This is a genomic window from Rhodococcus sp. 06-462-5 (assembly GCF_002258315.1).
Taxonomy (GTDB): Bacteria; Actinomycetota; Actinomycetes; order Mycobacteriales; family Mycobacteriaceae; genus Rhodococcoides.
In genome coordinates this window covers 57672-111938 of sequence record NZ_NOYD01000001.1, presented here as the reverse complement: position 1 = coordinate 111938, position 54267 = coordinate 57672, and the positions used below count along the sequence as shown (strand labels likewise).

66 protein-coding genes and 1 riboswitch (2 of these 67 running past the window's edge) are annotated in these 54267 nt (G+C 63.4%); of the genes, 36 read left to right on the top strand and 30 right to left on the bottom strand.

Going from position 1 to position 54267, the window contains the following annotated elements; all coding sequences use genetic code 11:
• From CH251_RS00585 to CH251_RS00570, 4 genes are all read left to right on the top strand, one after another.
• Window positions 1–557 carry the final stretch of an MFS transporter gene (locus CH251_RS00585; RefSeq protein ID WP_094611361.1) on the top strand. It extends 643 nt beyond the left edge of the window, so 557 of the gene's 1200 nt are visible here — the last part of the coding sequence; its start codon lies beyond the left edge, outside the window; its stop codon occupies window positions 555–557.
• A gap of 45 nt (window positions 558–602) precedes the next feature.
• Window positions 603–667: riboswitch (cobalamin riboswitch) on the top strand.
• Between the two features lie 68 nt (window positions 668–735).
• Entirely contained in the window at window positions 736–1764 is a 1029-nt protein-coding gene (locus CH251_RS00580) for an ABC transporter substrate-binding protein (RefSeq protein ID WP_094611360.1), read from the top strand.
• Window positions 1761–2786 carry an iron ABC transporter permease gene (locus CH251_RS00575; RefSeq protein ID WP_094611359.1) on the top strand — a complete coding sequence of 342 codons (1026 nt, stop codon included), beginning with the start codon at window positions 1761–1763 and terminating at the stop codon, window positions 2784–2786. The genes CH251_RS00580 and CH251_RS00575 overlap by 4 nt, the downstream gene beginning before the upstream one ends.
• Window positions 2783–3571, top strand: coding sequence for an ABC transporter ATP-binding protein (locus CH251_RS00570; protein ID WP_094611358.1), 789 nt, complete (start codon window positions 2783–2785; stop codon window positions 3569–3571). Before CH251_RS00575 ends, CH251_RS00570 begins: the two co-directional genes overlap by 4 nt.
• Before the next feature lie 78 nt (window positions 3572–3649).
• Here CH251_RS00570 and CH251_RS00565 read toward each other — a convergent pair whose 3' ends face one another.
• Complete coding sequence (locus CH251_RS00565) at window positions 3650–4120, bottom strand: nuclear transport factor 2 family protein (protein ID WP_179273663.1); 471 nt, start codon at window positions 4118–4120, stop codon at window positions 3650–3652.
• 60 nt (window positions 4121–4180) lie between these two features.
• Here CH251_RS00565 and CH251_RS00560 point away from each other — a divergent pair, with 60 nt between their 5' ends.
• The 3 genes from CH251_RS00560 to CH251_RS00550 all read left to right on the top strand — a co-directional run bounded on the left by CH251_RS00560 (window position 4181) and on the right by CH251_RS00550 (window position 5687).
• A complete protein-coding gene (locus CH251_RS00560) occupies window positions 4181–4549 on the top strand; it encodes a glyoxalase (protein ID WP_094611356.1) in 369 nt (122 codons plus the stop codon).
• A 137-nt stretch (window positions 4550–4686) separates the two neighbouring features.
• Entirely contained in the window at window positions 4687–5172 is a 486-nt protein-coding gene (locus CH251_RS00555) for a tetratricopeptide repeat protein (protein ID WP_094611355.1), read from the top strand.
• Window positions 5173–5255: 83 nt separating this feature from the next.
• Complete coding sequence (locus CH251_RS00550; RefSeq protein ID WP_094611354.1) at window positions 5256–5687, top strand: PPOX class F420-dependent oxidoreductase; 432 nt, start codon at window positions 5256–5258, stop codon at window positions 5685–5687.
• A gap of 83 nt (window positions 5688–5770) precedes the next feature.
• Here the strand turns inward: CH251_RS00550 and CH251_RS00545 are convergent, their stop codons facing one another.
• Both CH251_RS00545 and CH251_RS00540 read right to left on the bottom strand, forming a co-directional pair.
• Entirely contained in the window at window positions 5771–6226 is a 456-nt protein-coding gene (locus tag CH251_RS00545) for a DUF3237 domain-containing protein (RefSeq protein ID WP_094611353.1), read from the bottom strand.
• Between the two features lies 1 nt (window position 6227).
• Entirely contained in the window at window positions 6228–6755 is a 528-nt protein-coding gene (locus CH251_RS00540) for a phenolic acid decarboxylase (protein ID WP_094611352.1), read from the bottom strand.
• A 59-nt stretch (window positions 6756–6814) separates the two neighbouring features.
• On the opposite strand from CH251_RS00540, the gene CH251_RS00535 reads away from it, so the two are divergent.
• Window positions 6815–7258, top strand: coding sequence for a MarR family winged helix-turn-helix transcriptional regulator (locus CH251_RS00535; protein ID WP_094611351.1), 444 nt, complete (start codon window positions 6815–6817; stop codon window positions 7256–7258).
• A gap of 102 nt (window positions 7259–7360) precedes the next feature.
• On the opposite strand, the gene CH251_RS00530 is transcribed toward CH251_RS00535, so the two are convergent.
• From CH251_RS00530 to CH251_RS00520, 3 genes are all read right to left on the bottom strand, one after another.
• Window positions 7361–7855, bottom strand: a complete 495-nt coding sequence (locus CH251_RS00530; protein ID WP_094611350.1) for a hypothetical protein — start codon at window positions 7853–7855, stop codon at window positions 7361–7363.
• A gap of 169 nt (window positions 7856–8024) precedes the next feature.
• Window positions 8025–8894, bottom strand: coding sequence for a helix-turn-helix domain-containing protein (locus tag CH251_RS00525; protein WP_094611349.1), 870 nt, complete (start codon window positions 8892–8894; stop codon window positions 8025–8027).
• 88 nt (window positions 8895–8982) lie between these two features.
• Window positions 8983–9852 carry a helix-turn-helix transcriptional regulator gene (locus CH251_RS00520; protein WP_256978729.1) on the bottom strand — a complete coding sequence of 290 codons (870 nt, stop codon included), beginning with the start codon at window positions 9850–9852 and terminating at the stop codon, window positions 8983–8985.
• A 129-nt stretch (window positions 9853–9981) separates the two neighbouring features.
• Between CH251_RS00520 and CH251_RS00515 the strand changes: the two genes are divergently transcribed.
• A complete protein-coding gene (locus CH251_RS00515; RefSeq protein WP_094611347.1) occupies window positions 9982–11055 on the top strand; it encodes an aldo/keto reductase in 1074 nt (357 codons plus the stop codon).
• Between the two features lie 12 nt (window positions 11056–11067).
• Here the strand turns inward: CH251_RS00515 and CH251_RS00510 are convergent, their stop codons facing one another.
• Complete coding sequence (locus CH251_RS00510) at window positions 11068–11529, bottom strand: GNAT family N-acetyltransferase (RefSeq protein WP_179273662.1); 462 nt, start codon at window positions 11527–11529, stop codon at window positions 11068–11070.
• Window positions 11526–11903 (bottom strand): cupin domain-containing protein, encoded by a 378-nt coding sequence (locus CH251_RS00505; protein ID WP_094611345.1) that lies wholly within the window; start codon window positions 11901–11903, stop codon window positions 11526–11528. Before CH251_RS00505 ends, CH251_RS00510 begins: the two co-directional genes overlap by 4 nt.
• 302 nt (window positions 11904–12205) lie before the next feature.
• Between CH251_RS00505 and CH251_RS00500 the strand changes: the two genes are divergently transcribed.
• The gene (locus CH251_RS00500; protein WP_094611344.1) at window positions 12206–12931 is read left to right on the top strand and encodes an HAD-IA family hydrolase; all 726 of its coding nucleotides are present in this window, start codon (window positions 12206–12208) and stop codon (window positions 12929–12931) included.
• Window positions 12924–13172, top strand: coding sequence for a hypothetical protein (locus tag CH251_RS00495; RefSeq protein WP_094611343.1), 249 nt, complete (start codon window positions 12924–12926; stop codon window positions 13170–13172). The genes CH251_RS00500 and CH251_RS00495 overlap by 8 nt, the downstream gene beginning before the upstream one ends.
• On the opposite strand, the gene CH251_RS00490 is transcribed toward CH251_RS00495, so the two are convergent.
• Together CH251_RS00490 and CH251_RS00485 are read right to left on the bottom strand one after the other, a co-directional pair.
• Window positions 13169–13594, bottom strand: a complete 426-nt coding sequence (locus CH251_RS00490; protein WP_094611342.1) for a hypothetical protein — start codon at window positions 13592–13594, stop codon at window positions 13169–13171. The two genes, CH251_RS00495 and CH251_RS00490, sit on opposite strands and share 4 nt — an antisense overlap.
• A 50-nt stretch (window positions 13595–13644) precedes the next feature.
• Complete coding sequence (locus CH251_RS00485) at window positions 13645–14100, bottom strand: MarR family winged helix-turn-helix transcriptional regulator (protein WP_094611341.1); 456 nt, start codon at window positions 14098–14100, stop codon at window positions 13645–13647.
• A gap of 54 nt (window positions 14101–14154) precedes the next feature.
• On the opposite strand from CH251_RS00485, the gene CH251_RS00480 reads away from it, so the two are divergent.
• Window positions 14155–14814 carry a hypothetical protein gene (locus CH251_RS00480; protein WP_094611340.1) on the top strand — a complete coding sequence of 220 codons (660 nt, stop codon included), beginning with the start codon at window positions 14155–14157 and terminating at the stop codon, window positions 14812–14814.
• Window positions 14815–14825: 11 nt separating this feature from the next.
• Here the strand turns inward: CH251_RS00480 and CH251_RS00475 are convergent, their stop codons facing one another.
• From CH251_RS00475 to CH251_RS00465, 3 genes are all read right to left on the bottom strand, one after another.
• A complete protein-coding gene (locus CH251_RS00475) occupies window positions 14826–15038 on the bottom strand; it encodes a hypothetical protein (protein WP_032397043.1) in 213 nt (70 codons plus the stop codon).
• A gap of 16 nt (window positions 15039–15054) precedes the next feature.
• Window positions 15055–16125, bottom strand: coding sequence for a phospho-N-acetylmuramoyl-pentapeptide-transferase (gene mraY, locus CH251_RS00470; protein ID WP_094611339.1), 1071 nt, complete (start codon window positions 16123–16125; stop codon window positions 15055–15057).
• Between the two features lie 117 nt (window positions 16126–16242).
• The gene (locus CH251_RS00465) at window positions 16243–17067 is read right to left on the bottom strand and encodes a helix-turn-helix transcriptional regulator (RefSeq protein WP_256978728.1); all 825 of its coding nucleotides are present in this window, start codon (window positions 17065–17067) and stop codon (window positions 16243–16245) included.
• Window positions 17068–17111: 44 nt separating this feature from the next.
• Between CH251_RS00465 and CH251_RS00460 the strand changes: the two genes are divergently transcribed.
• Complete coding sequence (locus CH251_RS00460; protein WP_094611338.1) at window positions 17112–17489, top strand: VOC family protein; 378 nt, start codon at window positions 17112–17114, stop codon at window positions 17487–17489.
• On the top strand, window positions 17470–17895 hold the full coding sequence (locus CH251_RS00455) for a VOC family protein (RefSeq protein WP_218828255.1): 426 nt from the start codon (window positions 17470–17472) through the stop codon (window positions 17893–17895). The genes CH251_RS00460 and CH251_RS00455 overlap by 20 nt, the downstream gene beginning before the upstream one ends.
• Window positions 17896–17899: 4 nt before the next feature.
• Here CH251_RS00455 and CH251_RS00450 read toward each other — a convergent pair whose 3' ends face one another.
• The 3 genes from CH251_RS00450 to CH251_RS00440 all read right to left on the bottom strand — a co-directional run bounded on the left by CH251_RS00450 (window position 17900) and on the right by CH251_RS00440 (window position 19504).
• Window positions 17900–18424, bottom strand: coding sequence for a DUF664 domain-containing protein (locus CH251_RS00450; RefSeq protein ID WP_094611336.1), 525 nt, complete (start codon window positions 18422–18424; stop codon window positions 17900–17902).
• 4 nt (window positions 18425–18428) lie between these two features.
• Window positions 18429–18782, bottom strand: a complete 354-nt coding sequence (locus tag CH251_RS00445) for a PLD nuclease N-terminal domain-containing protein (RefSeq protein ID WP_094611627.1) — start codon at window positions 18780–18782, stop codon at window positions 18429–18431.
• Between the two features lie 104 nt (window positions 18783–18886).
• A complete protein-coding gene (locus tag CH251_RS00440) occupies window positions 18887–19504 on the bottom strand; it encodes a LysE/ArgO family amino acid transporter (RefSeq protein WP_094611335.1) in 618 nt (205 codons plus the stop codon).
• A gap of 75 nt (window positions 19505–19579) precedes the next feature.
• Between CH251_RS00440 and CH251_RS00435 the strand changes: the two genes are divergently transcribed.
• Window positions 19580–20434 (top strand): LysR family transcriptional regulator ArgP, encoded by an 855-nt coding sequence (locus tag CH251_RS00435; protein WP_094611334.1) that lies wholly within the window; start codon window positions 19580–19582, stop codon window positions 20432–20434.
• 1 nt (window position 20435) lies between these two features.
• Here the strand turns inward: CH251_RS00435 and CH251_RS00430 are convergent, their stop codons facing one another.
• Window positions 20436–20840: a hypothetical protein gene (locus tag CH251_RS00430; RefSeq protein WP_094611333.1), complete on the bottom strand. Its 405-nt coding sequence runs from the start codon at window positions 20838–20840 to the stop codon at window positions 20436–20438.
• A gap of 321 nt (window positions 20841–21161) precedes the next feature.
• Here CH251_RS00430 and CH251_RS00425 point away from each other — a divergent pair, with 321 nt between their 5' ends.
• The 4 genes from CH251_RS00425 (at window position 21162) to CH251_RS00410 (ending at window position 26348) form a co-directional block, all read left to right on the top strand.
• Complete coding sequence (locus CH251_RS00425; protein ID WP_179273661.1) at window positions 21162–22166, top strand: endonuclease domain-containing protein; 1005 nt, start codon at window positions 21162–21164, stop codon at window positions 22164–22166.
• Window positions 22163–22771, top strand: a complete 609-nt coding sequence (locus CH251_RS00420; RefSeq protein ID WP_094611331.1) for a hypothetical protein — start codon at window positions 22163–22165, stop codon at window positions 22769–22771. Before CH251_RS00425 ends, CH251_RS00420 begins: the two co-directional genes overlap by 4 nt.
• Window positions 22768–25896 carry an ATP-binding protein gene (locus CH251_RS00415; protein WP_094611330.1) on the top strand — a complete coding sequence of 1043 codons (3129 nt, stop codon included), beginning with the start codon at window positions 22768–22770 and terminating at the stop codon, window positions 25894–25896. Before CH251_RS00420 ends, CH251_RS00415 begins: the two co-directional genes overlap by 4 nt.
• Before the next feature lie 125 nt (window positions 25897–26021).
• Window positions 26022–26348, top strand: a complete 327-nt coding sequence (locus CH251_RS00410) for a hypothetical protein (protein ID WP_094611329.1) — start codon at window positions 26022–26024, stop codon at window positions 26346–26348.
• On the opposite strand, the gene lat is transcribed toward CH251_RS00410, so the two are convergent.
• The gene (lat, locus tag CH251_RS00405; RefSeq protein ID WP_373454900.1) at window positions 26345–27640 is read right to left on the bottom strand and encodes an L-lysine 6-transaminase; all 1296 of its coding nucleotides are present in this window, start codon (window positions 27638–27640) and stop codon (window positions 26345–26347) included. The genes CH251_RS00410 and lat overlap by 4 nt on opposite strands.
• A gap of 157 nt (window positions 27641–27797) precedes the next feature.
• Here lat and CH251_RS00400 point away from each other — a divergent pair, with 157 nt between their 5' ends.
• Entirely contained in the window at window positions 27798–29333 is a 1536-nt protein-coding gene (locus tag CH251_RS00400) for an aldehyde dehydrogenase family protein (protein WP_094611327.1), read from the top strand.
• A gap of 16 nt (window positions 29334–29349) precedes the next feature.
• Window positions 29350–30585 carry a hypothetical protein gene (locus CH251_RS00395; RefSeq protein ID WP_143537934.1) on the top strand — a complete coding sequence of 412 codons (1236 nt, stop codon included), beginning with the start codon at window positions 29350–29352 and terminating at the stop codon, window positions 30583–30585.
• A 22-nt stretch (window positions 30586–30607) separates the two neighbouring features.
• Here the strand turns inward: CH251_RS00395 and CH251_RS00390 are convergent, their stop codons facing one another.
• Window positions 30608–32305, bottom strand: a complete 1698-nt coding sequence (locus CH251_RS00390; RefSeq protein WP_094611626.1) for a cutinase family protein — start codon at window positions 32303–32305, stop codon at window positions 30608–30610.
• Window positions 32306–32455: 150 nt separating this feature from the next.
• Here CH251_RS00390 and CH251_RS00385 point away from each other — a divergent pair, with 150 nt between their 5' ends.
• Genes CH251_RS00385 through CH251_RS00355 form a run of 7 tightly spaced genes read left to right on the top strand, consistent with a single transcriptional unit; the run spans window position 32456 to window position 38856 of the window.
• Window positions 32456–32758: a GNAT family N-acetyltransferase gene (locus CH251_RS00385; RefSeq protein ID WP_094611325.1), complete on the top strand. Its 303-nt coding sequence runs from the start codon at window positions 32456–32458 to the stop codon at window positions 32756–32758.
• Window positions 32759–32784: 26 nt separating this feature from the next.
• The gene (locus tag CH251_RS00380; RefSeq protein WP_094611324.1) at window positions 32785–33672 is read left to right on the top strand and encodes a hypothetical protein; all 888 of its coding nucleotides are present in this window, start codon (window positions 32785–32787) and stop codon (window positions 33670–33672) included.
• Complete coding sequence (locus CH251_RS00375) at window positions 33669–35855, top strand: cation-translocating P-type ATPase (RefSeq protein ID WP_094611323.1); 2187 nt, start codon at window positions 33669–33671, stop codon at window positions 35853–35855. Before CH251_RS00380 ends, CH251_RS00375 begins: the two co-directional genes overlap by 4 nt.
• A gap of 43 nt (window positions 35856–35898) precedes the next feature.
• Window positions 35899–36132 carry an RNA-binding S4 domain-containing protein gene (locus CH251_RS00370; RefSeq protein WP_032397061.1) on the top strand — a complete coding sequence of 78 codons (234 nt, stop codon included), beginning with the start codon at window positions 35899–35901 and terminating at the stop codon, window positions 36130–36132.
• Complete coding sequence (locus CH251_RS00365; RefSeq protein WP_094611322.1) at window positions 36129–36866, top strand: class I SAM-dependent methyltransferase; 738 nt, start codon at window positions 36129–36131, stop codon at window positions 36864–36866. The genes CH251_RS00370 and CH251_RS00365 overlap by 4 nt, the downstream gene beginning before the upstream one ends.
• Window positions 36863–38380, top strand: coding sequence for an NAD(P)/FAD-dependent oxidoreductase (locus CH251_RS00360; RefSeq protein ID WP_094611321.1), 1518 nt, complete (start codon window positions 36863–36865; stop codon window positions 38378–38380). The genes CH251_RS00365 and CH251_RS00360 overlap by 4 nt, the downstream gene beginning before the upstream one ends.
• Before the next feature lie 8 nt (window positions 38381–38388).
• A complete protein-coding gene (locus CH251_RS00355) occupies window positions 38389–38856 on the top strand; it encodes a GNAT family N-acetyltransferase (RefSeq protein WP_094611625.1) in 468 nt (155 codons plus the stop codon).
• A 40-nt stretch (window positions 38857–38896) separates the two neighbouring features.
• On the opposite strand, the gene CH251_RS27315 is transcribed toward CH251_RS00355, so the two are convergent.
• The gene (locus CH251_RS27315; protein WP_179273660.1) at window positions 38897–39070 is read right to left on the bottom strand and encodes a hypothetical protein; all 174 of its coding nucleotides are present in this window, start codon (window positions 39068–39070) and stop codon (window positions 38897–38899) included.
• A gap of 50 nt (window positions 39071–39120) precedes the next feature.
• Window positions 39121–39558 (bottom strand): Hsp20/alpha crystallin family protein, encoded by a 438-nt coding sequence (locus CH251_RS00350; protein ID WP_045200692.1) that lies wholly within the window; start codon window positions 39556–39558, stop codon window positions 39121–39123.
• Between the two features lie 232 nt (window positions 39559–39790).
• On the opposite strand from CH251_RS00350, the gene CH251_RS00345 reads away from it, so the two are divergent.
• The 3 genes from CH251_RS00345 (at window position 39791) to CH251_RS00335 (ending at window position 41165) form a co-directional block, all read left to right on the top strand.
• Window positions 39791–40285 carry an N-acetyltransferase gene (locus CH251_RS00345; protein WP_094611320.1) on the top strand — a complete coding sequence of 165 codons (495 nt, stop codon included), beginning with the start codon at window positions 39791–39793 and terminating at the stop codon, window positions 40283–40285.
• Between the two features lie 71 nt (window positions 40286–40356).
• On the top strand, window positions 40357–40701 hold the full coding sequence (locus tag CH251_RS00340; protein ID WP_094611319.1) for a helix-turn-helix transcriptional regulator: 345 nt from the start codon (window positions 40357–40359) through the stop codon (window positions 40699–40701).
• Window positions 40698–41165, top strand: a complete 468-nt coding sequence (locus CH251_RS00335) for an SRPBCC family protein (RefSeq protein WP_094611318.1) — start codon at window positions 40698–40700, stop codon at window positions 41163–41165. Before CH251_RS00340 ends, CH251_RS00335 begins: the two co-directional genes overlap by 4 nt.
• 4 nt (window positions 41166–41169) lie before the next feature.
• Here CH251_RS00335 and CH251_RS28200 read toward each other — a convergent pair whose 3' ends face one another.
• The 4 genes from CH251_RS28200 to CH251_RS00315 form a co-directional block, all read right to left on the bottom strand.
• Window positions 41170–41559 (bottom strand): VOC family protein, encoded by a 390-nt coding sequence (locus tag CH251_RS28200; RefSeq protein WP_373454892.1) that lies wholly within the window; start codon window positions 41557–41559, stop codon window positions 41170–41172.
• A gap of 15 nt (window positions 41560–41574) precedes the next feature.
• Window positions 41575–42594, bottom strand: a complete 1020-nt coding sequence (locus CH251_RS00325) for a DUF5914 domain-containing protein (protein WP_179273659.1) — start codon at window positions 42592–42594, stop codon at window positions 41575–41577.
• A 153-nt stretch (window positions 42595–42747) separates the two neighbouring features.
• On the bottom strand, window positions 42748–43893 hold the full coding sequence (locus CH251_RS00320) for an NAD(P)/FAD-dependent oxidoreductase (RefSeq protein ID WP_179273658.1): 1146 nt from the start codon (window positions 43891–43893) through the stop codon (window positions 42748–42750).
• Window positions 43890–44225, bottom strand: a complete 336-nt coding sequence (locus CH251_RS00315; protein WP_179273657.1) for a bifunctional 3-phenylpropionate/cinnamic acid dioxygenase ferredoxin subunit — start codon at window positions 44223–44225, stop codon at window positions 43890–43892. The genes CH251_RS00320 and CH251_RS00315 overlap by 4 nt, the downstream gene beginning before the upstream one ends.
• A 177-nt stretch (window positions 44226–44402) precedes the next feature.
• Here CH251_RS00315 and CH251_RS00310 point away from each other — a divergent pair, with 177 nt between their 5' ends.
• Genes CH251_RS00310 through CH251_RS00300 form a run of 3 tightly spaced genes read left to right on the top strand, consistent with a single transcriptional unit; the run spans window position 44403 to window position 49118 of the window.
• On the top strand, window positions 44403–46835 hold the full coding sequence (locus CH251_RS00310) for an FAD-dependent oxidoreductase (RefSeq protein WP_094611316.1): 2433 nt from the start codon (window positions 44403–44405) through the stop codon (window positions 46833–46835).
• 1 nt (window position 46836) lies between these two features.
• Complete coding sequence (gene solA, locus CH251_RS00305) at window positions 46837–47976, top strand: N-methyl-L-tryptophan oxidase (RefSeq protein WP_094611315.1); 1140 nt, start codon at window positions 46837–46839, stop codon at window positions 47974–47976.
• The gene (locus CH251_RS00300; RefSeq protein ID WP_094611621.1) at window positions 47973–49118 is read left to right on the top strand and encodes an aromatic ring-hydroxylating dioxygenase subunit alpha; all 1146 of its coding nucleotides are present in this window, start codon (window positions 47973–47975) and stop codon (window positions 49116–49118) included. The genes solA and CH251_RS00300 overlap by 4 nt, the downstream gene beginning before the upstream one ends.
• On the opposite strand, the gene CH251_RS00295 is transcribed toward CH251_RS00300, so the two are convergent.
• Genes CH251_RS00295 through CH251_RS00285 form a run of 3 tightly spaced genes read right to left on the bottom strand, consistent with a single transcriptional unit; the run spans window position 49092 to window position 50878 of the window.
• The gene (locus CH251_RS00295; protein WP_094611622.1) at window positions 49092–49853 is read right to left on the bottom strand and encodes an IclR family transcriptional regulator; all 762 of its coding nucleotides are present in this window, start codon (window positions 49851–49853) and stop codon (window positions 49092–49094) included. The two genes, CH251_RS00300 and CH251_RS00295, sit on opposite strands and share 27 nt — an antisense overlap.
• A gap of 18 nt (window positions 49854–49871) precedes the next feature.
• A complete protein-coding gene (locus CH251_RS00290; RefSeq protein WP_094611314.1) occupies window positions 49872–50183 on the bottom strand; it encodes an AzlD domain-containing protein in 312 nt (103 codons plus the stop codon).
• Window positions 50180–50878: an AzlC family ABC transporter permease gene (locus tag CH251_RS00285; protein ID WP_094611313.1), complete on the bottom strand. Its 699-nt coding sequence runs from the start codon at window positions 50876–50878 to the stop codon at window positions 50180–50182. The genes CH251_RS00290 and CH251_RS00285 overlap by 4 nt, the downstream gene beginning before the upstream one ends.
• Window positions 50879–50944: 66 nt before the next feature.
• Here CH251_RS00285 and CH251_RS00280 point away from each other — a divergent pair, with 66 nt between their 5' ends.
• Window positions 50945–51502: a helix-turn-helix domain-containing protein gene (locus CH251_RS00280; RefSeq protein WP_037195446.1), complete on the top strand. Its 558-nt coding sequence runs from the start codon at window positions 50945–50947 to the stop codon at window positions 51500–51502.
• Between the two features lie 169 nt (window positions 51503–51671).
• Window positions 51672–52499 (top strand): SDR family oxidoreductase, encoded by an 828-nt coding sequence (locus tag CH251_RS00275; protein WP_094611312.1) that lies wholly within the window; start codon window positions 51672–51674, stop codon window positions 52497–52499.
• A gap of 85 nt (window positions 52500–52584) precedes the next feature.
• Here the strand turns inward: CH251_RS00275 and CH251_RS00270 are convergent, their stop codons facing one another.
• Window positions 52585–53193, bottom strand: coding sequence for a response regulator transcription factor (locus tag CH251_RS00270; RefSeq protein ID WP_094611311.1), 609 nt, complete (start codon window positions 53191–53193; stop codon window positions 52585–52587).
• Window positions 53194–54267 carry the 3' portion of a sensor histidine kinase gene (locus CH251_RS00265; RefSeq protein ID WP_179273656.1) on the bottom strand. Its footprint extends 9 nt past the window's final position, so the window shows 1074 of its 1083 coding nt (coding positions 10–1083); its start codon lies beyond the right edge, outside the window; its stop codon occupies window positions 53194–53196. It lies immediately after the preceding gene.

Here is a 54267-nt window from a genome sequence, read left to right as displayed (position 1 = left end):
TCCTCGGTCATTTCGCCGCGTACACGTACTTCTCGGTGATCGTCGACCGTGCCATCGGATCGGCGGGCACCACTCTGACCTTGATGCTGATGCTGTACGGACTGTTCGGAGTGATCGGCATCTGGGTGATCGGCAGAACCTACGACCGGTGGCCCCGGCACTCGACCATCGCCGCCCTGGGTGCGGTCGCAGCGGCAGTGGCAATTCTCTGGTGCACGCTGAGCGGAGCGCCGGGCAGCTGGGCCGTGTTCGCCGTCGGTGCCATCGCGTTGTGGGGGCTGGCCTTCACCACCCTCCCGGTGTGTATTCAATCGGCGGTGGTCAGAGCAGCCCCGGCCGATGCGGACAAGGCGTCGGCGATCTACGTCGTTGCCTTCCAGTTGGCGATCGCGACCGGCGCTCTGGTGGGCGGTGTGGTGATCGACCTCAGCGGCATCGTGGCCGTCACCGCTGCTGCAACGGCCCTGGTCGCCGCAGCGCTGGCCGTGGTCGTGGTGGCGCGCAGAACCTTTCCGAGTCGCTACGCACAGGAGCCGGTGACAGCAACGGCACACTGACCGTTGAGGTACCCCGCACGATAGGGTCAGCACGCGACGAACGAGGGAATCCGGTGCAATTCCGGAGCTGGCGCGCAACGGTGACGAGTGAGAGCTCGAAGTCCGAATGCTCGGACGTCGCGATCCACCTCCAACCGCGGCTCCGCGACACGAGCCCTCAGCAGGAAGCTCTCTTCAGATGCGCATCACTCTCGCCGTACTAGGCGCTGTCTCGTTCCTTGTTCTCGCCGGCTGTTCGTCCACGGCGACGACCGACGCGGCCACCCCGACCACAGGAAACTATCCGCTGACCATCGACAATTGCGGTCGCGACGTCGTCGTCGACACCCCGCCGCAACGTGCGGTCTCGTTGAATCAGGGTTCGACGGAAATCCTTCTCTCACTCGGGTTGGCAGACCGTATGGTCGGCACCGCCACCTGGACCGACCCCGTCCGCGCGAACCTCGAATCCGAGAACGCGAAGGTCCCCAGGTTGGCGGACAACAAACCTTCCCTCGAGGTGGTGTTGGACGCCGAGCCCGACTTCGTCACCGCGTCGTTCGGCGGCACCCTCGGGCCGGGAGGCGTCGCCGACAGAGACCAGTTCGAGCAGCTCGGTGTGCCGAGCTACCTCTCTCCCACCGACTGCAACGGCAAGACCGACGACAGCGTCAACTCCGACGGCGCACGTACGTCACCACTCGAGATCGAGACCGTCTACCAGGAGATTCGCGACCTCGCGGCTGTCTTCGACGTGCGTGATCGCGGTGAACGCTTCGTCGGCGAACTGCAGGATCGCTTCGCGAAGGCCTCGGGAGCTGTCGACGCCTCGGGTGTGACGCTGGCGTACTGGTTCGCCGACACCGACACCCCGTACATGGCCGGATGCTGTGGATCGTCGGGCATCATCACCGGATCCGTCGGTGCCGAGAACATCTATGCCGACACCACCGACGAATGGCCACAGGTCAATTGGGAGAGTGTTCTCGATCGCGATCCCACCGCGCTCGTACTCGCCGACCTGAGCCGACGGAGCATCGCCGGTGATGCTCTCGACAGCAAGATCGCCTTTCTGGAATCGAATCCCGTCACGAGTCGACTCACCGCCGTCGAGGACAAGCGCTACATCGTCGTCAACGGCGCCGACCTCAACCCCTCGATCCGCACGATCGACGGGGTCGAGAAAGTTGCTGCTGCTCTGCAGAATTGGGGACTGACCACCCCATGAGCCGGACCGATCGCGGGTTGCTGATCCCGCTTCTGCTCGGTGGCTTCGTGGTGTTGGTGCTCTCGATCGGCGTGGCCGTGACGATCGGTCCGGCCAGCGTGTCGGTATCCGATGTGTATCGAGTGATACTGGGGCACATCGGGATCGGCACGGCCGGAGTGAGCCGCATCGAGGACGGCATCGTCTGGCAGTTGCGGTTGCCGCGAACGCTGCTCGCCGCCATCTGCGGTGCAGGCCTCGCACTGTGCGGAGCCATCATGCAATCGCTGCTGCGCAATCCCCTGGCCGACCCGTTCGTGCTGGGTATCTCGTCGGGCGCATCCACCGGTGCCGTCGTCGTCGCGGTGCTCGGCGTCGGTGGCGGTGCACTGTCGCTGTCCACCGGAGCGTTCGCCGGAGCACTGCTGTCGTTCGTGCTGGTGATGCTGCTTGCCGCAGGTGCGGGCGGCGGCAACGATCGCGTCGTACTCGCGGGAGTGGCAGGTACACAACTCTTCTCGGCTCTGACGTCGTTCATCGTCATATCTTCGGCCGACGCCGAACAAACCCGAGGAGTGCTGTTCTGGCTGCTCGGCTCCCTGAGTGGTGCCGACTGGACGGACGTGGCACTGTGCGGGGCCGTGGCACTGCTGGGAATGGTGGTGTGCCTGTTCAACACCTCTGCCCTCGATGCCTTCACCTTCGGGCACGACGCGGCCGCATCCCTCGGCGTTCCGGTGAAGTATGTGCGAATCCTGTTGCTGGTCATCACCGCACTGATCACCGCCGCCCTCGTCAGTGCCGCCGGAGCCATCGGATTCGTGGGCTTGGTTCTTCCGCATGCCGCTCGCTTCCTCGTGGGCGCGCGCCACCGAAGACTGCTCCCGACGACGGTGGTGATGGGCGCAATCTTCATGGTCTGGGTCGACACCATCGCCCGAACGGTGTTCGCACCACAGGAAATTCCGGTCGGAGTGGTCACGGCACTCATCGGTGTGCCTGCCTTCGCGCTCATTCTCTTTCGGCTACGGAGGTCCCGATGACACTGCACGCCAAAGACCTTCGATGGACCCGCGGCGGACACCCGATCCTCGACGGCATCAGCTTCGAGCCGGAACCCGGCGAGACCATCGGCCTGATCGGCCCCAACGGTTCGGGCAAATCCTCCCTGTTGCGCATCCTCGCGGGCATCGTCGCCCCCGACAGCGGGGACGTACTGCTCGACGGAGACAATCTGCGAACACTGCGTCGACGCCGCATCGCCAGACGGGTGGCAATGGTCGACCAACACTCCGACACCGACGTCGACATCAGCGTCCGCGACGTCGTCCGCCTCGGCCGCATACCCCATCACGGCATCCTCGGCGGCGACGCATCCGACGACGACGCCGCCATCGCACGAGCACTCACCGACACCGCCATGGCATCGAAAGCCACCCGACGATGGCACACCCTGTCCGGCGGCGAACGACAACGAGTCCAGATCGCCCGAGCGCTCGCCCAACAACCCACCGAACTACTGCTCGACGAGCCGACCAATCACCTCGACATCCAACACCAACTCGACATCCTCACCCTCGTCGCAGGCCTACCCCTGAGCAGCTACATCGCCCTCCACGACCTCAACCTCGCCGCCATGTTCTGCAACCGCATCATCGTCCTGAACAACGGCGCCATCGTGGCATCGGGAACCCCGAGCGAAGTAATCACCGAAGACCTGGTGCGCACGGTATACAACGTGCACGCCACCGTGACCAATGCCGACAACTACCCACAGGTGACCTATCGCCGCCCCGCCCCGTCCGCCCCTGAAGTCCACTCGATGTGACATTGACCCCCGAAAAGGCCACTGAACGTCACACTGAGTACCGGCGGATCGCACAGTCTCATGCCCGAGCGGGCGGATCTAGAGTTGCCGCAGTTTCTTCTCGAATGCGTCGATGCGTGTGGTGTCCTCGAAGAAGTCTTCCTGCGAGATGATTTTCCCCCAGCTCGTGCGGACCAGGAGCACGGTGCGGTTGTTGTAGATCTGGGTGCCGTCGGCTGCGTGGGCTCGGTCGTCGAACCGTGCGAGCAGGGTCATTCGCCAGGGTGCGCCGCCGCTGTAGATTTCGGTGATCTGTCCTTGGATACCGGCTGCGACGAAGTCCTGGAAGAATCTTTCGATGGCTGCGCGGCCGCGGTGGGTGCCCGACCAGCGGCTGTCTCCCTCGGCGAACTTGAGCACTGCGTCTCGGTGGAAGGAGGACAGCAGCGGTCGGTAGTTGCCGTTGTTCAGTGCTTCGATGTCTCGCTGCAGCTTGAGTGTCAGCGCTCGCATCAGCAGGAGCTTGAATGCGAAGGCCGTCGAGATGCCGGCCAGAAATCTCAGTTGCATGCCCATACGTTTGCCTACCGTTCACCGACGTGTCAATCGAGTCGGCGGTACGTTCTGTCGATGATTCATCATGTGCAGGTCGCGTGTCCGGCGGGCGGAGAGGATCTCGAGCGGGCGTTCTACTCAGGAGCCCTGGGCTGGGAGGAGATCCCGAAGCCGCCGCTGTTGGCCGTACGAGGGGGCTGTTGGTTTCGGGTGCCGGGTGTGGGTGGTCCCGACGGCGAGTTGCATGTCGGTGTCGATGACGACTTTCGTCCGGCAGTGAAGGCGCACCCGGCTTTCGTCACCGACGTCGATGCAGCCGCTGCGGCGTTGACTTCTGCCGGCTACCCAGTGAATTGGGCCGACCCTGAAGAGATCCCGGGTCGACGACGGTTCCATACCCGCGATGGCGTGGGCAATCGAATCGAATTCGTGGCAGTTCGATAGTTGTGGAGTGTCATCGCTACGCCGGAGAGTCGGCCCTCTGACTTCTCTGGATCACGTTGCTCGTGTATCGAAGACATTGCTGGTGCCGAAAGACGCAGCGGTGGCGGCGGGCCCGAGCATCGTGGACGATCGATTCCATGCAGAGTTGGGACGATCGAATCGCGGAATTCTGGCGCGACGCAGACGACACAGATCCCGCGCGTATGCGTGCCCAGATCGATCAATTGCTCTCGCCTGCAGAGTGTTCCGATGCCCGTGGATTGTTCGAGCGAGCTTCCCTGGAGGACTTTCTGGGCGACGAATCCGCAGCCGTCCCGCTGTACGAGGCATCGTTGTCCCAGGGGCTCGATCTCGACAGAGAGAACCGGGCTCGGATTCAACTGGCGAGCTCGCTGCGCAACCTGGGAAGACAGGACGACGCGTTGCAAATGCTCGCGGAGTTCGAGTTCTCCACCGAATACTTGCCTGCGCGAGATGCATTCGTGGCACTCGCACTGTGGGACAAGGGTGACGGTGCACAGGCTCTGCGGAACGCACTGCAAGCCGCAGATCCGGCGCTGGGGAGATACCGTCGAGCAATCGAGGCATACGCGGCGGAGTTGTTCGACGACAGACAACCGTGACGTCGGCATGGAACAACCGCGTTGTCGACGGCGTTCCCTATTGAAGCTCGTGCACGCTTGTTTCGACGACCGAGGGGAAGTCCATGACCGGTAGCTCCTACGATCCACATGCGCTTCTCGAGCAGAGCCGAATCGGCGTGCTCGCCACCATCAAAGCCAGCGGAATTCCGCAGCTCTCGCCGGTGACGCCGTTCTACGACCGGACAGCCGGCACCATCACGATCTCGATCACCGAAGGGCGAGCGAAAACGGCGAATCTGCGCCGAGACCCTCGCGCCGCGCTCGAAGTGACCAGCGCCGACGGCACAGCATGGGCAACGGCGGAAGGAACCGTCACCCTCACCGGACCGGGATCGTCGCCCGACAGCCCGGAAGTCGATGCCCTGGTGGACTACTTCCGCGCAGCGGCCGGTGAACATCCCGATTGGAACGAATACCGAGCAGTCATGGTCGCTGATCGACGAGTACTGATGACCATCTCGGTGACACACGTCTACGGCCAATCGATCGCCTGATCCCCTCTCCCAGTCCACTCGATGTGACATTGACTGCCCGAAAGGCCACCGAACGTCACATTGATTGCGCGGAATAACGTCGGTCAGGCGATCTGATAGATGTCCAGTTCGATCGAGTTCGGCAGTCGTTCGCCGGATCCGATGAACATTCGCTCGTTCATCCATCGGAGTCTGCTCGCGGCGGAGGACAGTCTGGGTTGACTACGGAAGTAGATGCGATGAGCGGGCACATGTTCTCCGCGGATCAGTGCGTCGATGTCTGCGCGCGAACCGCTTCGGATACCGGTGTTGTGAACGAATATGCGTTCGCCCGCATCGGTCTCGAGTGCGTATCGGGCATCGAGTTCGGTGAGAGTGGCGGTCCGAAGTATCTGGTGATCCGCGCCGCCGGGGAGAATTCGGCCCTGCATCGAGGGGCCCTCAACGGTCCCGCCGAGAATCGGGACGAGACGGCGATGCCCGTCGGATACCTGACCGAGGTCGATCGGCTCGCCGACTGTCACGGACAGATGTGCGAAGAAGGTCAGGTCCGGCTGCATGTCAGTTGGTCCGGTCGGCGAATCCGGCGGGTAGATCCGCGGGTGCCACGGACACGATGGTCTCGTCGTCCACGCCGACGTTCTCGAACAGGGTGATGGTGGCGAATTCGGGCACCACGTAGATGGGGTAGGTCGGGCCCGCGTCGCGGTAGGCGCGCATCCGGTCGAGGTGATCATTCTGATACAGAACGGTTTTGGTTCCGTCGAGTTCGATCCATTGCGGGAAGAAGATCGTGCCGTGCAGACGCCGCTTGCCGGGAATGACGTTGACGACGACGGATGTCCCGGTGGGCTCGTTCCATGAGATCTTGTAGACGTCGTCATCGAGTTGGACCAGATCGACTTCTTGGTCCTTGACCCACCGACCACCGACCATGCCGGTGTGGATGCGGTAGTCGATCGTCGTGGCGTTCTTGACGTACATCTCGTACTGCCATTTGTTCGCGTACGTGTAGATGAAGCGGTGCCCGACGATGCCGCTGAGGTCCTGATTCGGGACCGGATTCTGAACCGAGGTCTCTGTATTCATAGGTCCATTTTGTCACAAAACTATGTTTGCGGCAAAACTACATGTGAGATCATCGAACGATGCACTCCTCCGCAATCGAACTCGGGCGACAACTGGGGCCGCTGCGACGCTCGCTGCTCCGCGCGACCCGCGAGGCCGCGGATTTGCCTGATCTCCCCGACTCGCACGTCGAAGTGATGAGGGCCCTCGCCGACAAGCCGTCGATGAGCCCCGGCGTCCTCGCCGCACATCTGAACCTTGCTCGCTCCACCGTCAGCAACCTGATCAAGGCAATGGTCGACGCGGGTCTCGTCGAACGATCGATCTCGTCGAACGACCTCCGGGGAGCGACCCTGACGGCGTCGACCAAGGCCCTCCGCCTCCTCGCCGAATACGACGCAGTCAGCTCGCAGGTCCTTTCCGACGCCCTCGACGAGCTGACCGTGGACAGCCGTCGAGCACTCTCTGCGGCAATCCCTGCTTTGGCCGACATCACGGAAATCCTGTCTCGTCGATCGTCCTGAGCTCTCGGCTCGGTCAACCGAAGTCCACTCGATGTGACATTGACTGCCGAAAAGTCCACTGAATGTCACATCGAGTGCCTACCGGGTACGCCGTCGGTGGAGTCAGGCAACAGTGTTCATGTCGCGAACCAATCGAGGTGTGCGCAGCTGACGAACAGTCGACAGCCAATGGCGTGCGGGATAGGACAGTCTGACGACGAAGTAGTTGACGAACTCTATAAGTCCGAAGAGCCACACGGCGACGACCGCGAGAGCAGCAGCGATCCCGACGGGAAGCCACACGATGATGCCCACCAACCCGGCAGCCAGCAACGCGACGTCGAGGATTCGAGATACCCGGTACACCCCGCGGAGGAAGGCGGGCATCGGGTGTTGTTCGACCCAGGAACGCGCTAGCAGCCAGTAGATACCCGCTTGTACGAGCACGACGAGCAACGGAACAAGGGCGGACCACAACGCGAGACGGTCTTGTCGGTCGTCGAGCCGCGGTATCGCCATGGTGAGGGCAAGCGTCAGGAAGACAACGGCTGCGGCCAGCTCGCCGAGCCCCAGCGACAGATATCGCCGACGTAACCCCTCGCGTCGGCCGGCCAACATGCCGTCAGACTACCGAGCACGGCGGCCGAGACCGATCGGCCGTGCGCTGGGTACCCTCCGACAGTCCACTCGATGTGACATTGACCCCCGAAAAGGCCACCAAATGTCACATTGAGTGGCCATGGACGGCCGCGGCCGCGGCGGAGGCGGGGGGAGGAGTAGGGGACGGCTATCGAGTTCGTTGGATTGGAATCCAGAGTTCTCCCGATCCCGAGGACCAGTCGGGCGAGGCTTCGGTGACGGTCAGGATTTCCGGTCCCGGGATTACTTCGTAGGGGTTGGAGGGGAACCATTCGCTGAAGGCGTCGGCCCAGAGTTGTTGGAGTGCGGGGGCGAGTGCGGTGTCGCTGCTCGTCTCGAACACCGCCCAGGTCGATGCGGGCACGGCAAGGGTGTCCCAGTCGGATGTTCCAGCCAATGTGCTTGCAGCTGCGAAGTAGTAGTCGAAGAGACTGCCGTCCTCGCGTTCGGGTTCGAAGCCGTCGCTGACGAAGAGGATGTCGGGGAGTTCGGGCAGGTCGGCGAGTTCGCGTAATTTTTCGCCGGTTCCGGGGGCGAGGCTTCGGTGGAATTCGGTCATGGCGGTGTTCTCGCCGTGAAACCGGAGTGGGATTCGGGTGGTTTTGCCGACGATGTGGAATGCGGGCAGGTCGGTGATGCGGTATCGCATGGTGCTTCGTCCTTCGATGGTCAGGTGAAATGTCACGGCTTGTCTGGAACGAAGGATGGCTCCGGGTCGGCGTGCTCGAGATGGTGTGATGCCATGCAGGTCTCGGAAGGCGCGGGTGAATGCGTCTGCGCTGTACCCGTATTTGGTCGCGACGTCGAGTACACCCTGTCCGTCGAGAATGTCCGCTGCTGCCAGTGTCATTCGGCGTTGTCGGATGTAATGCGACAGTGGTAGTCCAGCCAGTGCCGAGAACACGCGCCGAAAGTGATATTCCGATGTAAGGGTGATCCGAGTGAGTTCGTCCGGGTCGATCTCACGGTCGAGATTGTTCTCGATGTAGTCGAGTGCTGCGTTCCATCGTTCGAGCATGTGCCGGTGACCTTCCTTTGTTCTGCTCGAAACGATAGGAGCACTGCACCGATGGAGTCTCGACTTTCCGTGCCGCGAAAGGTCGGATTCAGATCGTGCGCAGATGCCGCTGCCTGCGATGAGAACGTAGCCGGCCGAGTTCGTCGAGCGCAGAACGAGATTGCGCATCGGCAGGCCGGTAGACGATCAACCGTAGGTCCGGGTCGCCGAGTGGCGTGAGGACGTCGAACGTCACGGTCACCGGTCCGACGCGCGGATGGTTCATGGGTTTGTCTCCCCGGCTGCGTACCGACACTTCCCGGGACTGCCAGTAGCGGGAGAATTCTGCGCTGCCTCGTTCGAGTTCGTCGATCAAGGCTGCGAGTTCGGCGTCGTGTGAATGGTTCACCCAGGCGGCACGTAGGTCGGCGACGGCACCACGGACGACATCGTCGCGCGCTTCGTAGAATCCGTCGAACCGGTTGTCCAGAAAACACATTCGTAGCACATTGCGCTCCGGCACCGGACGTTCGTCGATGTCGAGAAGTAACGCGGCCATCATCTCGTTCGCGGCGAGGATGTCGAGTCGATGGTTGAGCACCATCGCCGGCAACGGACCGATATCGTCGATCAACGCTCCGATGCCGTCGGGCACCTGCTGGGTGGCGGGTCGCTCGGGTGCGCGATGACCGGCGAGCGTGAACAGGTAGCCGGTCTGATCGGCCGACAGCTTCAGTGCATTCGACAGTGACTGCACCACCTGGGCGGATGGCCGAACATCACGTGCCTGCTCGAGCCGTACCAGATAGTCGACGCTCACACCGGCCAGCGTTGCGACCTCCTCACGTCTCAAACCGGGCGTTCGTGACGCTCCTATCCGAGGTGGTAGGCCGACGTCCGTCGGCCCGAGCGCCTCGCGTCGGGCACGCAGAAATGCGGCCAGCTCGTGCCGACCTCGGTGCGGTGGCGTCGTATGCACTCGTCCAGGGTAGGGCAGTTCAGCGCGATCGGCCTGGTATCGCGCGTCCCAGGAAGAACACATCCTTCCCGCTGCTCGACGCATCTGTGACTGTGATCGAGGCAGACGAATCGAGGAGAGGGACAGGACATGACGCGCATGGACGACTATCGATTGCTCGGGCGCTCGGGACTGCGGATATCACCATTGTCGCTGGGCACCATGACATTCGGCGACGCGTGGGGGTGGGGTGCCGACAAGAAGGACTCGAAGCGCATCTTCGACGCGTATCTCGATGCCGGGGGCAACATGGTCGATACCGCCAACATCTACACCGACGGCCAATCGGAACGATATCTCGGCGAGTTTCTCCGTGGGCGACGTGACTCGGTCGTGGTAGCTACCAAGTATGCGGCGACGCGTGATCCGTTGGATCCGAATGCCGGTGGGGGTGGCAGGAAGAGTCTTCGGGGGTCCGTCGAAGCCAGCCTGAAGAACCTCGGGACGGACTACATCGATCTGCTGTACCTGCACGCGTGGGACGGTATGACGCCGAGCGAGGAGGTAATCGCATCACTCGGCGAGCTGGTCCACTCGGGAAAGGTTCTCTATCTGGGTATTTCGGATACACCGGCATGGGAGGTCGCGCGCATGCAGACCATCGCCGACGTCCGGGGCCGGCCGTCGTTCTCGGCGCTTCAGGTGGAATACAGCCTGATCGAACGAACCACCGAACGCGAATTACTGCCCATGGCAGCAGATCTCGGGATCGGCGTGATTCCCTGGGCACCGCTCGGCGGAGGAGTGCTGACCGGAAAGTACACCGCCGCGGACCTGGTGACTCCGGGCTCCGACGCACCGGCCGGAACTCGACGCGATCATGCGAAGGCGAACGGAACGCTGACCACGCGGGGGCTCGCAATCGCGGACGCCGTCGTCGAAGTCGCGCGCCAACTCGGCGTGACTCCTGCTCAGGTGGCTCTGGCGTGGACGCTTCGGCATCCGTCCGTCGTCAGCTCGTTGATCGGCGCGCGGACTCAGGAACAGTTGCAGCAGAACATCTCTGCCCTCGATGTCACCTTCGACGAATCCCACCTCGACACACTGCACGCAGCCAGCGATATCGACCTCGGGTTCCCGCACGAGTTCCTGAAGCGACCCATGGTGCGCGGCGTCACCACCGGCCGCACCACGGTTCGACCCCGTCCCATCAGGACCTGGTGAACCGAGAAATGGCTACTCCGGAGGGGAGCGAAAGATCATGAGATCACCGTCGTCGACGAGGGTGTACCCGGCACGCTCGAGCACCCGACGCGAGGCACTGTTTGCCCGATACACCTGCGCGGCCATCGGGAGACCATCCGTGTGATCCTGCGCAAGGTCGATCAGTTCGCCGGCGAAGCCACGACCCCATTGGGCGGGATGCACCCAGTATCCGACCTCGATGTGATCCGATCGCCGAATCAGACTGAGCAAGCCGACGGGCTGTCGATCCTCCGTGGCACCGATGAACCACCTCGGCACATCCGGCGTTCGGGTGTCCTCCGCGTTCAGGGCGCGCGAGAAACGCCCATCGAAATAGTCTCTACTCCAGGGCGTTCCGCCTCCGACCCACCGAACGACGTCGGGGTCCGAAGCCATCGAGAACAGGAAGTCGGCGTCGGACGGTACGGCAGGGCGCAGCTGTAGTCGCGTCACAACTCGTGGACCTGAGAAGTCATCTCCCCGCCCGCATCCCCGGTGTTGACGGTGCCCGATCGCTCGAACAGTAGAGCGGAGACTTCCTCGTCGGCTTTGGGGCAGTGTTCGACGCCCGCTGGGACTACGAACACGTCTCCGGGGCCGAGAACGACGTCACGGTCGCGAAGCTGGATGGTGAGTTCTCCGCTGTGGACGAAGAACATCTCGTCGGTGTCGGGGTGTGTGTGCCAGACGAATTCGCCGAGCAGCTTGACGACTTTGACGTCGTAGTCGTTGACGCTGACGAGTCGGTGAGGCTGCCAGGGCTCGTCGATCTTGTTCAGGGCGTCGTCGACATTGCGCTCGAGGCCGCCGGTACTGTCGATACTCATGGGGCTGCCCTTCGTCGTCGATCGAGTTGGATCGGTGAAATTCTACCCGGGTCGTTTCCCAGCGGCGGTCCGGTGCGATCGCTGCGGGAGAGTTCACTCGCCCGACACTTCTCGGACTGGACCACGGTGACCAGCTCGATAGACTCTGTCGCGCAGTAGATTTGCATCCCGGTCGGTCAGCGTCCACATCGACAGCCGGACAAGCGAGGGCAGGTCACGGACAGTACGATGCTCATGACCTGCAGACGGTATCGGCACGAACAGTCTGTCGCCATCGAATTTTCGCAAGGAGGACCGGCCGCATGAATCTCGCCGACTACGACGTCCTGAGCTTCGACTGCTACGGAACGCTGATCGATTGGGAAGCCGGCATCCTCGAGGTGCTCAGACCTTGGGCGCAGCAGGCCGGTTCGCCGTTGTCCGACGACGAGCTTCTCGAGGTGTACGGCCTCAACGAGGCTCAGGCGCAGCGCGATTCGCCCTCTTCTCTGTACCCTCGGATACTCGCCGACGCCTTCACGCATACCGGCCGCGCGTTGGACTTACCTGTCTCGGCCGAGTGGGCGGACAAGCTCGGGGTCTCCGTTTCGGACTGGCCCGCATTCGAGGACTCCGCAGACGCGTTGTCGTCCCTCCGCGAGAGCTACAAGCTCGTCATCCTGTCCAATGTGCATCGCGAGGGCTTCGCAGGTAGCAACCGCTGGCTCGGCGTGCAGTTCGATGCCATCGTCACCGCCGAGGACGTCAAGGCCTACAAACCGGCCGACAATCACTTCGACGCGCTCGACGGAGTCCTCGAGACGCTGGGTGTCCCACGATCACGACTACTCCATGTTGCGCAGAGCTTGTTCCACGATCACGTACCGGCGAAACGGCATGGCATCGCCTCGGTGTGGATCGATCGGCGGCACGATCGCCGCGGATGGGGAGCAACTCCGGAGCCGTCCGAGGAATACAGTGTCGGCATGAGATTTCCGAGCATGGCCGCATTCGCAGCAGCGGCCCGCGAGGCCCGCTCGAATGCGTAAGGTCTCCACACTGATCGGATTCTCACTCGGGCTCATCGCGTCGATCGGTATCGTCCTGTGGACCGGCGCACCTCGTCGAGTGAACTACGCATTCGTCGGCGACGATTCGCAGTACTCGGAGTTCCTGGGTATGCCTGGGCAGTCGGCCGCGCTCGTCATCGGTTTGCCTGTTCTGGGCGCAGTCCTCGGCTTCTTTGCAGGCGTGCTGATTTCGAGGGCCCGAGGGAAACCTCGATTCTAGGGTTGTTGTCCGCGAACTGAATTCGAGCGCTGCCGGAGGCGAATCAGCACGCCGAGACCCGCCAGTACGACAAGTTGTCCCAGTACAACCGGTGCTGGAAGAAACAGCAGATCCCAACCCGACGCCGATGGCCGGGTCGCCCATAGGACGACGGCGACGACGCCGACGCTCGCTGCAAGGTGGCCGACGGCCATGAGTACACAGGGGAGCCTTCGGGTCGAAGAACGAACCAGGACGCCGAGACCGACCAGTGCACCGAGAAGCGACGTGACGATGGCGGCCACCGCCGGTAGGACAACCATGATCTCGAAAAGCGGCCCTGTCTCGATGATTCCGATCGTCGCCAGTTGCGCGGCGGCGTACAACGTGATCGACGCGGAGCAGACGACCGAGATGGTCGAGATTCCAACGAGTGCTCGCACAGCCGACAGTCTCACACATGAGGTCGGAGCTGGCCCGACGCACCTGATCGTCACCAATGCCAGGCGTTGCCTCCGACGTTCTTGATTGTTCGTTGCAGGACTTCGATGGTGGTCACGAAGTCTGCCTCACTGATGCCCGTCATGCGCTCGTCCTGCAGGAGGTTCTGGAGATCGGCTGCGCGCCTGAACGTGTCGCGACCGTCCGGGGTGAACTTCATACGCGAATTCGTTTCCACGATCCAACCTTTGGACTGCGCGGAGTCGATGGCCTCGACGATCACTTCCGGGGTGTCGTTGTGGCCGATCTTCTCGATCGTCTCGGCGCGATCGGCTCCCGCGGGATGCAGCGAGATCTGATGTAGGAGCCACCATTCGGGTTGTGTGACGCCTATGTCGTGGAGTGCGCCGCGGATTCGTGCTCGAATGGCTTCCCCGGCTCGCGCGGTCCAGAACCCGATCGGCTGACGCTCGGGCGGTTGCATCGGTCTGCTGGTTGTAGTTGTCATGAAGCAGACCCTAAAACCTGAACCGAACTTCAGGTCAAGGGTAGAGTCCGGCCCGTGGACAGGCCATCAGGGAAGAAGCTGGTTGCGGTGCTCGCCGCTGTCGGTGCCTCGACAGGCGCTGCCGCAGCGGTGGTCTGGCATGTGGCCGTAGCCGATCCGCAGGAGCTGGGCGTGACCTACGCCCGCCCGAGTTGGTTCCCGGTGACGCTCTACCTCGTCGCAGCAGGGGTAGCAATCGGTCTCGTGGCTGCCTCGTTCCTCGCCGATTCGGGTCTGCGCATAGTCCAGGATCGTCAGCGCAGCCGCGTCCACCTGTTCGTGTTGTTGATCCTCGTCGGTGTCGCGCTGGGAGCGGGCAGTGCACTCGCCTGGACGCATTGGCCACCGCAACCAACCGAAGCCGAGTCGAATTGGTCGTGGGAGCATCCGTTGAGTATCGAGATCAACTCGCCTCCTGCAGCTGACTTCGGCTGGACGTCAATCGGTAGTTCAGTTTCGGACACCTATGTGGCCGAAACGTATGAAACAGACGCAGTGTTTGTACCGTATCTCGGTGATGACGAGGTCCCGTCGACCTTCGCTCCCACCATCGGCGATCCGTGGTTGGTGTTTCCAATCGGTGGAGTAGCGATTGCAGCGTTGGCCGCATTGTCGTTGTCGCTGCGGGACTTCCGGCTGACCGTGGTGTCGCGCTCGGACCCGGATGCTGTCTAGCGGGGCTAGGACTATTCGTCGGTGCGCAGTTGGTCGACCAGTGCGAAGAGTCGTCCCAGATAGTCGCTGTGGAAGACCTCCGTCGCACGGATTTTGGCGTCTCCGTCGAGACCGAATTGAAGGTTGACGAGTTCGACCCCGATGGCGACGCGTCGAGCATCGAGTTGTTCGAGTTCGGCGGCGAGAGCGTCGACCTTGGCAACCGGAGACAGTTCGTCAGTCATCCCAGAATCGTAGAGGTCAGCCGACGGCGGCGAGGAACTCGCTGTAGAACAACCCGAGCCCCAGTGCCGACGCGATGGCAGCGAACAGCCACAGTCGGATGATGACGGTCGTTTCCGCCCAGCCGGCCAGCTCGAAATGGTGGTGAATGGGTGCCATGCGGAACGGCCGCTTTCCGGTGCTCTTGAACGACGCGACCTGGATGACGACGGAGGCACTCTCGGCGACGAACAGGGCTCCGAAGACGAGGGCGATCAGTTCGGTCTTGCTCACGATCGACAGGCCTGCGAGCAGTCCGCCGAGGGCGAGTGAGCCGGTGTCGCCCATGAAGATCTTGGCCGGGGCCGCGTTCCACCACAGGAATCCGATGCAGGCACCCGCGGCCGCAGCGCAGACGACGGCGAGGTCGAGCGGATCGCGCACCTGGTAGCACCCGGCGACGGAGTTGGTGGCGCAGGATTGCCGGTACTGCCAGAACGTCATCACCGTGTAGGCGCCGAGGACGAGCGTCATCGACCCCGCCGCCAAACCGTCGAGACCGTCGGTGAGGTTGACCGCATTGGACCACGCGACGACCAGGAAGACACAGAACAGTACGAAGACGATCGGGGCCATGGTGAAGAACGTGGATTGACGTACCAGCGACAGTTCGACATTGCCCGGAGTCAGCCCGTTCCCATTGCGGAACTGCAGCGCCAGCACGGCGAAGATCACCGCTGCACTGATCTGCCCGACGTACTTGCCGGTCGCCTTGAGTCCGAGGCTCCGCTTCATGCGGAGCTTGATGTAGTCGTCGAGGAATCCGACGACGCCGAGTGCCGTCGCAAGAGCGAGTATCAACAGCGCCGAAGCCGACGGTCCATCGCCGCCCATCGTGACCAGGTGGGAGCCGAGGTAACCGGCCCACAGGCCGACGATGATCGCGACGCCGCCCATCGTCGGCGTTCCTCGCTTGGCGTGGTGACTTGCCGGACCTTCGACGCGGATCTCCTGGCCGAAGCCCTGCCGGGTGAACAGCGCGATGAGAAATGGAGTCAACAGAATCGAGACCGCCAACGCGATTCCACCGGCGACGAGAATGTTGATCATGCGTTGAAGCCCACTCTTCCTCTGTGCTGCTGTTCCTCACCGAGATGCTCCTCGAGCACCGCGGGATACTGTGCCAAACGAATCGGCAAAAGTCGCATTGCGTGACGAAGGCGTTACTCAGGGTTGGTACGCGCTCGGCGGCATTCCGACCAATTCGGTGAACTCCCGAGTGAAGTGAGCCTGGTCGAACCAGCCGTATCGGGCGGCCAGGTCTGCCAGCGGACCCGAGTAGCCGTTGTCGAGCTCACTGAGCGCATCGTGAATGCGATACCGCCCGAGTACCCACTTGGGCGTCGCGCCGACATAGCGCTCGAACAGCCGTTGCAGTCGACGAGTGCCGATGCCGCACCGCTGTTCCACCTGTGCGACGCGAACCAGCGTCCGGTCGCGCAGCATCGTCGCGATGATGTCCAGGACGGTCCGGTACTCCGGTTCGACGTCACGGGCGTAGGGCGCGAGAACCGAGTCGACGACGGTTCGGCAGTGGTCGGCATCGAGGTGTCCTCCCAGCTCGGCCAGTGCAGCGACGGTCTCGGACCGGAACGGGGTCGGTGGCGCGACCGAGACGTCGCGCAGAGTTCGTGCCACGGTTCCGGTGAAACTCGCGTAGCCGCCGGGCCGGAACTTGACGCCGAAAACCCATCCGGACTCGGCGAGGACGACGTCGAAACGGCGCGTGAGCACCCCGGTCACGACCACCGGTTCGACGACGCCCTGGCGTGTCCAACCGTGCTCGACGCTCAACGTGCAGGCCGGGTGCGGGAGCGTCGAACTCCGGTACGAGTTGCCGGACGGCAGAGTCCACTGAAGCTGCCAGTAGTTCTCGACCCACGGTTCCAGGGATGTGGCACACGGCAGCCGTCGAAGGTCGACGAATTTCGCGAGCTGATCCGGCCGCAGGACACCGGACTGGGTGGTTGTCGCGTTTTTCCTATCCGGCACGCGCGTCAGTGTAGGAGTCTGGTCCGACACAAGGAGGAGAACACATGACCGAGACACCCGTTGCCACCCTGAAGATGGTCACTCTGGACTGCGCAGACCCCGAGGTCAGCGCCTCGTTCTGGTCGTCGCTGTTGGGCTGGAGCGTCGTCCATGCGGAGAAGGACTACGCGATGCTGCAGGGGCCGAGCAGTGCGCTCGGATTCGGTCGCGTCGACGACTACCGGCCTCCGGCCTGGCCCAATGCCAACGGCAGCAAGCAGTTTCACTTCGATTTGGCGGTCGAGGACCTGGACGCCGCGGCGTCGGCGGCGGTGGAGCTGGGTGCGACGCTGCCCGAGGACCAGCCGGGCGGGACCTGGCGGGTGTTGCTCGACCCGTCAGGGCATCCGTTCTGTCTGACGAATGCCGCGAACTGGGGCTGACTGGTCTAGCCTACTTTCCGTGAACCCCCGCCTCTCAGGAATCGAAATCGTCGTCGCCGACATGGCTGCCGCTCTGACGTTCTATCGTGTTCTGGGACTTGACATTCCGGCCGCTGCCGATGCCGAGCAACACGTAGAGGTCGACCTCGGCGGCGTCAGGTTGCTGTTCGATCTCCCGTCGACCATCACCTCGTTCGACCCGACGTGGACGCCGCCCAGCGGGGGCCACCGCGTTGCGCTCGCCTTCGACTGCGGTACACCCGACGGGGTCGACGCCGTATGGGCTGCGGTCACCGCGGCGGGGTACACCGGTCACCTGCAGCCCTGGGACGCGTTCTGGGGACAGCGTTATGCCGTCGTGCACGACCCCGACGGCACCACCGTCGATCTGTACGCGAACGTCTGAGGCGTCAGCTCTCGGGTCCCTCACCTCTCGGCCCGCCGGCCAGTTCGACAGCGACGTCGAGGTGGCCGAGGTGTCGGGCGTATTCCTGGAGTACATGGAAGCAGATCCAGATCAGGGTCGGCTGCTCATCGGTGAATCGCCCACCGAGGGTGGCCAATTCGTCCATCCGGTGTGAGCTCAGCACCTCGTCGGTGAGCTGAGCACCGTCCTCGAGTCTGCGCAGCAGGGTCTCGGCGTCCACATCGTCCGGCACATGCCACGACCCATTCTTCTCGTCACCCCACGGTGCGTCCACCGCACGGCCGAGGAATCCCCAGACGAACCAGCGCTGCTCCATGTGCACCAGATGGGTCAGCATCTGCAGCGGGGTCCACCCCGAGGGAACGGCTGTGCTGGTCAGGAAATCGCCGCTCAGTGCAGTGATGCGCCGAACCAACTCGCCGCGATAGAAGCGCAGGTACTCGCGGAACAGGTCGGCGGGATCGGAGAGGGCGGAGTTCGGTTCGGGGAACGTCGTCAGCTTGGCCATGATCTCAATCGCTCTTGCGCTGCTCGCGGGCGATGCGGCGCTGTTCTTCGGCGCGGGCGCGGCAACGGCGTAGGAACTCCTCGTCACTCTCCTGCGATTGGGCGACGGCGCGTCCGGGTCTCGCGTCGTATTCGGGGTAGGCCGACGCGGTACGTGGTGCGCCGCTGCCACCCCAGATGCCGCCGTTCTCAGGTCGGCCGACGATGAGCCACGCAAGAGACCCGGCGAGCGGCAGAACGATGACGAGCAGCAGCCAGACGATCTTCGGGAGGTGGCGGATTCCCGAATCGTCGGCGGTGATGACGTCGATCAAGCAGAAGATCGACAGCAGCATGATCAGTAGGCCGAGGTACGGCACGAAGAATCCTCCAGTCTTTTCGAGACCGTGCGGTCGGTCTTTCGCGACTATCAGATCACTCGTTGTACCACCGATCAAGTGCTGCGAACGTCCAGTGTCGTGGCTCAGCCGAAAACCAGCAGAGCAGCCAGGGTCAACATCATCGCTCCGATGCCGAGGTCGAGTACTCGCCACGCCGCGGGCTTGGCGAACAGCGGACTGAGCACCCGCGATCCGTAGCCGAGGGCGGTGAACCACAGGACGCTGCCCAGCATCGCGCCGACGGCGAACCACCACCGCAGTTCACCCGGCTGACGGTTTCCGATCGACCCGAGAAACACCACGGTGTCGAGGTAGACGTGCGGGTTGAGCCAGGTCAGAGCCAGGCAGGTGGCGACGGCTGCGATCAGTGAACCCGTTCCCTCCACCTGGGAGGTCATGGCAGCCGGCGTTCGGGCGCGATTGAGTGCCAGCAGGCCGTAGACGAGGAGAAACAGAGCACCGAGGACGGTCACGACCCGCAGAGCAACGGGAAATCGATCCACGAGAACGCCGATTCCCGCCACCCCGGCCAGGATGAGCACCGCGTCGGACAGCGCGCACACTGCCACCACCGGCAATACGTGGGCGCGTTGCAGTCCCTTGCGCAGCACGAATGCGTTCTGCGCTCCGATGGCGACGATGAGGGAGAGTCCGACGCCCAGTCCGGTGAGGGTCGATTGTGCGGCGGCAAGGGAGGTCATGACGGCAACGCTAGGAACAAGTCTGGATTAGGTCCAGCGAATGTATTTCAGGAATGATTAGCGTAGCTTCATCTAATGGAGATCGAGCAGCTCAGAGCCCTGCGGGCCGTGGTCGACGGCGGGACCTTCGAGGCCGCGGCTCGCGTGCTGTACGTGACGCCCTCGGCGGTGAGTCAGCGCATCAAGTCCCTGGAGCAATCGCTCGGCCGGACCCTGGTCCAGCGGAGCAAGCCGGTGGTGGCAACCCAATCGGGCGTCTCAGTGCTGCGTTTGGCGCGCCAGATCGACACTCTCACCGAGCAGACTCGGGCAGAACTGAGCGACGACGGCGTCGCTGCACCCATTTCGATTGCCGTCAATGCCGATTCGATGGCGACCTGGGTGTTGCCCGCGCTCGCTCCACTGGCGGGCAACACCACCTTCGATCTGCATCGACAGGATCAGGACCGGACCGCTCAACTGCTGCACGACGGGATCGTCTCCGCTGCAATAACATCGGTGGCTTCTCCGGTGCGTGGCTGCACCGTCCGACGCCTCGGTGCGATGCGCTACCGGCCGTCCGCCACACCCGAGTTCATCGAACGGTGGTTCGCTACGGGGGTGACCGCAGGGGCCTTGCGTTCCGCGCCGGTGGTGGTCTTCGATGCCGACGACCGGTTGCAGGACAACTACTTACAGCGATTCGACGTCGAACCACATGAGCCCCCGAGGCATCTGGTGCCGGCGTCCGCGGACTACGCGCGCGCCGTCGACCTCGGCTTCGGCTGGGGCATGATTCCCGATCTGCAGGCCCGCGACTCGCTGACGTGTTTCGACGACAACGGAATCGACGACGTGCTGCTGTACTGGCAGCAATGGTCGCTGTCGTCTGCCGCACTTCAGCGAGCGGCCGACGCCGTGGCGGAGGGTGCAGAGCGAATGCTGCTGTAGGTCATGCTGGGCTGTCGTTCGGGACGATCTCGGGCAGTCCGTCGCCGACCGGATCGAGAACGGCCGCCGATCGGGCACCCCACCGCTCGTGAGCCGACTGTCGCGACATTCCGACGGCTGTCCCGATCGTCGCCCACGTTGCACCCTGAACCCGGAGCACCACAACGGTTTCGATGCCGTCCAGGCCCGCTGCCAGTTGCACGCGCAGGCTCAGTAGATGCCACGCGATACTCCGTCGTGCGGGCAGATCGGTCGATTGTTCGGCTTCCCATTCCGGTGTGCCCGGCAGCGGACCGGTGCCGATGATCTCGTCGGCGATACGGCCTGCTTCGGTGGCTGCCGCTGTTACGACCGCCCGCGTTGCAGCGGTGATATCTGCCTCGGTTGCGAGGGCGATGGGATCCATGAACGACCTCCTGTGTCAGGAAAAGCTTGACGACAATACGCGGGGATGTCAAGGAAAGCCTGACACGGATCCGCCCCTAGTCCTCAAACCCCTAGGAGGAAGCTTTGACTGCACGTCGCCCCACTGGGCGTCTCCCGATTGCTCAGACGCAAGGTGCGCCAATACAACCAACTGAATGACTTGACATGGGTCGGCATCTACTGCGGGCGCTCACCTGGTCTGATCCACACGTACAGTCAGCCACCATGCCGGATCGCTGCCCCCACATAGCCGATCCATTGCCATCGAATGTGTGCGGGAGGCCTACGTAATTTGCTAGCCGTGAGTTGGTCGCAGCTACCCCTTGATAAGCCCATTCAGCTATCTGGCAACAGTTTTGATGCTCTGGAGCGGGCGCTTGACCCCCTGCCTGAAGATTGTCCGCTGGTGTTCGGCTACAAATCAGACGTCGATGTCGGGTTTCGCAATCTGGTGGGCAACGTCATCGGCCTGCTGGAACAATCCGCTATCGATATGTTTCCAGCCTGGTTGCCTGGGGCCGCCGAACTAGGCGATCTCACTGCTCAGTCGCTCTTGGCTGCCGATGATCTGGCGCGTCGTGAATCGACTCGCACGGGTGCCTTTGCGCCTTATCTGTGTGCACTCACTCGGACTGCATTGGGCTCGCCTTCGTCCACCGCTGGCTTCTCACGTGAGATCCAGACCGAGCAGCTTTCCCGCATCCTGAAGCGAGGATCAGACCGGCCCGGTCTGGCCTTGCTAGTGCACGTCGAGGGTGAAGGACCTGCGGGTCGCGACCTCGAACTTGCAGCCGATTGGCTTTCACGCCACGGCCGTATGGGTGTGTGGATGACCGACAGTGTGGTCGAGCGATTTACTCAGTGGGAGTTGAGGATTCCTGAATCAACGACGACAGCGAGGCCGCCGCAGCCCCCGGGACGTTCTGTCCCGAAGTCTGGTTCACCGCGCGCCGACAGTGATGTCGAGTGCATCTTGGAAGAAGCACTGTCCAAGGAGCTGTGGGCCTACGACCGGGAGTGGAACAAAACCCTGAGAGTGGGGACACAGCTCACTTCACCCATTCGGGTCGACCTGGTGTGGCAGGACAGTGCCTTGGTCATCGAGATCGACGGGGACGAGCATCGTGCAGTGGGCAAGTACGCTTCAGACCGCAAACGTGACAACATGCTCCAACTCCGCGGATACGTGACACTGCGTTACACCAACGGCCAAGTTTTGCATGACCTGACTGCGGTTCTCGACCAGATCCGTACTGCAGTCGCTTTACTCCGCAACCCGCGAACAGTGAGGAATTACACCGGATGAGTACCGCCGACCTGACTCAAAACGAAATCCTGGTCTTGCTTGTTCTGATGTCGGAAGATCGGGTAGTCAAGAATGCCGATCTGAAGAACTTCGGCCCAGTACTCGACGCTGGCAGCAGGACAAAACTGGTAAGGCTTGGACTGATCGAATCTGCGAAACCGAATCGGTTCATCGAGTTGACGCTGACGGCCAAAGGCTGGGAGTACTGCACCAACCTCTTCGTCGCGGATGCTCCCGATGGTTCGAACCCGGCAACCCGTGTCTTGTTTACCGTGCTCCGAGGTGTCGAGCGCTTTTTGGAGCCGAGAGGGCTCGTTGCGGCACAGCTGTTCGGTCGAACTTCGATCGAGAAAAGAATTCGAGCAGCATACGAGGCGCTCGCATCCCGGCCCGGCGCTTGGGTTGGTTTGCGAGCACTCCGCGAAGCTCTGTCTGATGTTGACCGAGAGAGCCTCGATACGGCACTTGTCGAGTTACAGCAGCATGAAGGGGTCAGCCTGATCCCCGAAGAGAACCAAAAAACGTTGACTGACGAAGACCGCCTTGCCGCCGTTCTTGTTGGCACTCAGCTCACCCATCTTCTCGCGATCGAGCCAACGCGATGAACCGTGACCAGCGGCGTGCTCTTGAGTCCATCCGGCTCGACTGGGCAACGACGCCCGATGATATTTGGGAGTCGCAATCCGACGTGCACGTCGGCGGTCTGCACGAGCATGCCTATCGCGAGGTCATGGCGGCTTTCGGCGATACTGAACTCACCCGGACAAAGAGCCCTCTGGGGGTAGTGATTCCAGGTCCCGCAGGTGCGGGCAAGACACACCTGCTCGGCGAGATCCGTGCCAGTGTGCAAGAACAGCGTGGGTATTTCTTCCTCGTGGACATGCTCAGCGGAGAGCGGTTTTGGTCGACGATCTTGAACACGGTCCTTGAGGACTTCAGTCGCCCCGTTGTGCAGACCCAGCGATCGCAGCTCCAGGAAATGCTGTGGCGTCTTTCGGAACAGGCAGCAATACCGGAGGGTGAGCGGGCACCTATTGTCGGTCAAGCGCCGTTGGACAAAGAACAACTCGACACATTCGTTGCAGCAGTCTTCAAGGTGCATGCTAAGTATCGTCGGCGAGCGCAGAACACCCTTCGTGCGCTTGTGCTGGCAGCGGCGGAGGACCAGGACGTCAACGATCTCGGCTACATCTTTCTACAGCCTCACGAGACCGACAGTTCAGTTCTCGAATCATTGAAGCCGTGGGGCATACAGCGGGTAACCATGACGGATCAAGATGTGGTGGAAAGCATCTCGCAATTGCTAGCGCTCACAGGTCCTTCGGTCATGGCGGTAGACCAGATCGATACGGTTATTGGCAGCTCGACCAAGTCGACCGGACAGGATGCGGCAAGTTCGGAGGATCAGGCGCTGGAAGGGTTTGCACATGGGTTGATGTCGATGCGGCAGAACCTTCACAGGACTGTCACCGTGGTTGCCTGCTTACCCGCCGCCTGGACGCAGATCGAGACTCGGGCTACGGCAACTGTTCGCGACAGATTCCGGGAGGCAACGCCTCTGCAAAGGATTCCAAACCCTGAATTCGCTCGAACGATGGTCGAACATCGTTTTCAGACGTGCTTCCGAAAGGTCGGATACGACGCTCCGTCAGCGACTTGGCCCGTGGCGGGTGCTGCGTTTGGTGAGGCGAAAAACTACACGCCTCGTTCACTACTGCAGAATATCGACAAACATATTCGCCATTGTCTGAATACTGACACTGTGACGGAAATGCTGACTCTTGCGTTCGAGAACAAGGCAACCAACGATGGGGAGGTGTCGAATCCTGATCCTGGTCCGGACTTGACGGACCGGGCTCTCGTTGAATTGGATGAAGAATTCAAGGCTTTAAAGGACGCAGCCGACATCGCGGACGTTCTGGATGACAAGAAGCAGGATTCGGCGTTTCCCCCGCTTTTGTTGTCCGGGTTCCGTGTCCTGGTGCAGCAGTCGACCCGATCGGATCAGACGTGGAGCCCGGACGCCGTCCCTAGCAACAAACCGTCAGTGCACGGCCGGATCAGCCGCACTGATGACGCGGATCAAGAGACGCACCAGTGTTACTTCCGCGTTGTGACGACGGCAAGCCCGACCAGCGCGACCAGTAAGATTCAGAAGGCCAGTGACTACGCAAACCTAGACCAGCGCTTACCTAGCCGAACTGTCGTGTTGCTGAGAAACGATCGTTGGCCCTCGGGTCCGAAGACGGCTCAGACAGTATCGGGGTTCCACGACGCCGGAGGACAGACTCGTCCATTTACTGATAGCGACATCAAAATCCTTGTTGCACTCCGTGAACTGTTGGCCGGAGAGAACGTCGACCTTGGTAGATGGATCTCGTCGCGTAAGCCCGCTTCCGCAGTAAGCTTCTTCAGCGATCTGATTACTACGGTGGAGTCGAAGGATGACTCGATAGGATCCAACGGGTCCAAGCCAACGGTGCCAGTCGAGGAACCGCAGTTGGAGGGTCGGATTGTAGTAGGTCAGACGTCGTCGGGTGCTTCCATCGAATTGCCTCTCAGTGCACTCCGAAAGCACACGGCAATCTTCGCGGGGTCAGGGTCCGGGAAGACCGTTCTGATCCGTCGCATCGTGGAAGAGTGCGCGCTTCAGGGCGTGTCGTCAATCATTATTGATTCGAATAACGACCTTGCGCGGCTGAGCCAACCGTGGCCATCAGGCTCGACAGTTCATGACAGCGAAGATATCGATAAAAGGAGGATGTTCTTCGAGTCGGCAGACGTCAAAGTCTGGACTCCGAACCGGTCGTCAGGGCGTCCGTTGATGTTCCATCCGTTACCAGATTTCGCCGCAATCAGGGACGATAACGAGCTCTTCAAGAGTGCCGTCGAGTCTGCTTACGCCGCGCTCTCCCCACGCTCTGCGACTGGGACCTCAAACAGGGCCGTTCACGGTCGTGCTGTCCTAAAAGACGCCCTCCGCTGGTTCGGTCGCGGTAGCTCGGGCAGCCTCAATGACTTTATTGAGCTTCTGTCCGACCTGCCGGACGATGTAAGCGCTCTCGATGACGCAGGAACCCTGGCAAGAGGGCTCGCCCAGAATCTGAAGGCACAAATCGCCATTGATCCTATGTTCGGCGAGTCCGGAACACCCGCCGACCCCGGCGAACTTCTCACGCCTGCTCCAGGATTCAAGGCGAGGGTCTCGATAATCAATCTTGCCGGCCTTCAGTCGGATGTGCAGCGAGAAGGATTCGTCAATCAGTTAGAAATGGCCTTGTTCTCGTGGTTGCGGAAGAACCCCTCGGAAAAGCCGCTGGGAGGCTTGCTTGTGATCGACGAGGCCCAGAACTTCGTCCCGGCTGGCAAACAGAAAATTAGCTCGGAAAGCACGATCGCACTTATATCGCAGGCGCGGAAGTATGGTCTGGGTATGGTCTTTGCGACCCAGGCCCCCAAGGGGCTGGACAACAAGATTCCAGGTAATGCCTCAACGCAATTCTTCGGTAAGTTGACCGCTCCCGCTCAAACACAGGCAGCGGAGGAAGTTGCCAAGTCCAGACAGAGTTCGATGGACGGGATCGGTAGGCTCCCGGCGGGCACGTTCTTCGCATCCGTCGAAGGAGTGGATGGCGGGCGGTTCAAGAAGATAAAGACACCGATGTGTCTGACCCATCACGCTGCAAGCGCGCCAACCGAAGACGATGTAATCGAGATGGCCCGCCAGTAGAGTGAGTGTTGAACCTCTCTACTGCGCGGCGCGTGGGAATCGGTGTTCAATTATCGGAAGCTTCTACCTGCCGGGCACGCCGATAATCGCTGTACCCGGCCAGTTTCCGCTGCTATTTTTTGCCGATGACCATTCGCTATCACGTGACCTCGGTGCTCAACCGTGAGTCTATTCGGCAGCACGGACTCGACTGGCGTCGAATGGGTGCCGCTCGCGGTATTGCCGGTAGCCACCAGCCCGAGCAGGAAGGTTGCTTTCTGGCGGCCGACGAGTGGGAACGTGATTGGTTCGTGGGCATGAACAACACCGGTGGACCGGTCGATGTCTGGGAGGTCAGTGGCGTCGAAGACGCTGAGCTGCGACAGTCGCCGGAGAACTTCTACTTCCGTCCAGGTGTCATCCCGACATCACAGATCCGATTGGTGCACAAGGACATCGAGCCCGAGCGCTAGAGCATCCCCAGCACCCGGTCGATGGACTGGACTGCCTGGGTCAGCTCGGCTTCGGTGATCGTCAGTGCAGGGCGGAATCGCACTGCCGCGTCGCCGCAGCCGAGCGCCAGTACATGTTCCTCGGTGCGCAACAGCTCGATCACTCGGTCGCGGGTGGAGGCGTCGGGCAGGGAGAAGGCGCACATCAGCCCGCGTCCACGGACCTCGGATACCACCGTGTGTCGAGTTACCAACTCCTGCAGCATGTTCAGCAGCACTGCTCCGAGTTCGCCGGCGCGATCGATGAGCTTCTCGGACTCGACCACTTCCAGAATTCGACGCGACCGCACCATGTCGGTGAGGTTGCCACCCCACGTCGAGTTGATGCGGGAGCTGACAGCGAAGACGTTGTCGTCGATGTCGTCGACGCGACCGCCGGCCATGACGCCGCAGACCTGAACCTTCTTACCGAAGGCGACGACATCGGGGACGACGTCGAGCTGCTGGAAAGCCCATGCGGTGCCGGTCATTCCGGCGCCGGTCTGTACCTCGTCCATGACGAACAAGGCGTCGAACTCGTGGCAGAGCTCGCGCAACTTCTGCAGGAAACGAGGCCGGAAGTGGTGATCGCCGCCCTCGCCCTGGATGGGTTCGATGATGGCGCAGGCGATGTCGTGCGGGTTGGCCTCGAAAGCAATGCGGGCTGCGGCCAGCGATGCGTCCTCGAGTTCGTCCATGTTTGCATCGGACCTGATGAAGGGGGACGGGATGCGCGGCCAATCGAATTTCGGGAAGCGCGCAACCTTGTTCGGGTCGGTGTTGGTGAGCGACATCGTGTAGCCCGAGCGTCCGTGGAACGCATGCTCGAAATGCATGACTTGCGAGCCCAACGATGGATCGATGCCGTTGCGCTCGTTCCAGCGTGACTTCCAGTCGAAGGCGACCTTCAACGCGTTCTCCACTGCCAATGCGCCGCCCTCGACGAAGAACAGGTGGGGCAGGCGAGCGTCACCGAGGACGCGCGCGAAGGTGTCGACGAATCGAGCCATGGGCACTGTGTAGATGTCGGAGTTGCTGGGCTTGTTCATCGCGGCCTGCATGAGATCGGTCCGAAATTCCGGGTCGTCGATCAGGGCCGGATGGTTCATGCCCAGCGCATTGGACGCAAAGAAGGTGAACAGGTCCAGATAGCGGGTGCCGTCCCTGGCATCGACCAGGGTGCACCCTGTCGAGGCATCGAGGTCCAACACCAGCTCGAAACCGTCGGCCAACAGGTGTTTGCCGATCACGTCGCGGACGTTGGAGGCGTCGATGGCCAGTCCGGTGCGCTGTAATACTTGCGTCATGACGTCGAAGATACGCGTAAATAATCCGTAAGCAAGTCCAATACACAGGAAATTATACGGTTGTGACCCTGATCGGTAGGCTCATCTCCGACGGTTCGGTTCTCCCCACGGAAGGTGTAAGCGCATGTCTGCATCCATCACCCACGACGAGTTGAGTGTGCGCACTCGCGCGATCCTCGACCGGCTGGGTGCCACGATCGCGCTCGACGCCCCTGCGGGACCCGACGCGATCATCGCGCGATCGCCGATCACCGGAGGGAACCTGGCGTCGCTGGCGTGTGCCTCGGCTGCCGATGTCGACGCCGTCATCGCCGACGCGCGCACTGCGTTCGTGTCGTGGTCGCAGGTACCGGCTCCCGTGCGTGGTCAGGTGATTCGGGAACTCGGAGAGCTGCTGCGCGTACACAAGGAAGATCTGGGCGCGCTGGTGTCCATCGAGGCCGGAAAGATCGTCTCGGAGGGGCTCGGTGAGGTGCAGGAGATGATCGACATCTGCGACTTCGCCGTCGGACTCTCGCGTCAGCTGTACGGCAATACGATCGCCACCGAACGGCCTGGGCATCGCATGATGGAGCAATGGCATCCGCTCGGTGTCGTCGGTGTCATCACCGCCTTCAATTTCCCTGTTGCCGTGTGGAGTTGGAACACCGCTCTCGCACTCGTCGCGGGCGATACCGTCATCTGGAAGCCGTCGGAGAAGACTCCATTGACGGCCGTCGGAGTGCAGGCACTGTTCGAGCGTGCCGCCGCTGCCGCGGGAGTGGACCCCAAGATCGCGCAGCTGGTGATCGGTGATCGCGCGTCCGGCGAAGCGCTGGTGGACGATTCGCGGGTTGCGTTGGTGTCGGCAACCGGCTCGACGAGAATGGGCCGTGCCGTCGCTCCTCGGGTCGCCGAGCGATTCGGCCGGGTGTTGCTCGAACTCGGTGGAAACAATGCCGCGATCGTGACGCCGTCGGCCGATCTCGATCTGACGACGCGTGGACTGGTGTTCTCGGCCGCCGGAACGGCCGGTCAGCGCTGCACCTCGCTGCGACGCGTCATCGTGCATTCCTCGGTCGCGGAGGAACTGGTCGGCAAGTTGGTTGCGGCATACGAGACACTCTCCATCGGATCTCCCTTGGCCACAGACACTCTGGTGGGCCCACTCATCGACGCCGGTGCGTTCGCGGGGTACCAGAAGGCGCTCGAGGCTGCGGTGTCCGACGGCGGAACAATCGTGGTCGGCGGGGAGCGGGTGAATGTGGTCGACGAGTACTCGTTCTACGTTCAGCCCGCGATCGTGACGATGCCCGCGCAGACCGACATCGTCAAGCACGAGACGTTTGCCCCCATCATGTACGTGCTGACGTACGACACCCTCGACGAGGCCATCGCACTGCACAACGATGTGCCGCAGGGTCTTTCGTCATCGATCTTCACGACCGACCTGCGTGAAGCCGAGCGCTTCCTGTCTGCTGCCGGCTCCGACTGCGGCATCGCCAACGTCAACATCGGACCGTCCGGTGCCGAGATCGGTGGTGCATTCGGCGGAGAGAAGGAAACCGGCGGCGGACGTGAATCCGGTTCGGACGCATGGAAGGCCTACATGCGGCGAGCTACGAACACGGTCAACTACTCCAACGAACTGCCCCTGGCGCAGGGGGTGAAGTTCGGCTGACGGCATGATCGGCAGTATGAAAGTACTGTCGATGATCCTGGCCGGCTTCGTCGTCGGCTACGCGGTCAGTGATATCCGACCCTTCGACTCCCTGCTGAGCAGCACGGCCGAATTCGGTTCACCGGCAACGATCGTCAACGGGCTCACCGTCCTCGCGTTGACCGCCTGCCTGGTGAGCGTCGCGCTGGCGCGTTCGAGTGCGCGGGGTGTGCTCGTCGTGGCGATCGGAGCAGTACTCGTCGTCGTGTTCCGGACAGTCGGCATGGTGACCGGAATGTTCGGCGACTGGGCCGGCGCAGTGGGCGCAGGCGCCCTGCTCGGCGCGTCCGTCGTACTCGCGGGGCGACATCGCGGAGCGCAGGCATCGCTGGCCGTCGCCGCGATCGGAGCCGGTCTTCTCGGCACAGCGCTGGATGCCCTGTTGCAAGCCGACGACGGTCCCGTGTTCGTGTGGGATGTCGTCGGTGCCGAGGATGCGGTGGTTCCGGAGCGAGCGATCGTCATGGTGATTGCGGCACTGGGTGCGGCGCTCTCGCTGTTCCTGGCACACCGCGATGTGGCGTTGCAGTCGCACGAGACCCGACGGACTCTGCTGGTCGGACTACCGCTGCCCATAGCTGCCGGTGTTGTGAGTTGGTTCGCCGGCGGCCACGACAGTGGGGATGCCGTCTGGCTCGGTGCACTTGCCGGTATGACGGCCATCGCGCTGGTGGCGTCGTTCCTTTTGCCCGGGCGCAACGGACGCCTGCTGCTGGTGCTGTTCGCGTCATCGTCGGCTGGGATATGCTCGTTCGGCTTCGCCGCTGGTGACAATGCGCAGCTGGCTCTGAGTGTGGGCCTGTTGATCGTCGGAGCGGGCCTCGGCTACCGCTGGCCGCAGCTGTACGTCGGGTTGAGTGGCCTTCTCGTCATAGCCGTTGCGGGCGTAATCGAGGGCTATGCGGAAATTCAGACGGGATCGGAATTCGTCTTGCCGTTCGTCGTCGCGTACGCGCTTGTGTCCGTGTTGTCGACCTCACCGGGTTCGCTGGCCGTCGCGTTGCCCGCTCTGTTCACCATGACGCTGCCGGTGACGGTGTATGCCGCGAGCTATCAGCCTGGCCTGTCATCGTCGACCGACGCGGTGGCCACCCGCACGAGCGAGCCCGACCACCTGGTGTTGTCGGCGGCCGGGCTCGTGGTCGTTGCAGTGGTGACGGTTGCCTGCGCGGTGCTGATGCGCAGACCCGCCGTCGTGAGCGGTAGTTCGTAGCAGGCTACGAGCTACCTTTCAGTTAGGGAGCAGGCACAACCTCGGTGGTCGTGGGAACCACGGTCTCGGTTGCCGTCTCGGCAGCCGTCTCGGTCGGGGTGACGCAGACCGGCGGTGCTCCCTCGACCGGGGTTTCACCGTCGACGGGAACGGTGCACTCGGGGGTCGTCGCGACGACGGCCGGTGCCGGCGTCTCGGCGGTGGTGACGGGTGCAGGCACAACCGGAACGGTGGTGGTCACGACGGGCGTCGAGGTTGCCGGGGCGGTCGTGGTGGCCTTCGGAGTTGCCGTTGCCGACGTGGTCACAGGTGCCACGATCGTCTCGACCGCAGCACGTCCGGCCTTCTCCTGAACCGCTGCGGACTTGATCGGCTCGCCCCTGTTGGCCTCTTCCGCCAGCTGGGTCAACCAGGCCGCGGCGTACTGCACCGAGGTCAAGGGCTTGCCGTTGGCCGCGTCGGCGTCACGCCAGTAATCGAAGTGGTGTCCCGATCCGGGGCCCAGGGTGAGGCCGTACGGGTCGTTCATGATCACCGGAACGGTGTTCTGGTTGGAGGCGATGAAGCCGGTGATCTCGCGGAAGATCTTCTGCGGCAGGTATGCCAGGTCGACCATCTGACCGGTTTCGATCGGCTTCTGCTCGCCGTCGACCGTGGCCGAGACCGGGGTGGTCACTGCGCCGGGCTTGTAGCCGGGCTCGGACACCTTGATCAACACGTCGAGGAACGTCTCGTCGCTCTGCATCCAGTTGGGCTGTGAGGCGATGTCGTTGAAGGCGTTGACTGCGATGCGCCCCAGGGCCAATGCGAGATCGGCACCGGTGGCGGGCGTCAGCTGCTCGTTCTGCAGCGCGTCGGCGTTGACCTGACGACCGACGTTGGCGGCCAGGTGAATCAGTGACGTGTTCTCGGGCAGTGCGCAGGTGAGATCTCCGTCGGAGCAGAACGAGGCCACCCGGCCGTCGAGCGCTCCGAATCCGCCGGAGGTGCCGGGCAGTGCGCCCTGGCCTGGAATTGCGTTGTTGCCGTTCTGATACTTGGTGTCGAAGCCGTCCGGATTGCTGAACGGGTTCTCGGCGCCGGGGAACGGGCCATCTCCCGACTCGCGGCCGGCGTCGGCGAAGATGACGACTCCCACGACCTGGTTGGGGTCGACGATTCCGTACTTGCCGTCGGCTCCGGCGACCTGGTTGCCGACCTCCATCGCGGTGCGGCGAGCAACGTCTGCGCCCTCGCTGTAGCCGACGATGGCGAAGCGAGTGTCGGGGCAGGACGCCGTGATCGACTTCATGATGGTCTGTGAGTTCGTCACACCGGTCTGGACGGCGTTCTCGTAGCTCGCCAGGTCGGCCGGGTATTCGACGTACACCGCGGCGTAGGAGTCCGGAACCACGTTGCCATTGTTGGGCGCACGCACGGCCTGGTCGATCCAGTCGCTGGAGTAGTCACCGGACATCGCTGCGGGGAGCCGCTCGCCCTCGGGGGTGGTGAGCCACTTGACGCCCTCGCGTGGGGTGTCGCCGCGGCCGCCGATCGCGATGCTGACCATGTCGTAGCAGGTGGCCGTCGACACCAGTTCGATGGATGCTTCGGTGGTCGTGGACGGAGTCGACCACGGTGCGGCAACAACTACTCCGGCACCGAGGGCTCCGATCGCGAACGCGCTCAACGCAACGCGCGCACGCTTCGACTTGCCAACATTCATGTTTTCGATCCCCATCATGTCCGCCCGAACCGATCCCGACTGCAGTTGCCAGTGGGTTACCCGGGATTTCGTCGGTCGGGTCGTTCGCGTTACAAACCGCATCATTTACCGTCGTACGCATGGCTTTTCATCATCGAATGACATCGACGGGATTCGACCTGACCGATGGTGGCGGTGCACGGTGACGAGGTGGTGGGAACGCTGCAGTTGACCGTCATTCCCGGGCTTGCCCGAGGGGGCGCGCTGCGGGCGCAGATCGAAGCAGTTCGGGTGGACGCGCGGTGGCGCGGCCGGGGACTCGGCGGTGCGCTGATCGGGTGGGCGATCGCGGAGGCCGAGCGGCGGGGGTGTGCTCTGGTGCAGTTGACGTCCGACGTCAGTCGAACGGACGCACATCGCTTCTACACCCGTCTCGGCTTCGTCGACTCCCACGTCGGATACAAGATGACATTCGGAACTACCGAATAGATACCCTGGGGGGGTAGGGTAGTGCCGTGAACACAGAACGGCAGGAACTCGACGCACCCACCAAGCTCGTCGGATTTTTCGTCGGAATCGCGTTCCTGTTCCTGGCGGCGCTGTTCGTCGGGGACAAGATCGGACCCGACGCCCAGGCGACCGCAGCCGCGTCGCACACCGGCCATGACGCGCACGACGACACGGCTGCCCCGGCCGCGATGCCTGCCGGGCTCCAGGCCACCCAGGACGGCTACACACTGTCGCTCGATCGATCCGTCGTCGAATCGGGACCGGACGTACCGGTCGCCTTCACGATCAGCGGACCGGTCGGGGCGGCGCTGACCGACTACGACGTCATGCACACCGAGGAACTGCACCTCATCGTCGTTCGGCGCGATCTGACCGACTTCCAGCACGTCCATCCGACCCGGGACGCGTCGGGAACATGGTCGACGACTCTCGATCTCACCCGGCCCGGGCCGTACCGTCTGTTCGCCGACTTCACGCCGGCCGGCGGGGAGAACATCACCCTGGGGGCGGAGTTGACCGTTCCCGGCGACTATCGGCCGCAGCCCCTGAGTACACCGAATGTGACATCGAGGGTCGACGGTTACGACGTGACGCTCACCGGTGCGGTCACCGCGGGCTCGAACTCCACCGTGTCCCTGACGATCGCGCAGGACGGACGCGAGGTCACCGATCTCGAGCCGTATCTCGGTGCCTACGGACACCTGGTGGCCCTCCGCGCCGACGACCTCGCCTACCTTCACGTTCATCCGGAGGACGGGCCACCGGGACCGACGGTCGACTTCGCCGTCGACGCGCCGACCGCGGGAACATATGCGCTCTATCTCGACTTTCAGCACGGGGGCGTCGTGCGCACCGCCGAATTCACCACCGAGGCACAGGAGGGACAGGCATGAGCCAGGAAACCGAACTGATCCTCGGCGGCATGACCTGTGCGTCGTGCGCCAACCGCATCGAACGCAAGCTCAACAAGCTCGACGGGGTATCGGCGACGGTCAACTACGCCACCGAGAAGGCCCGCGTCACCAGTGACGGCGTGGCCACCGAGGACCTGATCGCCGCCGTTGAATCCGCCGGCTACACCGCCACTCTTCCCGCCGCGGAACCGGTCGACGAGCTTCCCACCGACCCGCTGAAGCAGCGATTGATCGTCTCGGCGGTGCTCAGCGTGCCGGTGATCGCGATGGCGATGATTCCGGCGTTGCAGTTCACCAACTGGCAGTGGCTGTCGTTGACTCTTGCCGCGCCGGTGGTCGTGTGGGGTGCGTTGCCGTTCCACCGCGCTGCATGGACCAACCTGCGGCACGGCACCTCGACCATGGACACCCTCGTCAGCATGGGCACCCTGGCGGCGTTGGGGTGGTCGCTGTACGCACTGTTCTTCGGCACTGCAGGCACTCCGGGTATGACGCATCCGTTCGAGTTCACGATCGCGCGAACGGACGGGGCCGGCAACATCTACCTCGAGGCCGCGGCGGGCGTGACCACCTTCATCCTGGCCGGACGATGGTTCGAGAGCCGATCCAAGCGTCAGGCCGGTGCGGCGTTGCGCGCCCTGATGGACCTCGGTGCCAAGACGGTTGCCGTACTCGAAGATGGTAAGGAACAACAGATTCCGATCGAGCAATTGGCCGTCGGCGATCTGTTCGTCGTTCGTCCCGGCGAGAAGGTGGCCACCGACGGCACCGTCGAGAGCGGCTCCTCGGCCGTCGACCGGTCGATGCTGACGGGTGAATCCGTGCCCGTGGAGGTCGGCGTCGGCGACGCCGTGGTGGGTGCGACGCTCAACGTCGGTGGCCGAATCACTGTGCGGGCGAAGCGAATAGGTGCCGACACTCAGCTCGCGCAGATGGCGAAGGCCGTCGAGGACGCGCAGACCGGCAAGGCGCAGGCGCAGCGCTTGGCCGATCGGATCTCCGGAATCTTCGTGCCGATCGTCATAGCGATCTCGGTCGCGACCCTCGGATTCTGGCTCGGTGCAGGCAGTTCCGCGGCAGGCGCGTTCACGGCTGCAGTCGCGGTGCTCATCATCGCGTGCCCGTGCGCGCTCGGACTTGCCACACCGACTGCACTGATGGTCGGCACCGGCCGGGCCGCGCAGCTCGGCATCCTGATCAAGGGCCCGGAAATCCTCGAATCCACGCGCCGCGTCGATACCGTCGTACTCGACAAGACCGGAACCGTCACCACCGGGGACATGACTCTGCAGTCGGTGCACGTGGCCGACGGCGAGGACGAGGACGTGGTCCGTGCCGTGGCGGCAGCGTTGGAATCGGGTTCGGAGCACCCCATCGCCCGCGCCATCGCGGGTTCGACCCAGTCCATGACCGTCGAGGAATTCACCAGCCTCGACGGACTCGGGGTGCAAGGTGTCGTGGACGGTCGAGCCGCGGTCATCGGGCGGCGCTCGCTGCTGGACGACTGGTCGATGCCGCTGCCGTTGGAGCTTGCCGATGCCTTCGAGGCCGCCGAACGTCAGGGACGCACCGCCGTCGCACTCGGCTGGGACGGCAGAGCTCGCGGAGTGCAGGTGGTCTCCGATTCGGTCAAGCCGACGTCGAAGCAGGCCGTCGCGGAACTTCGAGCGCTCGGCCTGACTCCCGTCATGCTGACCGGCGACAACGAGGCCGCCGCGCGCACGATCGCCGCCGAGGTGGGAATCGACGAGGTCATCGCCGGTGTCCTGCCGACGGGCAAGGTCGATGCCGTTCGTGAACTGCAGGCGTCGGGCAAGGTCGTGGCGATGGTCGGCGACGGCATCAACGACGCGGCCGCCCTCGCCACAGCCGATCTGGGGCTTGCGATGGGTACCGGCACCGATGTGGCGATCGAGGCCAGCGACCTGACGTTGGTGCGCGGTGACCTACGGGCCGTGGGCGACGCAATCCGGCTCTCTCGGCGCACCCTGAGCACCATCAAGGGCAACCTGTTCTGGGCCTTCGCCTACAACGTCGCCGCTGTGCCGCTGGCCGCTGCGGGCCTGCTCAACCCGATGCTCGCCGGTGCCGCGATGGCGCTGTCCTCGGTGTTCGTGGTGAGCAACAGCCTGCGGTTGCGCCGGTTCCGTTCGTCGATGTGACCGGTTGGTAGCAGCGAACGGCTTGCTAGTACAGGATGGAGACATGTCCGACGCACACGATGTCCCCATCCGCGACGAATCGATCAGACTGGGTCAATTCCTCAAGCTCGCCAACCTCATCGAATCCGGTGCCGAGGCGAAGGGCGTGATCGCCGACGGTTTGGTCAGTGTCAACGGGGATGTGGATGTGCGGCGCGGACGGCAGTTGCAGCACGGTGATGTCGTATCGGTCCAGGGTGGGCCCTCGGCCCGCGTCAGCAAGGAAGAGGCACTGTGAAGGTCGGTAAGGGCGGACTGCCGCGCAACGAAGTTCCCGGGGCATTCGACGTCGGCGCCAAGGCGTACGACCGACTCGTCGGAGCGAACCCCGGCTACCACGAACACCTGCTCAAGTCGGCCAAGCGGCTGCGGATCCCGAACCTCGGATCCGGCTTGCGTCTGCTCGACATCGGTTGCGGCACCGGCGCATCCACCGCAGCGCTGCTCGAAGCCGCGCCGCATGCCGAGATCGTCGCCGCCGACGCGTCGGCCGAGATGCTCGAGGTCGCGCGGAGCAAGGACTGGCCGTCGAACGTGACGTTCGTGCACTCACGCGTCGAGGATCTGGCGATGAACGGGGTGGACGGTCCGTTCGACGCGATACTCGCCGCGTACCTCATCAGGAACGTCGACGATCCCGACACGGAGCTGAAATCGCTTCTGTCCCTGTTGCGTCCGGGCTCGACCATCGCATTCCACGAATACTCGGTGCACGATTCGATGCGGGCCAGGATCTCCTGGAACGTGGTGAGCTGGGGCATCATCATTCCGCTCGGCTGGCTGGCGACGCGCGACGCCACCCTGTACCGGCACCTGTGGCGCAGTGTCGTGACCTTCGACGGCGCCTCGGCCTTCATGCGGCGGATGCAGCGAGCCGGCTACACCGGCGTGGCCAGAGAGACCATGACCGGGTGGCAGAACGGTGTGGTGCACACGTTCCTCGGCTCTCGTCCCACGGAGGAAGAGCGTTGACCGATTCCAAAAAAGTCACTCATGCTGCGGTGCAGGGATATTCGGACGCCGCACAGCTGGCGGACGTCCCGCACGTGGTGGTGGTCGGCGGTGGCATCGCGGGTCTGAGCGCTGCGACCGCGCTGGCCGAGCGCGGGGTGAAAGTGCACGTGGTCGAACGCGAGAGCTACCTCGGCGGCCGCGTCGGCGGATGGGACACGACGCTGGAGGACGGCTCACCCGCCACCATGAGCCGCGGCTTCCATGCGTTCTTCCGGCAGTACTACAATCTGCGAAACCTGCTCCGCCGCACCGACCCCGAGTTGGCTCGGCTGCGTCCGGTGGACGACTACCCACTGATCGACGGCGACGGTCGGATCGACGGATTCAAGGGCTTGCCCGAAACGCCGCCACTGAACGCATTCGCGTTCGTCAAGCGTAGTCCGACGTTCCGGTGGAAGGACCTCACCGACCTCAACGGTATTGCGGCACTGCCTTTGATGACGGTGAGTGTGCCCAAGACCTTCGACGAGCTGGACACCACTCCGGCCGCAGAGTTCCTGCGCAACATCAATTTTCCCGAGGCCGCACGGCACCTGGCGTTCGGAGTGTTCTCCCGCAGCTTCTTCGCCGATCCCGAGAAGATGTCTGCCGCCGAGTTGGCGATGATGTTCCACATCTACTTCCTCGGCTCCTCCGAGGGCCTGATCTTCGACGTTCCGCGTGACCCGTATCCGCAGGCGCTGTGGGACCCGTTGGGGGAATACCTCACCGGACTCGGAGTCGACATCAGAACCTCCACTCCGTGCGGCGAGATCAGCCGCGGTGGATTGCGAAAGTTCCGCGTCGACGCAGGCGGCATCATCGACGCCGACGCGGTGGTACTGGCGACCGACATCGCCGGATTGCAGCGAGTGCTCGAGCAGTCACCCGAGCTGGGGACGCCCGACTGGCGCAAACAGGTTGCTGCGCTGCAGAACACACCGCCGTTCCTGGTACACCGCGTGTGGTTGAGCAAGGCCGTCAACGCCGATCGCCCCGCCTTCATCGGCACCGGTGGCATGCCCCCGATCGACAACATCAGCGTACTCGAACGATTCGAGGACGAGGCCGCGCAGTGGGCTGCCCGCACCGGCGGCTCCGTCGTCGAGCTGCACGCCTACGCCGCCGAGGAATCCGAGGAGGTCACGCGGCAGCAGCTGATGGACCGGATGCACGAGATCTATCCGGAAACCGCTGATGCAGAGGTGATCGCAGAACGATCCGAGTGGCGTGACGATTGCCCCATGTTCGGCCTCGGCGCGTTCGCCGAGCGCCCCACCGTCCGTACCCCCGAACCCGCACTGGTTCTCGCGGGCGACGGCATCCGTATCGATCTGCCGGTCGCGCTGATGGAACGTGCGGCCACCACCGGGCTGCAGGCCGCGAACACCCTGCTGGCGAGCTGGGGCATCACCGGTCACGACATCGAAACAGTGCCGACCAGTGGACGATTCAAGATGTTCGACGCCATCGAGAGGCTCATGAACAGGTGAGTTCCGGCATGCGGATAGAGGTCGACGATCTGTCGCGTCCACAAGTGCAGGCGCTGCTCACCGAGCATCTCGAGGACATGCACGCCACCTCGCCTGCCGAGAGTGTGCACGCTCTCGATCTGTCCGGTCTGCGCGGATCGCATGTCACCGTGTGGACGGGTTGGGATGCAGAGGTACTGCTGGGAATCGCTGCGCTGAAAGAACTCTCACCCGATCACGGCGAGCTGAAGTCGATGCGGACCACGGGGGCGGCGAGGGGGCAGGGTGTGGCGTCGCGCTTGCTCGCTCATGCTCTCGACGATGCGCGTCGACGTGGCATTGCGAGGGTGAGCCTGGAAACGGGAACCCAGGACTACTTCGCTGCGGCCCGCAGGCTGTATGTGCGCCACGGGTTCGTCGAGTGCCCGCCGTTCGGGGACTACGTTCTCGATCCGTCGAGCACGTTCTTCTCGTTGTCCCTGAAGAGATCCCGATGACGGAGGGCCGGCACCGAGTGTTCGGTACCGGCCCTTCTCGTCAGGCTGCGTGCTGTGTGTGCGGGTAGAGATCGTCGTCGAAAGGCTCGGCTCGACACTGATCGAGCACATCCGCCGTCGCGCATTCCCTGAAGCTTGTCTCGACGCCCACCACCGTGCGCCACCACTGCTCACGGTAGGTCGATTCCGTCCACACCACCGCCTCGGATGGCATAGTGCATCACCCCAATGGTTTTCGTGATCTGTTCGGCTGTCCGTCTCGCGTCAGGTCGACTCGTGTTCGATGGACTTCTGCTCGGTGTGTGCGATATCGATCTTGCGTGGTTTCGCGCGTTCGGCGAGGGGAATGGTGATGGACAGAACGCCGTTGTCGTACGCCGCGGAGATGCGCTCGGTATCGACGCCGTCACCCAGCGAGACCTGGCGGCGGAACGTGCCGGCGAATCGCTCCGAGGTAATCCACTGCACCCCAGTGTTTTCCGGAGCGGACCGATGAGCGGTGAGCGTCAACGTGCCGCGGTCGACGTCGACATCGATCGATCCGGGGTCGATGCCGGGAAGATCGGCACTGAGCACGTAGTGGTCGTCGACTTTGTAGAGGTCCATCGGCATGAATCGCGGGGCGCGGTCCGAACCGGAAGAGGCACCCAGCATGGCCGAGGTGAGGGAATCGACATCACGGAACGGATCGAAACGAAGCACAGCAACCACCTCCTGTACCCAGATGCGCTCGCCCCTGTGGCGAGTCGCTCCTCAACTGTGCAGAACAGAAATTAGCACTCTGGCCCTTGGAGTGCCAAGAGGTTTCTCGAAGGTTCTCAGAAATTTTTCAGGTCCAATAGTGCTGTGGCGCAGCGGGGGTCGTGCGTCGACGGCCACGGGGCGTCGTATATTCGATGTCCGAGTTCACACGCCCCGACCTAGACTCGGCCTGATGGTGACTATCGTGCCCTACATCTCGCAGTACCGTACCGAGCTGCTCGCGTTGTCGCTCCGCGCGTGGGAACCGGTATTCCCGATGGTGCAGTCGGCGGTCCCGTCCTTCGTGTATGACTGCTTCTATCCCTCGGGTTGGCAGGCGCGACAGATTGAAGACCTGACCCTCGTTCTCGACGGTGAACCCGAGAATGTGGACGTGGCGGTAGACGGTGATGTGCCCATCGGTTGGGTCTGCACCCGATTGCATCCGCAGGACAACATGGGCGAGATATATGTGCTCGTGGTCGATCCGGTCCGGCAGCGAGGGGGCGTCGGTGGAGCGCTGATGGATCGGTCTCTAGCGAGGGTCAAGTCTGCTGGCTTGCGAATGATCATGGTCGAGACAGGTGACGATCCCGGTCATGCTCCGGCACGAGCGGCGTACGAGGTCAGTGGGTTCGAGAGATGGCCCGTTGCGCGCTACTTCAAGGACCTTGACGATGACTCCTAGCGAGGTCGGGGCTGCATCGTCTCTTAATACTTAGCTCTTGCGCTAAGTATGACTGGGGGATAGTGTGCCTTATGGCTCAGTATTCGACCGTTCTCGATGATGTGTTTCAGGCACTGGCCGACCCGACCCGGCGGGCGGTGTTGAGCCGGTTGGGTTCCGGACCGGCCACGGTGGGCGAACTTGCCGAACCGTTCGACATGACTCTGCCGTCGTTCATGAAACACATCCAGCTGCTCGAGCGCAGTGGCTGGATCCGCACGCGCAAGGTGGGCCGAGTACGTGCGTGCACGATCGAGCGAGCCAACCTGGACGCGGCCGATCACTGGCTACGAGACCAACGGGCCGTCTGGGAATCCCGGACCGATCGCCTCGAGCAGTTCGTCACCGACACCGCGAAAGAAAGTGAAGCGCAATGACATCGATTGATCCTTCCCTGGACTTGACCATCTCCCGCGTGATCCAGGCTCCCCGCGCAGCAGTGTGGAGTGCGTGGATCGACCCGTCGAAGTTCGAGAAGTGGTGGATCCCCGCGCCTGCTCTATGTCGGGTGGACGGCTGGGACCCGCGACCCGGCGGGGCCTTCCGGACCCTCATCAGCGAATCCGGTGGCGACTACGCTCCGCACATCGACGGCTGCTTCCTCGCTGTCGACGACGGTCAGCGCATAGTCTTCACCAACTCCCTCGTCGAAGGGTGGCGGCCGGCACCGCAGCTGTTCATGACCGCGGTGATCACCCTCTCCGACCACCCCGACGGAACCGAGTACCACGCCCACGTGATGCACCGCAACGAAGAAGACCGAAAGATGCACGAGGAGTACGGCTTCCACGACGGCTGGGGTACCGTCATCGCACAACTCGCCGAGTTCGTCGAAGGCTAGGTAGTCAGAGGTCCCACGTCGTGCGGAATCCCGTTTGGGCTGAGCGGTCCACCAATTCGACACTCGCGCCGATGCTGTCGATTCGGTGATAGCTGAACGGCCGACCGAGCGGACAGGCGTCGAACAGCATTGTTCCCACACCGTCCAGGTCTGAACGGTCGAGGTCCATGTCGTCAGACCAGAACCCGAGGTGGTGAAATCGCGGCCCCGTCGTACTGTCCCATGGGCTACCCGGTGGCCCTTCGATCAGCTCGAAATATGGAGCGTCGATCGAAAATGCGATGCGATACGTCCACTCACCCAACGTGCCCGTGCGTGGCTCTCGCCAACGTGCACCGACCGTCGCCGCCAGGTCCGACATCGCTGCATCGATATCCTGCACGGCAAAGCACACGTGGTATAGCTCCACTCAGGCCCGGCCCTGCGAACGCAGCTCGTAGCGTCGCTCGGCGTAGTCGAGATCGTCCTTCCACAGCCGTGCAGCGGTGAAGTTCATCGCCGGTCGCAGGAGGCCGGATGCTTTGCGCGCCATCTGGAATCCCGGACGATCCGAACTTGCGATCGTGGCTTCGATGACGGCAGTACGCGGTGTGCCGTCGGCTGCGGGGGCCAGCGGCGTCGCATGCGTTTCGACGACGCTTCCCGCTCCTTCACCGTCGAGGATGCGCATCACAATGGTGCGGGGACCGGGGCAGACGAACTCGGCCCGCACCGGAACACCGATGCCGCGACTGACGCGGAAGGTCACATCGACCAGAAAGCGATCGTCTTCCTCGGGCACATCGATCTCGGTCGGCGCGCTGACCACCTTCAGCCGCGCGAACGAGTACGGGTGGAACCACGCACCGTGCCAGGGATCGAGGCGGTTGGCGATGATGTCGTCGGGCTCGCACTTTCCGACGAGAGTGACCACGCCGGCGATGGCCGTGGAGGCGGGCGGGCGGATCGGGACCACGGGGACGGGCGTCGGCTCCTCAGCACCGAGCTCGTCGAGCCGTACCCACACCAGAACCCCGTCGTCGAATGCGGGAACCGGACGCCAACCGGGCTTGCCCTTCGGCCCGAGCGCGAGACCGTGCCAGCGGCAGACCAATGTGTCGCATTCGATCTTCGCGGTATCCAACGCGGCACCGAGATGCGGGCACGCACCCGGGCCGATGTGCACCTTGCCCGCAGAGTCGCGCCACGCCACCAATTCGGTGGTGCCCACATACCGGCCGAACGGCTTGTCGGCCTTGACGTCGCGACTGGCAGCGAACACGAACCAATTGCCCGAGGTGCGCGTCTTCGCACGCTTCAAGGCCGACTCGATGACCTGGGGATTCGCACCCTTCCAGGTGGGCTCCTGCTTGGCCCACGACTCCGACGGCAGCGGCTGCAGCGGCATCGTCTTCGGCCACCGTCGTCGTACTGCATCCAGCGCGGTCATTGCTGCTCCCAAAGTCGACAATCGTTTCCCGTGTTCGATCACCATTGTTCCCGTTGGTGGGTACTCAATGTGACATTCGGTGGCCTTTTCGGGGGTCAATGTCACATCGAGTGGACCTGGGGGGCGCCATTGGCGGAGGGAAATAGCGGACGGTCAGGTCATCAGGGTCGAGGTATCGACCACCTGACGGCGCCATTTGCCGAAGGATCGGGGCGAGGAGACCGCGAGCACGGCGACCGGGCGATCATTGTGTCGGTAGACAGCGACGAAGGGCCCGGTGGTGGGGTCGCCCTCGACGATGTCGGCGGTGCAGTCGGGTCCGTGATGTCCGGCGAATTGGATCCGTGCGGCGTATTGGTCGGACCACACGTACGGCAGCCCGGTGAATTCCTTGGACCCACCGGTGAGGAGTGCCTCGACGGCGACGGCAGGTCGGGTGGCGGCGGAGGTCCAGTGTTCGTCGCGCCGAATCATCCCGGTGGCATCTCGCACCGCAGCGCAGTCACCGACGGCGACGACGGCCGGGTTCGCGGTGATCCCTCGCTGATCGGTAACCACTCCGCCGTGGATGTCCAAGCCGGATCCGTCGAGCCAACCGACGTTGGGCACCGAACCGACGCCGAGGACAACCACGTCCGACTCGATCATCGATCCGTCCGCCAATTCCACCGCACGCACTCGGCCCGCCTCGACGACGAATCCGGCCACCGATACTCCGGTCAGTAGTTCCGCACCGGCACTCCGATGCCACCCGGCGATAAGTGAGCCCAGCTCACTGCCGAACACGCGGGCAAGCGGAGTCTTCGACGCTTCGACAACCGTCACCGACGCGCCCAGTCCCACTGCCGTGGAGGCGACTTCGCTACCGATGAACCCGGCCCCGACCACCGTGACCCGAACTCCCGACGTCAGCGAAGACCGTAGCGCACGCGCATTGTCCAGGCTGCGCAGCACATGAATTCCGTCGATCCCGACCGTGCCGGGGAGGCGACAGGCCGCAGCGCCGGTTGCGATCACCACCGCATCGGCACTGATTTCCCCGGATGCAGTTGAGACCGTGGTCCCCGACAGGGCGGTCGCCGCGCAACCCAGACGCCACTCGACATCGAGGCCGTCGATGTCGAGTCCCAGTCCGGATTCGTCACCGAGAAGAAAACTCTTCGACAGCGGCGGCCGGTCGTACGGCAGGTGCACTTCGTCGCCGATCATCGTGATGCGGCCGTCGAAACCCTGATCGCGTAAGGCCCGCGCCGCGGCCACCCCGGCGAGCGAGGCTCCGACCACGGTCACCGACTTCACGGAGTGACCGCGATGCGGATGACCCCGTCCTCGACGTGTACGGCGTGTGTCCGTACGGGGATCTTCGCGGGAGCACCCAGTGCCGCTCCGGTGCGTAGGTCGAAACATGCTGTGTGGAGCGGGCATTCGACGGCGCAGTCCTCCACCCAGCCTTCGGACAGTGAGGCGTCCTGGTGGGTGCAGGTGTCGTCGATGGCGAAGAACTCACCTTCGACGTTGAAGATCGCGATCGGCGGTGCTCCGGCCGGGGTGATGCGCAGGGCCTCGCCGTCGGGGAGATCCTCGGCGCGACCGACGTCGAGCAGGACGCGGGTGGAGAAGGTTGCGGTCATGGTCGGGCCTCCGGGGACCTGAGGGTGTGCAGTGCTCGTGTTGTACCCAGCGTGAGATCACCCCGTTGCGGCGATGGAACGCTCGAGTTTCGATCGTGTGAATCTGTTGCGCTATACGAAGTGCAGTTCGTATTGTGCAACTAAATCAACTCGACGTACACCCCCTAGGAGCGTGTCATGTCCTCGAGCATCCCGAGGGTTGTGATCGTCGGTGCCGGAATCGTCGGCTGCAGCCTCGCCGACGAACTCACCGCACGCGGCTGGACCGACGTCACAGTCCTGGACAAGGGCCCGCTACCGCTCACCGGCGGTTCCACCTCGCATGCGCCGGGCCTGGTGTTCGCCACCAATTCCTCCCGGTCGATGTCGCGCTTCGCTGCCTACACGGCTTCGAAGTTCAAGAGCCTCGATTGCTTTCTCGGCGTCGGTGGCCTCGAGGTGGCGACGACGCCCGAGCGCGTCGACGAGCTGCATCGACGCCACGGCTTCGCCACCTCCTGGGGCCTGACCTCGGAGGTGGTGGACGCCGAACGCTGCCTCGAGCTCTACCCCCTGCTCGACCGCGGCCGGATACTCGCCGGTCTGCACACCCCCGACGACGGCCTGGCCAAGGCCGTCAAGGCCAGCGCGACGCAGGCCGAGCTGGCCATCGCACGCGGCGCACGTTTCATCGGCGGCATGGACGTTACGTCGATCGACCAGAGCAATGGTCGAGTCACGGCCGTGCGGGCGGGCGAGCACACCTTCGAGGCCGACATCGTCGTCTGCTGCGCCGGATTCTGGGGACCGGAGCTGGGCGATCTACTCGGGATGACGGTGCCGCTGCAGCCACTGGCACATCAGTACGCGCACACGACCGAGTTGGACCTGCCATCGCGTCGAGCAGGCACCGAAGCGGTTCTGCCCATCCTCCGTCATCAGGACGAGCGGCTCTACTACCGCGAGCACGGCGATCACCTGGGAATCGGCTCGTACCACCACCGCCCCATGCCCGTCGATTCTCGCGAACTCGGTTCCAGTGAGAACGTGACCGCGCAGAGCATGCCGTCGTCGATGCCGTTCACCGAGGCCGATTTCGAGGACGCCTGGCAGCGCAGCACCGAGCTCCTTCCCACTCTGGGAGAAGCGAAAGTGCAGCACGCGTTCAACGGCATCTTCTCCTTCACCCCGGACGGCGCACCGATCGTCGGTGAATCACGAGAAGTGCAGGGGCTGTGGGTATCCGAGGCGATCTGGGTGACGCATTCTGCCGGAGTCGCGAAGTCACTCGCCGAGCAGATGATCACCGGGCACAGCGAGATCGACATGCACGAGTGCGATCTGTACCGATTCGAGAAGACCGACCTGGTGCCGTCGAACGTGGCGCGGACCAGCGCCCAGAACTTCGTCGAGGTGTACGACATCATCCATCCACTACAGTCGAAGGTGGAACCGCGGCCGCTGCGAGTGAGCCCGTTCTACGGCCGCCAGCAGGAACTCGGCGCGATGTTCCTCGACGGTGCGGGCTGGGAGCGGCCGCACTGGTACGAGTCGAACAGCATTCTGCTCGAACAGCTTCCGGAACAGTGGCAGGCACCGAAGCGAGAGCCGTGGTCGGCGAAGTTCTGGTCACCGATCAGCGCCGTCGAGGCCTGGCGCACCCGCGAGGCGGTGGCGATGTACGACATGACGCCGCTGCGACGCCTTGAGGTCGGCGGACCGGGTGCGCTCGCGCTACTTCAGAACCTGACGACCAACCAGCTCGACAAGAAGGTCGGAAGCGTCACGTACGCACTGATGCTCGACGCGACCGGCGGTGTGCGCAGCGACGTGACCGTCGCGCGGGTGGCCGAGGATCGGTTCCAGGTGGGAGTGAACGGTCCGCTCGACGAGGACTGGATGCTGCGCCATGCCGGCCGTGATGTGTACGTTCGCGACATCACCGGTGCCACCGCCTGTATCGGGCTGTGGGGCCCGTTGGCGCGGGAGGTGCTGGCTCCGCTCACCTCGGCCGACATCTCGCATACCGGGCTGAAGTACTTCAACGGCAGGACCATTCACGTCGGCGGGGTCGACGTCTTGGCGCTGCGGCTGTCGTACGTGGGCGAGCTCGGCTGGGAGCTGTACACCGACGCCGATACCGCACTGCGGCTGTGGGACACCCTGTGGGACGCCGGGCAGGCGCACGGCGTGGTCGCAGCGGGGCGCAGTGCGTTCAACAGCCTCCGACTGGAGAAGGGCTACCGGTCGTGGGGCACCGACATGACCACCGAGCACGATCCGTATCAGGCGGGGCTCGGCTTCGCGGTGCGAAAAGCCAAGGGAGACTTCGTCGGAGCCTCGGCGTTGCAGGAAGGAGGCGATGGCCCGGTGCTGACCTGCCTGACGTTGGACGACCCGTCACACGTGGTGATGGGTAAGGAGCCGGTGCTGCGGGACGGCACCGCGGTCGGCTACGTGACCAGTGCCGCCTACGGATACACGATCGGCAAGACGGTGGCCTACGCCTGGCTACCGGCGGGGCTGCAACCCGGTGATCATGTTGCAGTGCAGTACTTCCGAGACCTACTACCCGCGACGGTCATGGCCGAACCGCTGGTGGATCCCGACATGAACAAGATCAGGTGTTGATATGACGTATGACGTGATTGTCCTCGGTATCGGCGGCATGGGAAGCGCCGCCGCCTGTCACCTCGCCCGACGCGGACAGCGGGTGCTGGGTATCGACCAGTTCGGACCTGCGCATGCGCTCGGATCGAGTCACGGTGGCTCCCGCATCTACCGGCAGTCGTACTTCGAGGACCCGGCCTACGTGCCGTTGCTCCTGCGCGCGTACGAACTGTGGCACGACCTCGCCGCGGACAGTGGGCGCGACGTGTTCACCGAAACCGGTGGCCTCTATGTGGGAAGGCCCGACGGGCTCACGTTCGGCGGAAGCCTGCGGGCCTCGGAGAAGTGGGGTCTGAAGCACGACGTACTCGACACCGCCGAGGCGCAGCGGCGCTTCCCGACGGTTCGGCTGCAGCCCGACGAGTTCGCCCTCTTCGAGGAGAAGGCGGGCATCGCGCGACCCGAGACGACGGTCGCCGCACATCTCGATCTCGCCGAGGCTGCCGGTGCCGAACTGCGCTACGACGAGAAGGTGCTGGGTTGGGAATCCACCGACTCCTCGGTGACCGTGACCACGGTGGCCGGCACGTACACCGCAGGTGCACTGGTTATTTCACCGGGAGCGTGGGCACCGAAGCTGCTCGCCGAGATCGGCGTACCGATGGTGGTCGAACGGCAGGTGATGCACTGGATCACCCCGGAGTCGGGCGAAGCGGCCTTCGACAGCTCGCACCACCCCGTCTACATCTGCGGGGACGGACCGGATCAGATCTACGGCTTTCCGGCCATCGACGGGGAGGGCGGCGGCGTGAAGATCTCGTTCTTCCGCGCCGGAACGCCGTGCGATCCCGACACCATCGATCGCACAGTGCATCCCGAGGAGATCGCTCGACTGCAACAGCGCATCGTCACCACGTTTCCGGCGCTGTCCGGACCACACCAGGATGCGAAGACCTGCATGTACACCACGACACCCGACGAGCACTTCGTTGTCGCGAAGCACCCGGACCACGCGAATGTGACGGTGGCGTGCGGGTTCTCGGGGCATGGCTTCAAGTTCGTTCCGGTGATCGGAGAAGTCCTCGCGGACCTCGCGATCGACGGCGCCACGAAACACCCCATTGCGCTGTTCGACCCGGCGAGATGCGCGGTGTCGGCATGACCATGGTCGATCCCGAACTGCAGCCCACTCTGCTTCCGACGCTGAGGGGCGAAACCTACGTCGATCCCGCCTATTTCGTCCGCGAGCAGGAGCAGATCTTCGAGCAGATGTGGTTCTGCGCGATCAGATCGGACGACATCGGAGAACCCGGTAAATTCCGCACGGTTCAGATCGGTCGAGAGTCGGTCCTGGTCAGCCGCAATCGGAAGGGCGGTGTGACCGCGTTCTTCAACATCTGCCGACACCGCGGCGCGACGCTGTGCACCGAGGCGTCGGGCACGGTGCGGCGAAACTTTCAATGCCCTTATCACGCATGGACGTACGATCTCGACGGCAAGCTGATCGCAGCTCCGAACCTGATCGACATGCCGATGATCGATCGGGTGGAGTACGGGCTGCGGAAGGTGCACGTACGGGAATGGCTCGGGTACGTCTGGGTGTGCGTGGCCGAGGAGGCCCCGTCGTTCGAGGAGACGGTGCAGGGCGACGTTCGCGAACGACTCGGAGGTGTGGGTGCGATCGATTCGTACGACATGGATTCACTCGCCCTCGGGCGTCGGATCGTCTACGACGTCAAGGCCAACTGGAAGCTCATCGTCGAGAACTTCATGGAGTGCTACCACTGCGCGACGATTCACCCCGAGCTCACCGAGGTACTACCCGAGTTCGCCGACGGTATGGCCGCGCAGACGTACGTGGGCCACGGTGCCGAGTTCGGCAGCGACATAGCCGGCTTCACTGTCGACGGCTCGCATGGCTTCGATGCGCTCGACGGTGTGGGGGAGGATCGGGATCGACGGTATTACGCCATCACGATCAGGCCGACGGTCTTCGTCAACCTGGTTCCCGATCACGTCATCATCCATCGCATGTTCCCGATGTCCGTCGATCGTACGGTCGTCGAATGCGATTGGCTCTATGCCCCTGCGGTGGTGGCAGATCCGCACAGTGCGGCGACGATGGACAAGTCGGTAGAGCTGTTCCACCGCGTCAACGAGCAGGACTTCGAGGCGTGCGAGCGGTGCCAGCCGGCGATGTCGTCACGGATGTACCGGGACGGCGGCGTGCTGGTGCCCGCCGAGCATCACATCAGGGCGTTCCACGACTGGGTCGGATCACGCGTTACCGGACCAGCCCAATAGCGTCGAGACGCGCTGCGCAGCAGCGAGAACGGATACCCCTGCGGCCGTGAGTCGGTCCTCGTCCAGTCGATAGGCGGGGCCCGAGACGGTGATCGCACCTACCGCGGAACCGTCGTAGCTCAGGATGGTTGCCGCCGTCGCGTTGAGTCCGATCTCCAACTCCTCGCGCGCATAGGCGATTCCGGTGGCTCGAACCGTCTCGATCTCGTCGAGCAGATCGGCCTTGGTGGTGATGGTGTTCGCCGTGAAGAGTTCGAGATGACCGTCGACGCCGGCCTTCAGGAGCGAGTCGTCATACGCCATCAGGGCTTTCCCGCTGGACGTCGCATGCAGAGCCGACCTCTCACCGAGCCAGTTGTGACTGATGATCGACGAGCCGCCGCGGACCTGATCGATGTTGACGGTCACGTTGCCGTCGGGCACAGCGATGTTGACGGTCTCGCCGATGGTGTCGGCGAGCTCCTGCAGGATCGGTCGTGCGATGCGGGTGATGTCGAGTTGAGTGGATACGGACGTGGCGAGGCGGATCAGGCCGATGCCGAGGCGGTACTTGCCGCGCTCGCCGGGTTGTTCGACGAGTCGGCGGAATTCCAGTGCGCTGAGCAGGCGAAAGGCCGTGGACTTGTGTACCTCTAGGTGCGCCGCAACGTCCTGCACGCCGGATTCACCGTGGTCGGCAAGGTATTCGAGCACCTCGATCGCGCGGTCGACGGACTGGACAGGGGACTCGGACACCAACCCAGTGTTACAGACTCAGCTGAGGCCGACCCATCGAAGTCCCGCAGTAGTGGCCGCTGCGGCGAGAACGATGACGACGAACGGCGCTCGTCGCCAGGCCAGTACTGCGGCAACAGCTACTCCTGCGGGCAACGCGAATCCAGCGAAGTCCTTGCCCACGAGGAGCGTCGACGTGGCGACCAGTGCGATGAAGATGACGGCGACGGCAGTGGTCATCACCTTGTCGATGCGAGGTGAGATGGTGACTCGGGTTCGGAGTGCCGGGCCGGCGATGCGGAGCGCGTAGGTACCGATGACCAGTGCAAGTAGGGGAATCGTGAGGTTCACGCGGATTCCTTCTGTGCGGCAGGAGCATTGGAGAGCATGACCGGTACGACGGCGAGCAGTGCCAGAAGCACGGGTAGTCCTCTGGGCAGGAACATCGATGCGACGAGCGCAATGCACGCTCCGACGAGGGCTGCGTTGCGGGTGGCGCGGTCTCGGAGCGCAGGCATGATCAATCCCAGCAGGATTGCCGGGAATGCGGCATCGAGACCGAGTGCGGCGGTATCGGTGATCGCACCGCCGCCGAGCGTGCCGACCACGACGCCGATGTTCCAGGTGACGAACAGTCCGATCCCGCACAGCCAGAACGCTGTTCGACGGCTGCCCTCGTCCCTTTCGGCAACGCTGAAGGCCACCGCCTCGTCGGTGATGAGATGAGTTCCGAGTACCCGCTTGACCGGTGAGACGTTCCGAAACACCTCGCCGATGGAGAAGCCGAGCGGAACCAGTCGAATGTTGGCGAGCAACGCGCTGGCGACGGCGGCAACGGGATTGCCACCGGCCGCCAGAATCCCGACGAAGATGAACTGGGAGGAGCCCGCGAAGACCACCAGTGACATCACGACCGGCAGCCACAGGGGCAGGCCCGCGGCTACCGAGATGGCGCCGAACGATGCCCCTACCAGGGCGTCGGCCAAGCAGACCAACGCGATGTCGCGGATGTTGACCCCCTGCAGGGTTCGCCATGTCGAACGCATGGTCGTTATAGTGGACCCTGTTAGGCTGTTCGTCAAATCAAACGAACCTACCGATGGAGTGAACGAATGGCGGATACCGGTCCACCGATAGCGGCCATCGCTGCTGCTCTTCAGCAGGAGCGACGACGCGTCGGCCTGTCTCTCGCAGAAGTGGCTCGCCGAGCCGGCATCGCCAAATCGACTCTGTCGCAACTGGAATCGGGTACCGGCAATCCAAGTCTGGAGACACTGTGGGCCCTCAGCGTCACCCTGGACGTGCCGTTCTCAAGACTGGTCGAGCCCGCGAAGCAGTCGGTCCGTCTGATCCGTGCGGGGGAGGGGCCGAGATTCGCGTCGGACAGGGCGGACTACACGGCGACGCTGCTGGCGTCATCTCCACCGAACGCTCGACGGGACATCTATCTGATCAGCGCGGACGTCGGCGAACCGAGGCGCTCGGACCCGCATTCGCCGGGAGTCGTCGAACATGTGGTGCTCAGTGCCGGACGGGCCATGGTGGGGCCGATGGGTGAGGCCGTGGAACTGGCCGCGGGCGACTACGTTGCCTACCCTGGCGATGTGCCGCACATCTTCGAGGCGCTGGAGCCGAACACCATGGCGGTGATGATCACCGAACACAGCTGACGGTGGGTGGGAATAGTCGGCGGGGGTGTCTCGTTGGACTCTTTCGACGGCGTTCGCTTGGCAAGCCCCGGGCCTCACCCCATTTGTCGCTTCGAGCGACCACTCGCCGAGAGGCGTTTGCAGCGGACGTCGTCCCTACTTTTGTCCGTGTAGCGAAGGGACGAGATTCATGGCAGCGAAGACATGGTTCATCACCGGTACATCCAAGGGATTCGGACGGGAGTGGGCGATCGCAGCCCTCGAACGTGGCGACCGGGTCGCAGCAACTGCTCGCAACACCGACACGTTGAAGGATCTCGTCGAGCTATACGGCGACGCCATCCTGCCGATCGAACTGGACGTGAACGATCGCGCGGCCGACTTCGCGGCTGTGCAGCAAGCCCACGACAAGTTCGGTTCGCTCGACATCGTCATCAACAACGCCGGCTACGGCCAGTTCGGCATGATCGAGGAACTCTCCGAGGAAGATGCCCGCGCGCAGATCGAGACCAACGTCTTCGGAGCGCTATGGGTGACGCAGGCGGCGCTGCCGTTCATGCGTGAGCAGGGGAGTGGCCACATCCTGCAGGTGTCGTCCATCGGCGGAATCTCCGCATTCCCGAATGTCGGTGCGTACCACGCCTCCAAGTGGGCTCTCGAGGGCTTCACTCAGGCGTTGGCCCAGGAGGTCGAGGACTTCGGTATTCACGTGACGCTGATCGAGCCGGGTGGGTTCTCCACCGACTGGTCCGGCCCGTCTGCCAAGAAGTCCACCGACATCGCCGCGTATGACCCGGTTCGGGACAAGGCTGCGAAGCTGCGCAGTGCCCGGCAGGCAACTCCCGGTGATCCGAGCGCAACACGGTCGGCACTGCTCAAGGTAGTCGACGCTGAAAAGCCGCCACTGCGAGTCTTTTTCGGTGATGCGCCGCTGGAGATCGCGACGAAGGACTACGAGTCGCGACTGGCCAACTGGCGCGAATGGCAGCCGGTAGCCGTCGAGGCACACGGAGGCTGAGTCCTCAGCGGACCTGAGGGTTCACAATCGCATCCGATCGGCGGCTTTTCGCGCATCGAGGTCGATCGTGAACCACCGGGTGCGTCTACAGCCACCCGTTTTCGCGTGCGGTGCGGATGGCCTCGAGTCGACTGGTCGAGCCAAGCTTGGTGATGGCACTGGAAAGGTAGTTGCGCACGGTTCCTGGGCTGAGGAACAGGCGCTCTGCGATGGACTTGGTCGACAATCCCGCGTCGACCAAACGAAGTACGTCGAGTTCACGGTCGCGCAACGGATTCGGTCCGGCGCGCAGTGCCTCGGCGGCCAGCGCCGGATCGATCACAGTGTGTTTGGAGACGACAGCCTTGATGCCGTCGAGCAGATGCAGTGCATCGGTGGACTTGAGCAGATAGCCGTTCGCGCCGGCAGCAAGAGCGTCGTGCACATGTCCGCTGCCGGGTAGCGCGGTCAGCAGCAGAACCGGAATTGCGACCCCTGCTCCACGCAGGTCGGCGGTGGCCTCGATACCGGTCATCCCCGGCATGTCGATGTCCATCAGGATGATGTCGGGATTCAGCTCGGCAGCGGCACCGCGTACTTCGTCGCCGCGGGCCACTCGTCCGACCACCTCGATGTCGGGGTCGGTGGAGAGCAACACCTCGAAGGCTTCGGCCAGCAGAGCCACGTCCTCGGCCAGCAACAGCCTGATTGCCACTTACTCCCCCTTGCTCAGCGGTATTCGAGCCAGCACGACGAATTCTCCGTCAGAGGTGCAGTCCGTTGTGAATTGCCCCCCGAGTTGGACCACCTGATCGGTCAGGTCTGCAATGCCCGTTCCCGTACCGCTGATCCCTCCACGGGTTACGCCGTCGTTGGTGAATTCCAGGACGTGTGACTCGGACTCCTGAGCTACGCGCACCGAACAACGACGCGGATGCGCGTGCTTGAGCATGTTGGTCGACGCCTCCCGCACGATCGCCGCGAACACCCGATCGACGTCCTCGTCCGCGGGCGCTTCGACTGCCGCGTGGCAGAAGATGTCCAGTCGGGCGCACATGGCTTCGACCGTCGCGAGTTCGGAGGCCAGGTCGGCCAGAATCGGTCCGGTGGTCAGCCGTCGAAGATCTGCCTGACCGGCACTGAGCACCTGATGCACGTGGTCCAGCTGCTCGCGTGCACGATCCGGGTCGACAGTGAACAGCTGGATCGCAGCTTGATTACGAAGCAGGGCGGTCACGAGAGTCCGGCCGATGACGTCGTGCAGATCCCGCGAAATTCGGTGCCGTTCGGCGTCCACCTGCAATCTGGCCACCTCCTCTCGTGAGGCATGAAGTGCGATGAGTGATCGAGCGAGTTCGGAGAAGGCGATCAGGACCACGGCCAATCCTGCTGTCCCCAAGAGGATGCCGAACGCCTCGACGGTGTCGTCTCGGTCGGCGTAGACGGTGGCTACGGTCACGAGCGCGAACACACTGCCGATCGTGATCGCAGCCCTGCTTCCTCTGACCAGAGTTGCGGCGATAGCTACGGAGATGCAGCAGGTTTCCCAAGTCTCCGACAGCGGGATGTTGACAATGCCGAGTGGGACAGCAACCCACCCTGCAACCCTCAGCTTGGGGCCGACATAGTTATGGGCGAGTGCGTACTGAGCCAAGGCCAGGACGGTACCGACGAATATGACGATCGCGCCTGCCACCAGTGCGACCGGTATCCCGGTGATCCCGCGTCGATCGAAGATGTTGGTGAGCCCGAGAAAAGAGATGAGCGCGACTACGAGCCATGTCGCAGC

What these genes read in the sequence shown, in the direction of transcription:
- solA (WP_094611315.1), top strand. Translation starts at nt 46,837, where the DNA reads ATGACGTATGACGTGATTGTCCTCGGTATCGGCGGCATGGGAAGCGCC.
- CH251_RS00435 (WP_094611334.1), top strand. Translation starts at nt 19,580, where the DNA reads ATGGAGATCGAGCAGCTCAGAGCCCTGCGGGCCGTGGTCGACGGCGGG.
- CH251_RS00500 (WP_094611344.1), top strand. Translation starts at nt 12,206, where the DNA reads ATGAATCTCGCCGACTACGACGTCCTGAGCTTCGACTGCTACGGAACG.
- CH251_RS00390 (WP_094611626.1), bottom strand. Translation starts at nt 32,305, where the DNA reads ATGGGGATCGAAAACATGAATGTTGGCAAGTCGAAGCGTGCGCGCGTT.
- CH251_RS00570 (WP_094611358.1), top strand. Translation starts at nt 2,783, where the DNA reads ATGACACTGCACGCCAAAGACCTTCGATGGACCCGCGGCGGACACCCG.
- CH251_RS00300 (WP_094611621.1), top strand. Translation starts at nt 47,973, where the DNA reads ATGACCATGGTCGATCCCGAACTGCAGCCCACTCTGCTTCCGACGCTG.
- CH251_RS00485 (WP_094611341.1), bottom strand. Translation starts at nt 14,100, where the DNA reads ATGACAACTACAACCAGCAGACCGATGCAACCGCCCGAGCGTCAGCCG.
- CH251_RS00385 (WP_094611325.1), top strand. Translation starts at nt 32,456, where the DNA reads ATGGTGGCGGTGCACGGTGACGAGGTGGTGGGAACGCTGCAGTTGACC.
- CH251_RS00355 (WP_094611625.1), top strand. Translation starts at nt 38,389, where the DNA reads ATGCGGATAGAGGTCGACGATCTGTCGCGTCCACAAGTGCAGGCGCTG.
- CH251_RS00310 (WP_094611316.1), top strand. Translation starts at nt 44,403, where the DNA reads ATGTCCTCGAGCATCCCGAGGGTTGTGATCGTCGGTGCCGGAATCGTC.
- CH251_RS00315 (WP_179273657.1), bottom strand. Translation starts at nt 44,225, where the DNA reads ATGACCGCAACCTTCTCCACCCGCGTCCTGCTCGACGTCGGTCGCGCC.
- CH251_RS00430 (WP_094611333.1), bottom strand. Translation starts at nt 20,840, where the DNA reads ATGGATCCCATCGCCCTCGCAACCGAGGCAGATATCACCGCTGCAACG.
- CH251_RS00540 (WP_094611352.1), bottom strand. Translation starts at nt 6,755, where the DNA reads ATGAATACAGAGACCTCGGTTCAGAATCCGGTCCCGAATCAGGACCTC.
- CH251_RS00530 (WP_094611350.1), bottom strand. Translation starts at nt 7,855, where the DNA reads ATGTTGGCCGGCCGACGCGAGGGGTTACGTCGGCGATATCTGTCGCTG.
- CH251_RS00280 (WP_037195446.1), top strand. Translation starts at nt 50,945, where the DNA reads ATGGCGGATACCGGTCCACCGATAGCGGCCATCGCTGCTGCTCTTCAG.
- CH251_RS00535 (WP_094611351.1), top strand. Translation starts at nt 6,815, where the DNA reads ATGCACTCCTCCGCAATCGAACTCGGGCGACAACTGGGGCCGCTGCGA.
- CH251_RS00455 (WP_218828255.1), top strand. Translation starts at nt 17,470, where the DNA reads ATGCCGCGAACTGGGGCTGACTGGTCTAGCCTACTTTCCGTGAACCCC.
- CH251_RS00545 (WP_094611353.1), bottom strand. Translation starts at nt 6,226, where the DNA reads ATGCAGCCGGACCTGACCTTCTTCGCACATCTGTCCGTGACAGTCGGC.
- CH251_RS00340 (WP_094611319.1), top strand. Translation starts at nt 40,357, where the DNA reads ATGGCTCAGTATTCGACCGTTCTCGATGATGTGTTTCAGGCACTGGCC.
- CH251_RS00475 (WP_032397043.1), bottom strand. Translation starts at nt 15,038, where the DNA reads ATGACTGACGAACTGTCTCCGGTTGCCAAGGTCGACGCTCTCGCCGCC.
- CH251_RS00550 (WP_094611354.1), top strand. Translation starts at nt 5,256, where the DNA reads ATGACCGGTAGCTCCTACGATCCACATGCGCTTCTCGAGCAGAGCCGA.
- CH251_RS00325 (WP_179273659.1), bottom strand. Translation starts at nt 42,594, where the DNA reads ATGACCGCGCTGGATGCAGTACGACGACGGTGGCCGAAGACGATGCCG.
- mraY (WP_094611339.1), bottom strand. Translation starts at nt 16,125, where the DNA reads ATGATCAACATTCTCGTCGCCGGTGGAATCGCGTTGGCGGTCTCGATT.
- CH251_RS00335 (WP_094611318.1), top strand. Translation starts at nt 40,698, where the DNA reads ATGACATCGATTGATCCTTCCCTGGACTTGACCATCTCCCGCGTGATC.
- CH251_RS00370 (WP_032397061.1), top strand. Translation starts at nt 35,899, where the DNA reads ATGTCCGACGCACACGATGTCCCCATCCGCGACGAATCGATCAGACTG.
- CH251_RS00495 (WP_094611343.1), top strand. Translation starts at nt 12,924, where the DNA reads ATGCGTAAGGTCTCCACACTGATCGGATTCTCACTCGGGCTCATCGCG.
- CH251_RS00555 (WP_094611355.1), top strand. Translation starts at nt 4,687, where the DNA reads ATGCAGAGTTGGGACGATCGAATCGCGGAATTCTGGCGCGACGCAGAC.
- CH251_RS00580 (WP_094611360.1), top strand. Translation starts at nt 736, where the DNA reads ATGCGCATCACTCTCGCCGTACTAGGCGCTGTCTCGTTCCTTGTTCTC.
- CH251_RS00560 (WP_094611356.1), top strand. Translation starts at nt 4,181, where the DNA reads ATGATTCATCATGTGCAGGTCGCGTGTCCGGCGGGCGGAGAGGATCTC.
- CH251_RS00575 (WP_094611359.1), top strand. Translation starts at nt 1,761, where the DNA reads ATGAGCCGGACCGATCGCGGGTTGCTGATCCCGCTTCTGCTCGGTGGC.
- CH251_RS00420 (WP_094611331.1), top strand. Translation starts at nt 22,163, where the DNA reads ATGAGTACCGCCGACCTGACTCAAAACGAAATCCTGGTCTTGCTTGTT.
- CH251_RS00345 (WP_094611320.1), top strand. Translation starts at nt 39,791, where the DNA reads ATGGTGACTATCGTGCCCTACATCTCGCAGTACCGTACCGAGCTGCTC.
- CH251_RS00450 (WP_094611336.1), bottom strand. Translation starts at nt 18,424, where the DNA reads ATGGCCAAGCTGACGACGTTCCCCGAACCGAACTCCGCCCTCTCCGAT.
- CH251_RS00565 (WP_179273663.1), bottom strand. Translation starts at nt 4,120, where the DNA reads ATGCAACTGAGATTTCTGGCCGGCATCTCGACGGCCTTCGCATTCAAG.
- CH251_RS00515 (WP_094611347.1), top strand. Translation starts at nt 9,982, where the DNA reads ATGACGCGCATGGACGACTATCGATTGCTCGGGCGCTCGGGACTGCGG.
- CH251_RS00505 (WP_094611345.1), bottom strand. Translation starts at nt 11,903, where the DNA reads ATGAGTATCGACAGTACCGGCGGCCTCGAGCGCAATGTCGACGACGCC.
- CH251_RS27315 (WP_179273660.1), bottom strand. Translation starts at nt 39,070, where the DNA reads ATGCCATCCGAGGCGGTGGTGTGGACGGAATCGACCTACCGTGAGCAG.
- CH251_RS00460 (WP_094611338.1), top strand. Translation starts at nt 17,112, where the DNA reads ATGACCGAGACACCCGTTGCCACCCTGAAGATGGTCACTCTGGACTGC.
- CH251_RS00525 (WP_094611349.1), bottom strand. Translation starts at nt 8,894, where the DNA reads ATGCTCGAACGATGGAACGCAGCACTCGACTACATCGAGAACAATCTC.
- CH251_RS00400 (WP_094611327.1), top strand. Translation starts at nt 27,798, where the DNA reads ATGTCTGCATCCATCACCCACGACGAGTTGAGTGTGCGCACTCGCGCG.
- CH251_RS00395 (WP_143537934.1), top strand. Translation starts at nt 29,350, where the DNA reads ATGAAAGTACTGTCGATGATCCTGGCCGGCTTCGTCGTCGGCTACGCG.
- CH251_RS00440 (WP_094611335.1), bottom strand. Translation starts at nt 19,504, where the DNA reads ATGACCTCCCTTGCCGCCGCACAATCGACCCTCACCGGACTGGGCGTC.
- CH251_RS00375 (WP_094611323.1), top strand. Translation starts at nt 33,669, where the DNA reads ATGAGCCAGGAAACCGAACTGATCCTCGGCGGCATGACCTGTGCGTCG.
- CH251_RS00415 (WP_094611330.1), top strand. Translation starts at nt 22,768, where the DNA reads ATGAACCGTGACCAGCGGCGTGCTCTTGAGTCCATCCGGCTCGACTGG.
- CH251_RS00275 (WP_094611312.1), top strand. Translation starts at nt 51,672, where the DNA reads ATGGCAGCGAAGACATGGTTCATCACCGGTACATCCAAGGGATTCGGA.
- CH251_RS00410 (WP_094611329.1), top strand. Translation starts at nt 26,022, where the DNA reads ATGACCATTCGCTATCACGTGACCTCGGTGCTCAACCGTGAGTCTATT.
- CH251_RS00285 (WP_094611313.1), bottom strand. Translation starts at nt 50,878, where the DNA reads ATGCGTTCGACATGGCGAACCCTGCAGGGGGTCAACATCCGCGACATC.